This is a genomic window from Streptomyces sp. NPDC055103, assembly GCF_053607625.1.
Genome location: NZ_JBSGTX010000002.1, coordinates 151265 through 208113, shown reverse-complemented (window position 1 = coordinate 208113; position 56849 = coordinate 151265). Strand labels below are relative to the sequence as shown.

The 56849-nt window shown below is 70.8% G+C and carries 52 protein-coding genes and 2 pseudogenes (2 of these 54 running past the window's edge); 32 read left to right on the top strand and 22 right to left on the bottom strand.

From position 1 onward, the window contains the following. The 3 genes from ACWFR1_RS02965 to ACWFR1_RS02955 form a co-directional block, all read right to left on the bottom strand. A protein-coding gene (locus ACWFR1_RS02965; RefSeq protein WP_453545738.1) for an FG-GAP repeat domain-containing protein crosses the window boundary here: on the bottom strand, positions 1–1069 show its start. Its footprint begins 1208 nt before the window's first position; 1069 of the gene's 2277 nt are visible here — the first part of the coding sequence; the start codon lies at positions 1067–1069; the stop codon falls past the left edge of the window. Between the two features lie 216 nt (positions 1070–1285). Continuing rightward, positions 1286–3487 (bottom strand): FG-GAP repeat domain-containing protein, encoded by a 2202-nt coding sequence (locus ACWFR1_RS02960; RefSeq protein ID WP_453545736.1) that lies wholly within the window; start codon positions 3485–3487, stop codon positions 1286–1288. 134 nt (positions 3488–3621) lie between these two features. After that, positions 3622–4023, bottom strand: coding sequence for a DnaJ family domain-containing protein (locus tag ACWFR1_RS02955; protein ID WP_453545734.1), 402 nt, complete (start codon positions 4021–4023; stop codon positions 3622–3624). Positions 4024–4175: 152 nt separating this feature from the next. Here ACWFR1_RS02955 and ACWFR1_RS02950 point away from each other — a divergent pair, with 152 nt between their 5' ends. Next, a complete protein-coding gene (locus ACWFR1_RS02950; protein ID WP_453545732.1) occupies positions 4176–5012 on the top strand; it encodes a M23 family metallopeptidase in 837 nt (278 codons plus the stop codon). 118 nt (positions 5013–5130) lie between these two features. On the opposite strand, the gene ACWFR1_RS02945 is transcribed toward ACWFR1_RS02950, so the two are convergent. After that, positions 5131–5334, bottom strand: coding sequence for a cold-shock protein (locus tag ACWFR1_RS02945; RefSeq protein WP_030208785.1), 204 nt, complete (start codon positions 5332–5334; stop codon positions 5131–5133). A 470-nt stretch (positions 5335–5804) separates the two neighbouring features. On the opposite strand from ACWFR1_RS02945, the gene ACWFR1_RS02940 reads away from it, so the two are divergent. Genes ACWFR1_RS02940 through ACWFR1_RS02930 form a run of 3 tightly spaced genes read left to right on the top strand, consistent with a single transcriptional unit; the run spans position 5805 to position 8563 of the window. Continuing rightward, positions 5805–6698: a menaquinone biosynthetic enzyme MqnA/MqnD family protein gene (locus tag ACWFR1_RS02940; RefSeq protein WP_453545730.1), complete on the top strand. Its 894-nt coding sequence runs from the start codon at positions 5805–5807 to the stop codon at positions 6696–6698. 58 nt (positions 6699–6756) lie between these two features. Next, a complete protein-coding gene (gene mqnC, locus ACWFR1_RS02935; RefSeq protein ID WP_453545728.1) occupies positions 6757–7956 on the top strand; it encodes a cyclic dehypoxanthinyl futalosine synthase in 1200 nt (399 codons plus the stop codon). 7 nt (positions 7957–7963) lie between these two features. Then, the gene (locus ACWFR1_RS02930) at positions 7964–8563 is read left to right on the top strand and encodes a hypothetical protein (protein WP_453545725.1); all 600 of its coding nucleotides are present in this window, start codon (positions 7964–7966) and stop codon (positions 8561–8563) included. Positions 8564–8566: 3 nt separating this feature from the next. Here the strand turns inward: ACWFR1_RS02930 and ACWFR1_RS02925 are convergent. After that, positions 8567–8674 (bottom strand): annotated as a pseudogene (locus tag ACWFR1_RS02925) (SigE family RNA polymerase sigma factor); the annotation flags it as partial. 85 nt (positions 8675–8759) lie between these two features. On the opposite strand from ACWFR1_RS02925, the gene ACWFR1_RS02920 reads away from it, so the two are divergent. Continuing rightward, on the top strand, positions 8760–9452 hold the full coding sequence (locus ACWFR1_RS02920; RefSeq protein ID WP_453545723.1) for a demethylmenaquinone methyltransferase: 693 nt from the start codon (positions 8760–8762) through the stop codon (positions 9450–9452). A 19-nt stretch (positions 9453–9471) separates the two neighbouring features. On the opposite strand, the gene ACWFR1_RS02915 is transcribed toward ACWFR1_RS02920, so the two are convergent. After that, entirely contained in the window at positions 9472–10917 is a 1446-nt protein-coding gene (locus tag ACWFR1_RS02915) for a phosphodiester glycosidase family protein (RefSeq protein WP_453545721.1), read from the bottom strand. Beyond that, the gene (locus ACWFR1_RS02910; protein ID WP_453545718.1) at positions 10908–11645 is read right to left on the bottom strand and encodes a peptidase inhibitor family I36 protein; all 738 of its coding nucleotides are present in this window, start codon (positions 11643–11645) and stop codon (positions 10908–10910) included. The genes ACWFR1_RS02915 and ACWFR1_RS02910 overlap by 10 nt, the downstream gene beginning before the upstream one ends. Positions 11646–11800: 155 nt before the next feature. On the opposite strand from ACWFR1_RS02910, the gene ACWFR1_RS02905 reads away from it, so the two are divergent. Both ACWFR1_RS02905 and ACWFR1_RS02900 read left to right on the top strand, forming a co-directional pair. After that, positions 11801–13087 (top strand): geranylgeranyl reductase family protein, encoded by a 1287-nt coding sequence (locus ACWFR1_RS02905; RefSeq protein WP_359671378.1) that lies wholly within the window; start codon positions 11801–11803, stop codon positions 13085–13087. A gap of 282 nt (positions 13088–13369) precedes the next feature. Further along, on the top strand, positions 13370–14290 hold the full coding sequence (locus ACWFR1_RS02900; protein ID WP_453545716.1) for a hypothetical protein: 921 nt from the start codon (positions 13370–13372) through the stop codon (positions 14288–14290). A gap of 123 nt (positions 14291–14413) precedes the next feature. Here ACWFR1_RS02900 and ACWFR1_RS02895 read toward each other — a convergent pair whose 3' ends face one another. Further along, on the bottom strand, positions 14414–15322 hold the full coding sequence (locus ACWFR1_RS02895) for a C40 family peptidase (RefSeq protein WP_453545714.1): 909 nt from the start codon (positions 15320–15322) through the stop codon (positions 14414–14416). A 660-nt stretch (positions 15323–15982) separates the two neighbouring features. Here ACWFR1_RS02895 and ACWFR1_RS02890 point away from each other — a divergent pair. From ACWFR1_RS02890 to nuoN, 14 genes are read left to right on the top strand one after another with little or no spacing between them, the layout of a single operon-like run. Beyond that, positions 15983–16342: an NADH-quinone oxidoreductase subunit A gene (locus ACWFR1_RS02890; protein WP_019888619.1), complete on the top strand. Its 360-nt coding sequence runs from the start codon at positions 15983–15985 to the stop codon at positions 16340–16342. Positions 16343–16359: 17 nt separating this feature from the next. After that, on the top strand, positions 16360–16914 hold the full coding sequence (locus tag ACWFR1_RS02885) for a NuoB/complex I 20 kDa subunit family protein (protein WP_024756031.1): 555 nt from the start codon (positions 16360–16362) through the stop codon (positions 16912–16914). Continuing rightward, positions 16911–17642, top strand: a complete 732-nt coding sequence (locus tag ACWFR1_RS02880; RefSeq protein WP_453545712.1) for an NADH-quinone oxidoreductase subunit C — start codon at positions 16911–16913, stop codon at positions 17640–17642. Before ACWFR1_RS02885 ends, ACWFR1_RS02880 begins: the two co-directional genes overlap by 4 nt. Next, positions 17639–18961, top strand: coding sequence for an NADH-quinone oxidoreductase subunit D (locus tag ACWFR1_RS02875; protein WP_453545710.1), 1323 nt, complete (start codon positions 17639–17641; stop codon positions 18959–18961). Before ACWFR1_RS02880 ends, ACWFR1_RS02875 begins: the two co-directional genes overlap by 4 nt. After that, complete coding sequence (gene nuoE / locus ACWFR1_RS02870) at positions 18958–19698, top strand: NADH-quinone oxidoreductase subunit NuoE (protein WP_453545708.1); 741 nt, start codon at positions 18958–18960, stop codon at positions 19696–19698. The genes ACWFR1_RS02875 and nuoE overlap by 4 nt, the downstream gene beginning before the upstream one ends. Next, the gene (nuoF, locus tag ACWFR1_RS02865; RefSeq protein WP_453545706.1) at positions 19698–21059 is read left to right on the top strand and encodes an NADH-quinone oxidoreductase subunit NuoF; all 1362 of its coding nucleotides are present in this window, start codon (positions 19698–19700) and stop codon (positions 21057–21059) included. Before nuoE ends, nuoF begins: the two co-directional genes overlap by 1 nt. After that, the gene (locus tag ACWFR1_RS02860) at positions 21056–23539 is read left to right on the top strand and encodes an NADH-quinone oxidoreductase subunit G (protein ID WP_453545703.1); all 2484 of its coding nucleotides are present in this window, start codon (positions 21056–21058) and stop codon (positions 23537–23539) included. The genes nuoF and ACWFR1_RS02860 overlap by 4 nt, the downstream gene beginning before the upstream one ends. Continuing rightward, positions 23536–24897, top strand: coding sequence for an NADH-quinone oxidoreductase subunit NuoH (nuoH, locus tag ACWFR1_RS02855; protein ID WP_453545701.1), 1362 nt, complete (start codon positions 23536–23538; stop codon positions 24895–24897). The genes ACWFR1_RS02860 and nuoH overlap by 4 nt, the downstream gene beginning before the upstream one ends. Continuing rightward, on the top strand, positions 24890–25468 hold the full coding sequence (gene nuoI, locus ACWFR1_RS02850) for an NADH-quinone oxidoreductase subunit NuoI (RefSeq protein WP_453545699.1): 579 nt from the start codon (positions 24890–24892) through the stop codon (positions 25466–25468). The genes nuoH and nuoI overlap by 8 nt, the downstream gene beginning before the upstream one ends. Next, positions 25465–26307, top strand: coding sequence for an NADH-quinone oxidoreductase subunit J (locus ACWFR1_RS02845; protein ID WP_453545697.1), 843 nt, complete (start codon positions 25465–25467; stop codon positions 26305–26307). The genes nuoI and ACWFR1_RS02845 overlap by 4 nt, the downstream gene beginning before the upstream one ends. Further along, the gene (gene nuoK, locus ACWFR1_RS02840) at positions 26304–26603 is read left to right on the top strand and encodes an NADH-quinone oxidoreductase subunit NuoK (protein WP_017239464.1); all 300 of its coding nucleotides are present in this window, start codon (positions 26304–26306) and stop codon (positions 26601–26603) included. The genes ACWFR1_RS02845 and nuoK overlap by 4 nt, the downstream gene beginning before the upstream one ends. Positions 26604–26614: 11 nt before the next feature. Further along, entirely contained in the window at positions 26615–28552 is a 1938-nt protein-coding gene (nuoL, locus tag ACWFR1_RS02835) for an NADH-quinone oxidoreductase subunit L (RefSeq protein ID WP_453545695.1), read from the top strand. Between the two features lie 5 nt (positions 28553–28557). Beyond that, positions 28558–30138, top strand: coding sequence for an NADH-quinone oxidoreductase subunit M (locus ACWFR1_RS02830; protein ID WP_453545693.1), 1581 nt, complete (start codon positions 28558–28560; stop codon positions 30136–30138). Further along, on the top strand, positions 30135–31787 hold the full coding sequence (nuoN, locus tag ACWFR1_RS02825) for an NADH-quinone oxidoreductase subunit NuoN (protein WP_453545691.1): 1653 nt from the start codon (positions 30135–30137) through the stop codon (positions 31785–31787). The genes ACWFR1_RS02830 and nuoN overlap by 4 nt, the downstream gene beginning before the upstream one ends. A gap of 60 nt (positions 31788–31847) precedes the next feature. On the opposite strand, the gene ACWFR1_RS02820 is transcribed toward nuoN, so the two are convergent. Further along, positions 31848–32408 carry a hypothetical protein gene (locus ACWFR1_RS02820; RefSeq protein WP_453545690.1) on the bottom strand — a complete coding sequence of 187 codons (561 nt, stop codon included), beginning with the start codon at positions 32406–32408 and terminating at the stop codon, positions 31848–31850. A gap of 265 nt (positions 32409–32673) precedes the next feature. On the opposite strand from ACWFR1_RS02820, the pseudogene ACWFR1_RS02815 reads away from it, so the two are divergent. Beyond that, positions 32674–32886, top strand: a pseudogene (locus ACWFR1_RS02815) (carbohydrate-binding protein); the annotation flags it as partial. Between the two features lie 51 nt (positions 32887–32937). On the opposite strand, the gene fahA reads toward ACWFR1_RS02815, so the two are convergent. Beyond that, complete coding sequence (gene fahA, locus ACWFR1_RS02810; RefSeq protein ID WP_453545688.1) at positions 32938–34164, bottom strand: fumarylacetoacetase; 1227 nt, start codon at positions 34162–34164, stop codon at positions 32938–32940. A gap of 291 nt (positions 34165–34455) precedes the next feature. Between fahA and ACWFR1_RS02805 the strand changes: the two genes are divergently transcribed. Then, positions 34456–35799, top strand: coding sequence for an LPXTG cell wall anchor domain-containing protein (locus tag ACWFR1_RS02805; RefSeq protein WP_453545685.1), 1344 nt, complete (start codon positions 34456–34458; stop codon positions 35797–35799). A gap of 370 nt (positions 35800–36169) precedes the next feature. Here the strand turns inward: ACWFR1_RS02805 and ACWFR1_RS02800 are convergent, their stop codons facing one another. Both ACWFR1_RS02800 and ACWFR1_RS02795 read right to left on the bottom strand, forming a co-directional pair. Continuing rightward, on the bottom strand, positions 36170–38176 hold the full coding sequence (locus ACWFR1_RS02800) for a CocE/NonD family hydrolase (RefSeq protein WP_453545683.1): 2007 nt from the start codon (positions 38174–38176) through the stop codon (positions 36170–36172). A 19-nt stretch (positions 38177–38195) separates the two neighbouring features. Continuing rightward, a complete protein-coding gene (locus ACWFR1_RS02795; RefSeq protein WP_453545681.1) occupies positions 38196–39701 on the bottom strand; it encodes a peptide MFS transporter in 1506 nt (501 codons plus the stop codon). Between the two features lie 198 nt (positions 39702–39899). On the opposite strand from ACWFR1_RS02795, the gene ACWFR1_RS02790 reads away from it, so the two are divergent. Together ACWFR1_RS02790 and ACWFR1_RS02785 are read left to right on the top strand one after the other, a co-directional pair. Next, positions 39900–40910, top strand: coding sequence for a polyprenyl synthetase family protein (locus tag ACWFR1_RS02790; RefSeq protein WP_453545679.1), 1011 nt, complete (start codon positions 39900–39902; stop codon positions 40908–40910). A 177-nt stretch (positions 40911–41087) separates the two neighbouring features. After that, entirely contained in the window at positions 41088–42296 is a 1209-nt protein-coding gene (locus ACWFR1_RS02785) for a LolA family protein (protein WP_453545677.1), read from the top strand. Between the two features lie 77 nt (positions 42297–42373). On the opposite strand, the gene ACWFR1_RS02780 is transcribed toward ACWFR1_RS02785, so the two are convergent. Then, the gene (locus ACWFR1_RS02780) at positions 42374–43678 is read right to left on the bottom strand and encodes a M28 family peptidase (RefSeq protein ID WP_453545675.1); all 1305 of its coding nucleotides are present in this window, start codon (positions 43676–43678) and stop codon (positions 42374–42376) included. Between the two features lie 237 nt (positions 43679–43915). Here ACWFR1_RS02780 and ACWFR1_RS02775 point away from each other — a divergent pair, with 237 nt between their 5' ends. After that, positions 43916–45022, top strand: coding sequence for a hypothetical protein (locus ACWFR1_RS02775; protein ID WP_453545673.1), 1107 nt, complete (start codon positions 43916–43918; stop codon positions 45020–45022). An 86-nt stretch (positions 45023–45108) separates the two neighbouring features. Next, a complete protein-coding gene (locus ACWFR1_RS02770) occupies positions 45109–45606 on the top strand; it encodes a DUF1203 domain-containing protein (protein ID WP_453545670.1) in 498 nt (165 codons plus the stop codon). 19 nt (positions 45607–45625) lie between these two features. Here ACWFR1_RS02770 and ACWFR1_RS02765 read toward each other — a convergent pair whose 3' ends face one another. Then, on the bottom strand, positions 45626–46093 hold the full coding sequence (locus tag ACWFR1_RS02765) for a VOC family protein (RefSeq protein WP_453545668.1): 468 nt from the start codon (positions 46091–46093) through the stop codon (positions 45626–45628). A gap of 21 nt (positions 46094–46114) precedes the next feature. Between ACWFR1_RS02765 and ACWFR1_RS02760 the strand changes: the two genes are divergently transcribed. The 3 genes from ACWFR1_RS02760 (at position 46115) to ACWFR1_RS02750 (ending at position 47836) form a co-directional block, all read left to right on the top strand. After that, on the top strand, positions 46115–46723 hold the full coding sequence (locus ACWFR1_RS02760; RefSeq protein WP_453545666.1) for a CGNR zinc finger domain-containing protein: 609 nt from the start codon (positions 46115–46117) through the stop codon (positions 46721–46723). Continuing rightward, entirely contained in the window at positions 46723–47079 is a 357-nt protein-coding gene (locus ACWFR1_RS02755; RefSeq protein ID WP_453545787.1) for an SRPBCC domain-containing protein, read from the top strand. The genes ACWFR1_RS02760 and ACWFR1_RS02755 overlap by 1 nt, the downstream gene beginning before the upstream one ends. 94 nt (positions 47080–47173) lie before the next feature. Next, positions 47174–47836 (top strand): NADPH-dependent F420 reductase, encoded by a 663-nt coding sequence (locus ACWFR1_RS02750; RefSeq protein WP_453545664.1) that lies wholly within the window; start codon positions 47174–47176, stop codon positions 47834–47836. Here the strand turns inward: ACWFR1_RS02750 and ACWFR1_RS02745 are convergent. Both ACWFR1_RS02745 and ACWFR1_RS02740 read right to left on the bottom strand, forming a co-directional pair. Then, entirely contained in the window at positions 47770–48426 is a 657-nt protein-coding gene (locus tag ACWFR1_RS02745; RefSeq protein ID WP_453545662.1) for a DUF4291 domain-containing protein, read from the bottom strand. The genes ACWFR1_RS02750 and ACWFR1_RS02745 overlap by 67 nt on opposite strands. A gap of 197 nt (positions 48427–48623) precedes the next feature. Continuing rightward, positions 48624–49004, bottom strand: coding sequence for a winged helix-turn-helix transcriptional regulator (locus ACWFR1_RS02740; protein ID WP_453545785.1), 381 nt, complete (start codon positions 49002–49004; stop codon positions 48624–48626). Positions 49005–49012: 8 nt separating this feature from the next. On the opposite strand from ACWFR1_RS02740, the gene ACWFR1_RS02735 reads away from it, so the two are divergent. After that, positions 49013–49330 carry a DUF6401 family natural product biosynthesis protein gene (locus ACWFR1_RS02735; RefSeq protein WP_453545660.1) on the top strand — a complete coding sequence of 106 codons (318 nt, stop codon included), beginning with the start codon at positions 49013–49015 and terminating at the stop codon, positions 49328–49330. A 4-nt stretch (positions 49331–49334) separates the two neighbouring features. Here the strand turns inward: ACWFR1_RS02735 and rarD are convergent, their stop codons facing one another. After that, complete coding sequence (rarD, locus tag ACWFR1_RS02730; RefSeq protein WP_453545782.1) at positions 49335–50315, bottom strand: EamA family transporter RarD; 981 nt, start codon at positions 50313–50315, stop codon at positions 49335–49337. A 210-nt stretch (positions 50316–50525) separates the two neighbouring features. Then, on the bottom strand, positions 50526–51392 hold the full coding sequence (locus tag ACWFR1_RS02725; protein ID WP_453545658.1) for an SDR family oxidoreductase: 867 nt from the start codon (positions 51390–51392) through the stop codon (positions 50526–50528). A gap of 97 nt (positions 51393–51489) precedes the next feature. On the opposite strand from ACWFR1_RS02725, the gene ACWFR1_RS02720 reads away from it, so the two are divergent. Continuing rightward, a complete protein-coding gene (locus ACWFR1_RS02720; RefSeq protein WP_453545656.1) occupies positions 51490–51912 on the top strand; it encodes a winged helix-turn-helix transcriptional regulator in 423 nt (140 codons plus the stop codon). 619 nt (positions 51913–52531) lie between these two features. On the opposite strand, the gene ACWFR1_RS02715 is transcribed toward ACWFR1_RS02720, so the two are convergent. The 4 genes from ACWFR1_RS02715 to ACWFR1_RS02700 all read right to left on the bottom strand — a co-directional run. Further along, a complete protein-coding gene (locus tag ACWFR1_RS02715; protein ID WP_453545654.1) occupies positions 52532–53593 on the bottom strand; it encodes a 2-oxoacid:ferredoxin oxidoreductase subunit beta in 1062 nt (353 codons plus the stop codon). After that, a complete protein-coding gene (locus ACWFR1_RS02710) occupies positions 53586–55523 on the bottom strand; it encodes a 2-oxoacid:acceptor oxidoreductase subunit alpha (protein ID WP_453545652.1) in 1938 nt (645 codons plus the stop codon). Before ACWFR1_RS02710 ends, ACWFR1_RS02715 begins: the two co-directional genes overlap by 8 nt. Before the next feature lie 347 nt (positions 55524–55870). Continuing rightward, positions 55871–56530, bottom strand: coding sequence for a response regulator transcription factor (locus tag ACWFR1_RS02705; RefSeq protein WP_056652441.1), 660 nt, complete (start codon positions 56528–56530; stop codon positions 55871–55873). A 218-nt stretch (positions 56531–56748) separates the two neighbouring features. Continuing rightward, a protein-coding gene (locus ACWFR1_RS02700; RefSeq protein ID WP_453545650.1) for a sensor histidine kinase crosses the window boundary here: on the bottom strand, positions 56749–56849 show its 3' portion. 1186 nt of this gene lie beyond the right edge of the window; 101 of the gene's 1287 nt are visible here — the last part of the coding sequence; the start codon falls outside the window, past its right edge; it ends in the stop codon at positions 56749–56751.

Here is a 56849-nt window from a genome sequence, read left to right as displayed (position 1 = left end):
CGACGGTGGCGCCCTGCACCAGGATCGCGTCGTCGCCGTCGCTGCGGATGTGGCTCACCAGGTCGAGGAGCTTGACCGTCCGGCCGTCCTTCAGCGAGCGGGCCGCCAGGGCGTACAGAGGGTTGGGGGAGGTGGCGGTGCTGTAGTCGGTGAGGCCGTACGCGAGCCAGTCGCCCAGGAACTCGACGCCGAGCCCCCCGCCCGTCCCGAGCGGGATGCGCTCCGAGGCCGCCTCCCCTCGCTGTGCCACCCGCAGGGCCGCGTCCTTGCTGAAGGCGGAGGTCTCGGCCCAGGCGAGGTGCGTGGCGGACGCCGTGACGTCACCCTGGGACGAGCCCGCCCCGGTCAGGGACCGGTCCTCCACGACGGTGCCGGAGGCGATGTCCACCAGGGCCGCGCGTCCGCTGATCTCGTCCCAGTGCCGGTACTGGATCATCAGGGTGCCGGGCGCGACCAGGTCGTACGTGAGGGGGGTCGCCCCATCGGGCAGTCCCCGCACCACCTTGTCGACGGTCTGGCCGTCCTTGCTGCTGAGGAGGTGGATGCCGCCGCTGCCGCCGATCTGCCGGGGGGTCGTCACGACGGTGGATCCGGCCAGGAACCGGAAGGTGCTCGTGCTGCCCAGGTGGCTCGCGTCGATCACGACGGGGCCGGTGTCCCCGGAGCCTATGTCGTGCAGGGTGTACACGGCCCCCGTCCCGTTGTACCCGAGCCCGACGATGACGTCCGACCCGATGCCGCCCGCGTACGCGTAGGGCACCGTGCCCGTGCCCGTGGGCAGCGTGGTCACGGAGCCGTCCTCGTACCGCGTCCAGCGGTACGCGGTCTTCCCGTTGGAGGGGTCTTCGTGGGACGTGAGGATGCCCGACGGGCCGCTGCCGAGGAGGGTCGAGCCCGCGGGCAGGTCGAGGACGTCCTGCTGCTCCGTCCCGGTCTCGGCGGCGAGGACACCCGTCGCCGGGGCGGCGAACGCCGGGGCGGCGGCCAGGGTGCCGGTGACGGTGGACAGGACGAGGGTCGCGGCGGCCAGCCGGCGGCCGGTGATGCGGCGGGAGCGGGAAGGGTGCACTGCCGTCCGTTCTGCAGTCTGAGTGGGAAGTCAGGTGTTCCGGTGTGGCCGGTGGGAGCGCGTGCAACAACGGGCGACGCCCCCGCCGACGGTGTCGGCGGGGGCGCGCGGAGTGCACCGCGTCGTCCCCCCCCCCCAGCGGACCGGAAGCATCACGTGCGATCACACGTGCGATGTTCGGTCAGACAGGCGAGGGGGGCCGACGGTTGTACGTGATCAGGAAACGCTGGTGAACTTCGTCAACTCGCTCGTGAACACACTGGTCGACGTCTTGGTGAACGGCGCCAGGTACGAGCCCGTGCCCCGGTACAGGACCGAGCCGCCGGAACCGTACGCGTACAGGTCGAGGCGGCCGTCGGAGTCGACGTCACCCGCTGCGACGAGCTGGCTGTACACGTTCCAGCCGCCGCCGATCTTGACGCGGGGTGCGAAGGTGCCGTCGCCCTTGCCGAGGTGGAGCCAGAGGACGCCGGAGGTGTCGCGGCCGACGAGGTCGCCGGCGGCGCCGCCCGCGATGTTGCCAGTGGCCACGATCTGGTTGTACGTGTTCCAGCCCGTGCCCATCTTGACCCGGTCGCCGAAGGGCTTGGCCCAGTCGCCGGTGCCCTTGCGGAGCCACCAGGCGCCGGAGGTGTCGACCGCGACGAGGTCGGGCTTGCCGTCGTTGGTGAGGTCGGAACCGCCGGTGATCTTGTTGTAGATCCCCCAGCCCGTGCCGAGCTGACGGCGCGGGGCGAAGGTGCCGTCACCCTTGCCGAGCTGGTTCCAGAGCACACCCGCGCTGTCGACCGTGAGCAGGTCGCCCGTGGCCGCGCCGCCGACGTTGCCGACGGCTTCGATGTGCTTGTAGGTGTTCCAGCCGGTACCGATCTGCGTGCGCTGCGCGGCCTTGATCAGACCGTTGACCGGACGGTCCCGCAGGTCCTGGCGCCACAGGACACCGGAGGAGTCCCGGACGAGCAGGTCGGTGGAGCCGTTGTTGTCGTAGTCGTGCACGTTGGCGTTGCGGGTGATCTTCGTCAGCCAGCCCTGGTACGCGTAGTCCGCCGGGTCGTCGAGCGCGTACGCCTCGGCCTCGACCGCGTACTCGCCGTTCGGCGCGTCCACACCGTTGATGGAGCCGTCCCAGACGTACGTGAAACGGTTGCCGGAGGCGGGGGCGTTCACGCGCTTGGTGAACGTCGCGTCCGTGGTGGTGTTGGTGATCGTGACGTCGATGTAGGCGTCGGTGCGCGACAGCGTCCAGCCCATCGTGACCTTGCCGCCGGTGGCGTCCAGGTTCGTCGAGTCGGCGATGTGGACCAGCTGGATCTCCAGCGCGTCCGGGATGCTGGTGTCCATGGTCTTCGTGACCACGGGCGCCGCGCCGTTCGACCCGGCCGTGATCCGGAACAGGCCGGTGCCGTCGGTCTCGTTGGAGCCGTCCAGCGTCACGCTGCCGTCGGACGAGTTCACCGAGGCCGAGCCCTCGACGCCGAGCGTGAGGGGGCTGCCGTCGGTCAGGTTGAGGGCCTTGGCGGGGCTTCCCTCGGTGCCGTACACCAGCCAGCCGCCGACGAGCGACGCATAGTAGTCGTTCACCAGGTCACCGACGCGGGTCTGCTTCCGCGCCCCCGTGGCGCGGTCGACGGTCGTCATGTACAGCCCGCTGGAGGCGTCGCGTTCGATCCAGCCGACGTGCGAGTCGGTCAGCTGGAGCGTGGGGTTGTACTCGGAGTCGACGTCGTACGTAGTGAGCACGGAGCTGGACGCCACGTCGATCACGGCCCGGCCGGAGATCGGGTTCTCTTCCGAGCCCGTCTCGTACGCGACGAGGATCGCGCCGCTCCGGACAGCGGAGGCGTCGATCAGGCTGACGTCCGTCGGCAGGCCTTCGACCTTGCTCGTGGTGGTCGCGTCGCCGTTCTTGGTCACGATGTGGAGTTCGAAGGCGCCCTCCGCGGTCATGATCTCCGCGAGCACGCTCGTCGGGCTGAGCACGGCCACGAGGTAGCCGTCCAGCGCGCCGAGGTCGATGGTCACGCCCGGGGCGGCAGGGGTGGCCATGTTCCGCAGCGTGACTGCCTGCGTCTCGATGTCGTTCATGGCGACGACGTCGGTGCCCGACGTGTACCAGTAGTCGTTCGGGCCGACCGGGAGCTTGGTCGGGATGCCGTTGTCGTACGGCGTCCAGAGCAGCTCCAGATTGTCGCTGTCGTTCATGGAGTAGCTCAGGACCCCGGTGGTACCCACGGAGTCGAGGTACGAACCCACGGGCAGGACGGGCAGGCCCGATTCCTCGGCGGTGAAGGCCGGGGCGGTGACGGGCGCCGCGTACGCCGCCGGCGCGGTGGCCAGCGTGCCGGCTCCGAGGGTGGTGACGGCGAGAACGGCCGTGACGGCCGTGGCCAGACGGGTGCCGGTAATGCGCTTGTGCAAGTGAACCCCCATGGGTCTGAAGGGGCACGGGAGTGCCATGCCCGTTCAGACCCATGATCGGTTCGCATGGTTGTACGGCCGGGGAAGGCTTTTCCGCAACGATTCCGGCCGGGCCCGCTACCCCTCCCGGGCCCCTACCCCTCCCGCTCCGCCCGCCAGCGCTCCAGCTCCGCCTCCACGTCGAAGAGGGTCAGGTTCAGCGGCGGCCCGGCCGGCGGCCGGGCGAGGGCTTCGGCGATCTTGGTGTTGATCTCGCCGAGGATCCGGCGGACCTGGCTCTCCGATACGGCCGCGGTCACCGCCGCGGTGGCGTCCTCGGCGTCCTTGCGCAGCTGGAGGGCGGGCGGCAGCACCGCCATGCCCTCGCGGTGCGTCTTCTGCTTGACCCACCACAGTTCGTCGTACGGGGCGGAGTCGTCCGGCAGCGGCTTGCCGAAGCCCGGCAGGCTCCGGAACTCGCCGCGCTCCGAGGCCTCCCGGATCTGCTTGTCGACGAACGACTCGAAGCTCACGCCCGGCGGTTTCCGTTCGGTCATGTGTCCAGGCTACGTAATCACCGTCGGGCGAATGTGGTCTTCGCGGACTACTCCCGCACGCGATCTTCCGGCACGCTGTGGTCCGTTCCACGCGCGTCGACCCTTGCCACACCGGAATCCCCGCTCCGCACGACCCCCCCACCGGAGGACGCATGCGTGCACGGATCACCCCGCTCGGCACCCTGCTCGCGCTCGTCGCGGGCCTGCTCACCGCGCTCGTCACGACCACCCCCGCCCAGGCGGCGCCGCTCTTCAAGGCGCCCTACCCGTGCGGACAGAAGTGGACCTACAGCCATCACTCCGCCGAGGTCCGCCAGGCCCTCGACTTCGTCCGCGCCGACGGCGGCACGACGGCCGGCACCCCGGTCCTCGCCTCGGCCTCCGGCACCGCCTACCGCTACTCCCAGCCGACCGGCGCGGGCAACTACGTCGTGGTCGACCACGGCGGCGGCTGGAAGACGTACTACTTCCACCTCAACGCCTACTCCGTCGCCAACGGCGCCTGGGTCGCCCAGGGTCAGCAGATCGGCACCACCGGCACCACCGGCAACAGCTCCGGCGCCCACATCCACTACGAGCAGCTCTACAACGGTGTCGGCCAGCCCATCGTCATCAACGGCGCCTCCCTCGCCCCCTACCCGGGCTCCTACGGCTCCAAGTACCTGACGAGCGACAACGGCTGCTCGGGCGGCGGGGGCGGAAAGTACTGGGTCGACACCTTCGCCAACGCCACGGGCTACGCGCAGGCGAACACCGACGACGCCCAGGGCGTGCTGAACGCGGGCACGAACTACGTCTACTGCAAGGTCTGGGGCCAGGAGATCCGCGACGGCTCCGGGAACTACAACCACTGGTGGCTCAGGACCGACCTCGACACCGTCTACGCCGGCAAGAACGGCTACGGGGCGTACGTCTCCGCGTACTACCTGTCGCGCTGGGGCAACGACGAGGCCCGCGACAACAACGGGACGGTCATCCCCACCTGCTGACCGCGCCCGGAAAAGGCACGCCCGGAGAAAGGCAGGAGCCCCGCTCGTGTCCTCGCGGGCACGGAGAGGGGCTCCTTGGGTACTGCTCTAGACCAGCGCTGACGCCGACCCGGGCAACTTAGGCCGGGGTGACGTTCTCCGCCTGCGGGCCCTTCGGGCCCTGCGTGACGTCGAAGGTCACGAGCTGGTTCTCCTCAAGCGAACGGAAGCCGTTCGCGTTGATCGCGGAGTAGTGGACGAAGACATCCGGGCCGCCGCCGTCCTGGGCGATGAAGCCGAAGCCCTTTTCAGCGTTGAACCACTTGACGGTTCCGGTAGCCATAAGCCCTCCTTGGGCCAAAGGGTTGCCCTGCTCCAGAACCTGCAAACAAGTCTGAAAACTACAAAAGCCTGCGGGTCACATGCTCCGCAGGCTCTGTACTGCAAGGGAAACCAAACTGCAACTTGCGATGAGCCTAGCACGCAGGACTCGCCGCGCGGTAGAGGGAAAGATCACGTCACCCACATGTTTGATCTGCGGTTCCGTGCTGACGGAAGACGGTTCGCAGGGCGGGCCAGAAGGCGGTGCGCGGGGCGGTGCACAGGACGTCCGGCGGGCGGTTCGCAGGGCGTCCGGAGGGCAGTGCACAGGACGTCCGGCGGGCGGTTCGCAGGGCAGTGCGCAGGACGTCCTGAGGGCGCTTCGCAGCGCGTTCGCCGGGTGCCTCGCCCGTCGAATTCCGAGCGCCGTCCGTACGCCGTGTCGCGTGCCCCGGCGATGCCCGCGCCGCCACGCGGGTCTAGCCTCACCCTGTGGACAACGCAACCCACGACGCAACCGGCGCCCACCGGCGCAACCGGCCCCGCGTCGGACACATCCAGTTCCTGAACTGCCTCCCCCTTTACTGGGGCCTGGCGCGGACGGGGACGCTCCTCGATCTCGAGCTCACGAAGGACACCCCGGAGAAGCTCAGCGAGCGACTCGTCCGAGGCGATCTCGACGTCGGCCCCATCACGCTCGTCGAGTACCTCCGCAACGCACAGGACCTCGTCGCCCTCCCCGACATCGCCGTCGGCTGCGACGGACCCGTCATGTCCTGTGTGATCGTGTCCCAGCGGCCGCTCCGGGAGCTCGACGGGGCCCGGGTGGCGCTCGGTTCCACCTCCCGCACCTCGGTCCGCCTCGCCCAGCTGCTGCTCGCCGAGCAGTACGGGGTGAAGCCCGACTACTACACGTGCCCGCCGGACCTCGGCGTGATGATGCAGGAGGCGGAGGCGGCGGTCCTCATCGGCGACGCCGCGCTCCGGGCCTCGCTGCACGACGCTCCCCGCCTCGGGCTCCAGGTCCACGACCTGGGCCTCATGTGGAAGGAGTGGACCGGGCTGCCCTTCGTCTTCGCCGTGTGGGCGGCGCGCAAGGACTACCTGGCGCGCGAGCCCGAGACCGTCCACGAGGTGCACCAGGCGTTCCTGGCCTCCCGCGACCTCTCCCTCGAAGAGGTCGCCAAGGTCGCCGAGCAGGCCGCCCGCTGGGAGACCTTCGACGCCGAACTCCTGGAGCGGTACTTCCGTACGCTCGACTTCCGCTTCGGCCCGGAGCAGCTCGCGGGCGTGCGCGAGTTCGCCCGCCGCACCGGCCCGACGACCGGCTTCCCGGCCGACGTCAAGGTCGAACTGCTCCCGCCGAGCACCCTGCGGATGCCGTGAGAACCCCTGGCGTACGCTGGTTCGGACGATCAGAACCCCTCCGAAAGGGACGTACCCGGTGACCGAGAAGGCCGAGCTCCAGTCCGTTCTCGACCGCGCAGCCGCGGGTGGCCGGATCACCCCCGAGGAGGCGCTCGACCTCTACCGCTCGGCGCCCCTGCACGCGCTGGGTGCCGCCGCCGACGCCGTGCGCCGCCGCCGGTACGCGGGAACCGAGCACATCGCGACGTACATCATCGAGCGGAACATCAACTACACGAACGTCTGCGTGACGGCGTGCAAGTTCTGCGCGTTCTACGCCGCGCCGAAGGACACGAAGAAGGGCTGGACCCGGGACCTCGACGACATCCTGCGCCGCTGCGCGGAGACCGTGGAGCTCGGCGGCACCCAGATCATGTTCCAGGGCGGTCACCACCCGGACTACGGCGTCGAGTACTACGAAGAGCACTTCGCCGCCATCAAGCAGGCCCACCCGCAGCTGGTCATCCACTCCCTCGGCGCCTCCGAGGTCGAGCACATGGCCCGGATCTCCAAGGTCTCCGTCGAGGAGGCGATCAGCCGCATCCACGCGGCCGGTCTCGACTCCTTCGCGGGTGCCGGCGCCGAGCTGCTCCCCGAGCGGCCGCGGAAGGCCATCGCCCCGCTCAAGGAGAGCGGCGAGCGCTGGCTGGAGATCATGGAGATCGCCCACAAGCTGGGCGTCGAGTCCACCTCCACGATGCTGATGGGCACCGGCGAGACCAACGCCGAGCGGATCGAGCACCTGCGCATGATCCGTGACACGCAGGACCGGACGGGCGGCTTCCGGGCCTTCATCCCGTACACGTACCAGCCCGAGAACAACCACCTCAAGGGCCGTACGCACGCCACGCTCTTCGAGTACCTGCGGATGATCGCGATCGCGCGGCTCTTCCTCGACAACGTCGCCCACATCCAGGGCTCGTGGCTGACCACCGGCAAGGAGGTCGGCCAGCTGTCCCTGCACTACGGTGCCGACGACCTCGGCTCGATCATGCTGGAGGAGAACGTCGTCTCCTCGGCCGGCGCCAAGCACCGCTCGAACCGCCTGGAGATCATCGACCTGATCCGCAAGGCGGGCCGGGTCCCGGCGCAGCGCGCGACCACGTACGAGCACCTCGTCGTCCACGACGACCCGGCGAACGACCCGGTCGACGAGCGCGTCGCCTCCCACATCTCGTCCACGGCGATCGAGGGCGGTACGGCCCACCCGGAGCTGAAGCTCCTCGACGCCAACTGACGCGGCCGTGCTGACGATCCACGTCGCCGAGGCGTCGCCCGAGACCGCCGTCCTCGTCGACGGCGCCCTCGTCGCGGCCGTCGGCCCGTACGAGGACCTGGCCGCCGTCAGGCCCGAGGCGCGGGTGCGGCGGTGGCCCGGCATCCTCACCCCCGGGCTGCTCAACCCGTTCGGGCCCGAGCTCCTTGAGGGGATGTACCACCCGGACCCCCGGGAGGCCGCGGGCTTCGGCACCGAGCCGATCACCGGGGAGCGGGCGCAGCGGATCTTCCGGATGGACGCGTCCCGGCGTGGTGCCTCCGCGCGCCGTGGTGTGCAGCGGCTCCTCGCGCACGGGACGGTCGCCGTCGCCGGCGAGCTGCGCGACCGGGCCGCGGTGGACGCCGTGCGCCGGGCCGGTCTGGCGATCGCCCGCCGCCCGGAGCGGCTCCCCGGCCCGCCGTCGTTCTCGCCGGCGCCGCTGGTGCTGCTGCCCGGACTGGTGCCGGGAGGCCCGGCCCGCTTCGCCGTCTTCGACGTCCCGGACCGGGCCGCCCTGGTCAGCGAGGGCGCGTCGACCTGTGTCGCGACGCTCCTCGGCGGCCGGCTGGTGTTCCGGCGGCAGTAGCCACCGGAACAGCTTGGCCGGCGTGGTCTGGGTCAGGTCGCGGGCGGTCTCGGCGTCGCCGCGGAGGAGGTACGCCGTGCGGTACAGCCGCTGCTGCCCGGCCCTTGTCATGTACCTCGCCCGTCCTTGAGTGCGCGCGCGGCCAAAAGGTCGAAGCGGTACGAGAAGGAATTCCCGCGGCTGCCACAATGGGCTGGTGACCCGAGCTTCCCTGGACAAGCAGCCGCACGAAGTCGCCTCGATGTTCGACGACGTGGCGGCGAACTACGACCTCACCAACGACGTGCTCTCTCTCGGCCAGGACCGGCGCTGGCGCAAGGAGGTCGCGAAGGCCGTCGACGCCCGCCCCGCGCAGAGGATCCTCGACCTCGCCGCGGGTACGGCCACGTCCTCGCAGCCCTTCGCCCGCGCGGGCGCGTACGTCGTGCCCTGCGACTTCTCGATCGGGATGCTCCAGGTCGGCAAGAAGCGCCACCCGTGGATGCCGTTCACGGCGGGCGACGGCACGAAGCTGCCCTTCCGTGACGACGTCTTCGACGCCGTCACCATCTCCTTCGGGCTGCGGAACATCCAGGACACCGAGCAGGCGCTGCGCGAGCTGTACCGGGTGACGAAGCCCGGCGGCCGGGTCGTCATCTCCGAGTTCTCGCACCCCACCTGGGCGCCGTTCCGCACGGTGTACGAGGAGTACCTGATGCGCGCCCTGCCGCCGGTGGCGCGCGCGGTCTCGTCCAACCCCGACGCGTACGTGTACCTGGCCGAGTCCATCCAGTCCTGGCCGGACCAGCCGACCCTGGCGGGCTTGCTCCAGAAGGCCGGCTGGTCGAAGGTGGCCTGGCGGAACCTGACCGGGGGGATCGTCGCGCTCCACCGGGGGTTCAAGGCCTGACGTTCAGGTCAGGTGTCGCCTACGGCTTCACGTACAGGCCGTAGCCGCCGACGCCGGTGTACACCGTGTCCGCCACGTCCCGGTGGACGAGCTGCCCGTCCTTGAGGTCCGTCGGCGGGGTGTGCACGTCGTAGCGGCCCGTCTGCAGGGTCGTGGAGCCGCCGCCGTCGAGGTTGAGGGCGTCGGTGATCCCGAGCTCGGGGGAGTCCAGGAGGCCGGCGAAGCTCTCCAGGTAGTCACCGTCCTCGTTGTCCTGCCCGGTGAGGGTGACGAGGACCGGACGGCCGTGGACGTTGGTGCCGAGCGCCGTGCGGGAGTCGGTGCAGATCAGCTTGGCGCCGTCCGCGCCCAGCTCCGTACCGCTGCACGAGTTGGGCAGTTCGAGGGGGACGCCGTCGTTGCGGAGCAGCGGGTGGAAGGAGCTGACGACGTCCACCGAGGCGTCCAGCGGGATGTACCGGTGCATGGTCTGGTCGTAGAGCTTCTGCTCGATGGTCACCGTGTCGTCGCGGACGAGCCGGTCGCGGAGCCACTGGGCCCCGCTGCCGACGCCCTGGATGACACGGCCGCCCTCGGGGACGAGGATGCCGCCGCGGCCCTCGTGGGCGTCGGTGACGACGCCGTGCGCGTCCACGACGACCTCGAAGCCCGGGTCGGTGGTGGCGGCGACGGTCGGGTCGGTGCCGGGCCGGGGGACGGGGATGCCGTAGTCGTCGGTGAACACGACGATCTCGTCCGGGTCGGTGTAGACGGGCGGGCTCGTGGTCACCACCTTGTCGTCCCCGTCGCGCGCGCAGTGCGGGGCGCGGCCGGGCGTCCGGTTGAAGTCGTCGATCGGTATGCCCTCGCCGTTGGACGCGATCAGCTTCAGCTCGGTGAGGAGCTTGGTGACGTACGGGACGCCGTACTGGATGACCGCGCCGGAGCTGCCCTTGCCGAGGGTCCAGCAGCTGGAGCTGTGCACGGTGCCGTCGGTGACCGAGACGCCGGAGTGCGCGACGGTCTTCTCGGCGCCGACTCCGGCGGGTTCCCGCTGGAACAGGCCGCCGTTGACGCCCGCCCACGGGTGGCGGGTCGTGACGGAGGTGACCTTGTCGAGCTGCTCGGTGAGCGTCTCGGCGGTGGAGTCGTTCGTACCGATCGCGCTCTCCAGGGTGAGCGCCCCTGCGGTGGGGTCGATCTCGACGACCTGGAGGATGCGGGCCTTGGTGCGGTTGGAGGCGGTGCGGAGGCCCCCTCCTTCGACCTGCTTCATCGGCTCGGTCCAGGTGGTGCGGGTGACGCCGGGCGCGACCGTGACGGCGGGTGCCTTGGCCCACTCGGCGAGCGGAGCCGGGAGCGGTTCGTAAGGGACGTCGCCGGTGCCGGAGGCGGGCGAGGTGAGGGCGAGGACCGCGCCGAGCGCGGCGGCGACGGCCACCCAGGGGCGGCGGTTCGTGGTGAGGCGCGGCCTGGTCACTGGCATTCAACCGTTCCGTTGACGAGCTCGTGCGAGCGGAAGGTGCCGGAGAACGGCGCCGGGATGGTGGTGCTGTCGCCGCGGAGGACGACGTACGCGCCGAACTTCTTCACGCCCGTCGAGTCCGCCGGGTCGGCCCAGGTGCCGGTGTACGTCGGTTCGGGGTAGAAGCAGACGTGCTTCGTGGTCCGGTTCCAGGCGGACCTGGGCGCGGGCCCGGTGCCGTAGCTGTTGCCGTAGTTCTGGGTGGCGGGGTCGGTCGCCGGGCGGTGGACGGTCGTCGCGCCCCGGCCGTTGGGCTCCGTGAAGGTGCAGACCCGGTTGTCGGGGCAGCGCTCGTAACCGGTGAAGCAGAGGGCGCTGGTGGGCACGAGCTTGTACGAGGCGACGACCCAGGGGACGCCGTCGGTCACGAGCTCGCCCGAGCTGTTCGGCCGGACGGTGTGGAGCGAGCCGCCGTACTGGGCGCCGTTGTAGAGGCAGGCCCACAGCGGGGTGTTGTTCTTCGCGGAGAGGGGGGTGCCGGTGTGGTTCTCGTCCTTGCCGTCCGCGGCGATGGTCGTGCGGGTGCCGGAGCCCGCGGAGCCGGTGTAGAGGCAGAACTGTTCCTGCGGGCAGTCGTCGAAGGGGAGGGGGTCGGCGCTCGCGGGCAGCACGAGGAACGCCGAGCAGAGGACTGCGAGGACGGCGGTGATCAGCCAGCCCCGTCGTATGTCGGTACGGAAGTCGGTCACGGATGATCATCGTGCCATCACGTTCGGCAAAGGGGAACAGATGTTCACCCTGGGGGGAAGCGGTGGGGTGACCCTCCGCTCCCGGCGCGACCGCCCCCCATAGACTGCGATACGTCGCCAACGCCCTCATCGTCGAACTTCCGGGAGACTCCGCCGTGACCGAGCAGCCCCTCTCCGAGCACACCGCAGATGTGATCGTCGTCGGGGCGGGCCCGGCCGGCTCCACCACCGCGTACTACCTGGCCAAGGCCGGACTCGACGTCCTGCTCCTGGAGAAGACCGCGTTCCCCCGCGAGAAGGTCTGCGGCGACGGCCTCACCCCCCGCGCCACCAAGCAGCTCGTCTCCATGGGCATCGACATCTCCGAAGAGGCCGGCTGGCTGCGGAACAAGGGCCTGCGGATCATCGGCGGCGGCGTCCGCCTGGAGCTCGACTGGCCGGAACTCGCCTCGTACCCGGACTACGGACTCGTCCGCAAGCGCGACGACTTCGACGAGCAGCTCGCCCGCCAGGCGCAGAAGGCCGGCGCCCGGCTGTACGAGCGCTGCAACGTCGGCGCCCCGATCGTCGACGACCGCACCGGCCGCATCACCGGCGTCCACGCCAAGCTCGGCGACGAGAAGCGCGAGGTCACCTTCCACGCCCCGCTCGTCGTCGCCGCCGACGGCAACTCCACCCGGCTCTCCCTCGCCATGGGCCTGCACCGCCGCGAGGACCGGCCGATGGGCGTCGCCGTCCGCACGTACTTCACCTCGCCCCGCCACGACGACGACTACCTGGAGTCCTGGCTCGAGCTGTGGGACCGGCGCGGCCCGCAGGACCGGCTGCTCCCCGGCTACGGCTGGATCTTCGGCATGGGCGACGGCACGTCCAACGTCGGCCTCGGCATCCTCAACTCCTCCTCCGCCTTCCGCGAGCTGGACTGGCGCGAGGTCCTCAAGGCCTGGTGCGCCTCGATGCCGGAGGACTGGGGCTACACCCCGGAGAACATGACGACGCCGATCCGCGGCGCCGCCCTCCCGATGGCCTTCAACCGCCAGCCGCACTACACGAAGGGCCTGCTGCTCGTCGGCGACGCGGGCGGGATGGTCAATCCGTTCAACGGCGAGGGCATCGCGTACGCCATGGAGTCCGGCCAGATCGCGGCCGACGTCATCGTCCAGGCCCACGCCCGGACGACCCCCGCCCAGCGCGAACTGGCCCTGCGGAACTACCCGCAGGTCCTCAAGGACACCTACGGCGGCTACTACACGCTCGGCCGCGCCTTCGTGAAGCTCATCGGCAACCCGAAGGTCATGAAGATCGCGACCCAGCGCGGCCTGACCCACCCGCTCCTGATGAAGTTCACCCTCAAGATGCTGGCGAACCTCACGGACCCGACGGGCGGCGACGCGATGGACCGCATCATCAACGGCCTCTCGAAGGTCGCGCCGAAGGCCTGAGCGTACGAGGGTCGCCCACGGAGACGATGTCGCGCTCCAGCCAGGGGCTGCTGGACAGACGTACCGACTGGGAGACGCTGCCGCCGGTGTAGCCGAGGAAGGCCCAGATGGCGTCGCCGACGGTGCCGAGCATGTCCGGCTTGCGGTCGCCGTCGATGTCTCCGACGGAGACGATCTGGCTGAGGTCCGCGGGGTTCGGGGACCCTGCGGGCAGCAGCAGCTCCGTGCGGCGGTCGACGTCGATCGGTGTCGTACGTTCGCGGCGGGAGCGAAGGAGAAGCGATGCCGGACGCCGAGAACGACATGGACGCCGTCGACCCCTGGGACGCGCCGGGGCCACTGGAGCCCCGTGTGCTCCCCGAGGGCGCCCAGGCCGACCTGGTGGCCGCCGCGCTGCTGATGCTGCGCCGGTACTGCGCCCTGCTCGAACCGCCGGCCCCCTCACCCTGGTACGGGACGGTACGTGACGGAATGTCCCGGGCCCACGGCATGGCCGGCGCCATGCTCCGGTTCGGATACGGGGAGGGCGAGGACGAGGTCGAGCCCTACCAGGTCGGTTTCGCCCGGCAGGACCTCGCCGACGCGCTCGACGACATCACCGGTGGCTCCGCTCCCCGGGAGGAGACCGTCGAGAGGATCCTGGAACTGGCCAGGAGCGTGTACGACTTCGTGGCCGCCCCCGGGGACGCCTCGCTGTTCGAGACCGCCCGCGCACTCGCCGACCGGCTGGCGGGCGGGGCGGAGGAACCCACGCTGCGGGCCCGCGACCTCGCGGACCTGGCCGCCGCGCGGGAGGCGGGCCGGGCGCCCGACACCGCGGCCATGGCGGCGCGCGACGAGGCGTACGCGCAGGCCTTCGCCGACCGGGTCACGGACGAGCTGCGGGCCCGCGGTCACCGCTTCGGCACCGTGCTGACCGGCGTGCCGGTCCCCGTCTCCGAGACCGGGCTCGATCTGGTTCGGGAGATCGTCGCGGCGATGGCCTCCCGCTTCGGGATCGGCGAAGAGGAGGCGGCGGCCCGGGTCGTGGGCTATTTCTCCGGCTGGGACCTCACCGACGAGTCGGACGCCGGAGCCCTCGACTACATCGGGCATCAGACGCCCGAGGAGTGGGCCGGCAGCATCTGTCTGGGACTGGAGTTCCACGAGGTCCAGCCGGACGCCGACCTCAGCGGCCGTGAGCCGCGACCGCTGCCGGAGTAGCCCGAAGGGCCGTCTCTCCCCCGAGGAGTGACGGCCCTTCGTCATGCGTGCTGCGTCAAGCGTGCTGCGTCAAGCGTGCTGCGTGCTGCGTGCCGCGTCATGCGTGCCGCGTGCGGCGAGGGATCAGAGGATCCGGACGGCGCCCGACGGGGTGTCCCAGTCGAGGGAGCGCTCGACGACGCCCGTGGACGGGTTCTGCGCGCCGACGTACATGCCGCCACCGACGTAGATCGCGACGTGGTACGAGCCACTGCGGCTGCCCCAGTACAGGACGTCGCCCGGCTGGAGGTTGCTCAGCGAGACGGACGTGCCGCGGCTCGACTGGTCGCCGGAGATGCGGGGCAGGTCGATGCCGGCCGCGCGGTAGGCGGCCTGGACGAGGCCGGAGCAGTCCCAGGAGTTGGGGCCGGTGCCGCCCCTGACGTACGCGTCGCCGACCTGGGCGCGCGCGAAGGCCACGATCGCGGCGGCGGAGCCGGAGGGGGCCTGCGTCTCGCTGCTGCTTCCGGTGCTCGTGGAGGAGCCGGTGGAGCCGCCGTCCGAGGAGCTGGAGCCCGAAGAGCTGTCGCTCGCGGAGGTGGTGGAGAGCTGGGTGCGCGCACGGTCGCGGGAGGCGCGCTCCTCGGCGTCCTTGCGCTCCTGCTCGGCCTTCGCCTTGGCCTCGGCCTCGGCGCGGGCCTTCTCGGCGCGCTCGGCCTCGGCCTTGCGGTCCGCCTCGGCCTTGGCCTTCTTGGCCTCCTTGGCCGCCTTCTGCAGGGCCGCGTTCTCCTGGGTCTCCAGGTTCTGGTCGAGGGCCTCCTGCTGGGACGCCTCGGCCGAGGCGGCGACAGCGCTCGCCAGGCCCGCGGTGTCGAGGGACCCGAGCGTGGGCATTTCGATGGTCTCGGTCACCGGCTCGGCAGACGCCGGCCCGGCAGCACCGGCCACCGCGATGGTGCCGAGGACGCCACCGGCAACTCCGGCTCGGAGCGCGAGCTTCGAGGCGCTGCGGCGGGGCTTCCGGTGGCTGGGTATGTGAGCGGTGTGGGACATGGGAACAACCGCTATCAGGGCTTGGTGGTTCCCTTCAAGAAACGTGGTCTGCGCCACAGTTGCCCAGGGAGCCGCCGAATCCGCTTCCCCGGCACCCTTATTGACGCCGTAACGGGCAAATCGGGCATGGCTCATCGCGCCCTTGATCATGTGTTTTCAATAAAACGTCCGAATTGCCCGTCGCTTACCACCTCTTCACCTCAGTGGCCAAGCCCCGCTTTCCCGGGCGTCCATGGCGCGTGACGCAGGTCACACGTGGGCTCGTGAAAGCGCGCACGCGTCCACCTCCGTACGCGAGACCCCCCGACCGGGCGATGCGGCCTTCCTTTATCACCGCCGCCCGTCCATCGCCAATTTGCCTGTATAGACCATGGCTTGATAGAGCGACACCCCCTCCGAGCAGCGACTTCCGGTACGGATGTCACATCTGGTGATCACCTGGGCGCTTCGCGCAACAAGATCACTGCTCATCCGGCTTCATGATCCTTCGTCAGGTGGTGGAGATCACAAACTCCTTGCTGTACCCCGTGTCGCAGATCACAGAGGGGCGGGCATAGGATGCGGGGCAGCCGGGCTTGTGAACTGCCTCACATGGGGGCGATCTTTCACGGTCCGGTCGTGCGATCCAACGGTCAAGGACGACTGGAAGGAGCGAGGAGCGTGAATGCGTACGCGCCCGTCCTCGTGCTCGGTGCCCTGGGTGCGGGGTTTGCGATCTTCTCCGTGGTCATGGCCACGCTTATCGGGCCAAAGCGGTACAACAGGGCAAAACTTGAGGCGTACGAGTGCGGCATCGAGCCGACACCCACGCCCGCCGGAGGCGGCCGCTTCCCGATCAAGTACTACCTGACGGCGATGCTCTTCATCGTCTTCGACATCGAGATCGTCTTCCTCTACCCCTGGGCCGTCACCTTCGACGCCCTGGGGCTTTTCGGGCTCGTGGAGATGCTGCTCTTCGTGCTCACCGTCTTCGTCGCCTACGCCTACGTGTGGCGTCGCGGCGGCCTGGAATGGGACTGAGGGGCTGAGGGGCACCTATGGGACTCGAAGAGAAACTCCCGAGCGGCTTTCTGCTGACGACGGTCGAACAGGCCGCGGGCTGGGTGCGCAAGGCGTCCGTGTTCCCCGCGACGTTCGGCCTCGCCTGCTGCGCCATCGAGATGATGACCACCGGCGCCGGCCGGTACGACCTGGCCCGCTTCGGCATGGAGGTCTTCCGCGGCTCACCGCGCCAGGCCGACCTCATGATCGTCGCCGGCCGCGTCAGCCAGAAGATGGCGCCCGTGCTGCGGCAGGTCTACGACCAGATGCCGAACCCCAAGTGGGTCATCTCCATGGGCGTCTGCGCCTCCTCGGGCGGCATGTTCAACAACTACGCGATCGTGCAGGGCGTCGACCACATCGTGCCCGTCGACATCTACCTGCCCGGCTGCCCGCCGCGGCCGGAGATGCTCCTCGACGCGATCCTCAAGCTCCACCAGAAGATCCAGACCTCCAAGCTCGGCGTGAACGCCGAGGAGGCGGCGCGCGAGGCGGAGGAGGCGGCGCTCAAGGCGCTGCCGACCATCGAATTGAAGGGTCTGCTCCGGTGAGTGACGAGACACCCAACCCCGAGAAGGAGCTGAGCGAGCAGAACCTGCCCGGCCAGCGCGGGGAGCACGGCGAGGAGATCCGCGTCCAGCGCGGCATGTTCGGAGCCCAGAGCGGCGCCGACACCTCCGGCTACAGCGGCCTCGTCCGCTCGATCCGCCTCCCCGGCCCGGCCAACCGCCCGTACGGCGGCTGGTTCGACGAGGTCGCCGACGAACTCGAGGGCGCGCTGGAGGAGCAGGGACTGCTCCCCGCCAACGCCATCGAGAGGACCGTCGTCGACCGCGACGAGCTCACGTTCCACATCGAGCGCGAGCACCTCGTCCGGGTCGCCAGGACCCTGCGCGACGACCCGGCGCTCCGCTTCGAGCTCTGCACCGGCGTCTCCGGTGTCCACTACCCGGGCGACAAGGGCCGCGAGCTGCACGCCGTCTACCACCTGCGCTCGCTCACCCACGGCAGGCTGATCCGCCTGGAGGTCTCGGCGCCCGACGCCGACCCGCGCATCCCGTCGCTCGTCGCCGTCTACCCGACGAACGACTGGCACGAGCGCGAGACGTACGACTTCTTCGGCATCGTCTTCGACGGCCACCCCGCCCTCACCCGGATCATGATGCCGGACGACTGGCAGGGCCACCCGCAGCGCAAGGACTACCCCCTCGGCGGCATCGCCGTCGAGTACAAGGGCGCCCAGATCCCGGCTCCGGACCAGCGGAGGTCGTACTCGTGAACACCCCGTCCGCCTCCCCCCGGGAGACCACAGAAGGCGCCGTCTACACGGTGACCGGCGGCGACTGGGAAGAGGTCGTCCAGTCCGCCGCCAAGGCCGACGACGAACGCATCATCGTCAACATGGGCCCGCAGCACCCGTCCACCCACGGCGTGCTCCGGCTCATCCTGGAGATCGACGGCGAGACCGTCACCGAGGCCCGCTGCGGCATCGGCTACCTCCACACCGGCATCGAGAAGAACCTCGAGTACCGGACCTGGACGCAGGGCACCACCTTCGTCACGCGCATGGACTACCTCACCTCGTTCTACAACGAGACGGCGTACTGCCTCGGCGTGGAGAAGCTCCTCGGCATCACCGAGGACATCCCGGACCGGGCGAGCATCATCCGCGTCCTGCTCATGGAGCTCAACAGGCTCTCCTCCCACCTGGTGTGCATCGCCACCGGCGGCATGGAGCTCGGCGCCACCACGATCATGATCTACGGCTTCCGGGACCGCGAGATGATCCTGGACCTGTACGAGCTGATCACCGGCCTGCGCATGAACCACGCGTTCATCCGCCCCGGCGGCCTCGCCCAGGACCTGCCGCCCGGCGCCGCCGACGCCGTGCGCGAGTTCGTGAAGACCATGAAGAAGAACCTGCCGGAGTACGACAAGCTCGCCACCGGCAACCCCATCTTCAAGGCCCGCATGCAGGACGTCGGCTACCTCGACCTCACCGGCTGCATGGCCCTCGGCGCCACCGGTCCGATCCTGCGCTCCGCGGGCCTCCCGCACGACCTGCGCAAGACCGACCCGTACTGCGGCTACGAGAACTACGAGTTCGACGTCCCGACCGCCGACACCTGCGACTCCTACGGACGCTTCCTCGTCCGCCTGGAGGAGATGCGGCAGTCCCTGCGGATCGTCGAGCAGTGCCTCGACCGGCTCGCGCCGGGACCGGTCATGGTCGGCGACAAGAAGATCGCCTGGCCCGCGCAGCTCGCGCTCGGCCCCGACGGCCTCGGTAACTCCCTCGACCACATCAAGAAGATCATGGGCACCTCCATGGAGGCCCTGATCCACCACTTCAAGCTGGTCACCGAGGGCTTCCGGGTCCCCGCGGGGCAGGCCTACGCGGCCGTCGAGTCGCCCAAGGGCGAGCTCGGCGTGCACGTCGTCTCCGACGGCGGCACCCGCCCCTTCCGGGTCCACTTCCGTGACCCGTCCTTCACCAACCTCCAGGCCATGGCCGCGATGTGCGAGGGCGGCCAGGTCGCCGACGTCATCGTCGCCGTCGCCTCCATCGACCCCGTGATGGGAGGCGTCGACCGATGACGGAGAACGTCAGCCTGGGGATGCCCCAGCTCCCCGCCCCCGCGTACCCCGCCGAGGTCCACGCGCGCCTGACCGAGGACGCGGAGGCGATCATCGCCCGCTACCCGGACTCCCGCTCCGCGCTCCTTCCGATGCTGCACCTCGTGCAGTCGGAGGAGGGCCACGTGACCCGTACCGGCATGCGGTTCTGCGCCGACCTCCTCGGCCTGACCACCGCCGAGGTCACCGCCGTCGCCACCTTCTACACGATGTACCGGCGCAAGCCCTCCGGCGACTACCAGGTCGGCGTCTGTACGAACACGCTCTGCGCGGTCATGGGCGGCGACGCCATCTTCGAGGAGCTGAAGCAGCACCTCGGCGTCGGCAACGACGAGACGACGGACGACGGCAAGATCACGCTCGAGCACATCGAGTGCAACGCGGCCTGCGACTTCGCACCCGTCGTGATGGTCAACTGGGAGTTCTTCGACAACCAGACCCCGGCGTCCGCCAAGAAGATGGTGGACGACCTGCGGGCCGGCCGGACCGTCGAACCCACCCGCGGCGCCCCGCTCTGCACCTTCAAGGAGACGGCCCGCATCCTCGCCGGCTTCCCCGACGAGCGCCCCGGCGCCGTCGAGGCCACCGGCGGAGCCGGCCCGGCCTCCCTCGTCGGCCTGCGCCTGGCGAAGGGCGAGGCCCCGCACCACCGAATCGTTCACCCGCGCGGTGAGTCAACCCGTCAGGAGGGGGAGTGATGACCTTGGCGGCCGAGATCGACAACAACAACAGCCCCGAGAAGCTTCTCGCCCCCGTCCTCTCCGCCTTCTGGGACCAGCCCGACTCCTGGACCCTGGAGACCTACGAGCGGCACGAGGGATACCAGGGCCTCAAGCGGGCCCTCGCGATGAGCCCCGACGACCTCATCGCGTACGTCAAGGAATCCGGGCTCCGCGGTCGCGGCGGCGCCGGCTTCCCCACCGGCATGAAGTGGCAGTTCATCCCGCAGGGCGACGGCAAGCCGCACTACCTCGTCGTCAACGCCGACGAGTCCGAGCCCGGCACCTGCAAGGACATCCCGCTCCTCTTCGCCAACCCGCACTCCCTCATCGAGGGAATGATCATCGCCTGCTACGCGATCCGCTCCGAGCACGCGTTCATCTACCTGCGCGGCGAGGTCGTGCCCGTCCTGCGCCGTCTGCACGAGGCGGTCCGCGAGGCGTACGCCGCCGGCTACCTCGGCCGGAACATCCTCGGCAGCGGACTGAACCTCGAACTCACCGTGCACGCCGGCGCCGGCGCGTACATCTGCGGCGAGGAGACCGCCCTCCTCGACTCGCTCGAAGGGCGCCGCGGCCAGCCCCGGCTGCGTCCGCCCTTCCCCGCGGTCGCCGGCCTGTACGCCTGCCCCACTGTCGTGAACAACGTCGAGTCCATCGCGTCCGTTCCCGCGATCCTCAACCGCGGCAAGGAATGGTTCACCTCGATGGGCAGCGAGAAGTCCCCGGGCTTCACGCTCTACTCGCTCAGCGGGCACGTCACCTCGCCCGGCCAGTACGAGGCCCCCCTCGGCATCACCCTGCGCCAGCTCCTCGACATGAGCGGCGGCATGCGGGCGGGCCACCGGCTCAAGTTCTGGACCCCCGGCGGCTCCTCCACCCCCATGTTCACCGAGGAGCACCTCGACGTGCCCCTCGACTACGAGGGCGTCGGCGCCGCCGGATCCATGCTCGGCACCAAGGCCCTCCAGTGCTTCGACGAGACCACCTGTGTCGTCCGGGCCGTCACCCGCTGGACCGAGTTCTACGCCCACGAGTCCTGCGGCAAGTGCACCCCCTGCCGCGAAGGCACGTACTGGCTGGTCCAGTTGCTCCGCGACATCGAGGCCGGCAAGGGCGTCATGGCCGACCTCGACAAGCTCAACGACATCGCCGACAACATCAACGGCAAGTCGTTCTGCGCCCTCGGCGACGGCGCCGCCTCGCCGATCTTCTCCTCGCTCAAGTACTTCCGCGCGGAGTACGAGCAGCACATCACGGGCAAGGGCTGCCCCTTCGACCCCGCCAGGTCGACCGTCTGGGCCGACCGGCGCGCAGACAACACGGAGGTGAACGCATGACAGTCACCACGTCTGCCCCCTCCGGGGGCGGCGAGGCGGCGCTCCCGCCCCAGGACCTCGTCACGCTGACCATCGACGGCGTCGAGATCTCCGTCCCCAAGGGGACGCTGGTCATCCGCGCCGCCGAACAGCTCGGCATCGAGATCCCGCGCTTCTGCGACCACCCGCTCCTCGACCCCGCCGGCGCCTGCCGCCAGTGCATCGTCGAGGTCGAGGGCCAGCGCAAGCCCATGGCCTCCTGCACCATCACCTGCACCGACGGCATGGTGGTGAAGTCGCAGCTGACCAGCCCGGTCGCCGAGAAGGCCCAGCACGGCGTGATGGAGCTGCTGCTCGTCAACCACCCGCTGGACTGCCCGGTCTGCGACAAGGGCGGCGAGTGCCCCCTGCAGAACCAGGCCATGTCCCACGGGCAGTCCGAGTCCCGCTTCGACGGCGTCAAGCGGACGTACGAGAAGCCGATCCCGATCTCCACCCAGGTGCTCCTCGACCGCGAGCGCTGCGTGCTCTGCGCCCGCTGCACCCGCTTCTCCAACCAGGTCGCGGGCGACCCGATGATCGAGCTGATCGAGCGCGGCGCGCTCCAGCAGGTCGGCACCGGCGAGGGCGACCCCTTCGAGTCGTACTTCTCCGGCAACACCATCCAGATCTGCCCGGTCGGCGCCCTCACCTCGGCCGCCTACCGCTTCCGCTCCCGCCCCTTCGACCTGGTCTCCTCGCCGTCCGTCTGCGAGCAGTGCGCCGGCGGCTGCGCCACCCGCACCGACCACCGGCGCGGCAAGGTCATGCGGCGGCTCGCCGCCGAGGACCCCGAGGTCAACGAGGAGTGGATCTGCGACAAGGGCCGCTTCGGCTTCCGGTACGCGCAGCAGCGCGACCGGCTCACCACCCCGCTCGTGCGGAACCAGGAGACCGGTGAGCTCGAAGCCGCCTCCTGGCCCGAGGCCCTGGAGGCCGCCGCACGCGGTCTCGTCCGCGGCCGCACCGGCGTCCTCGCCGGCGGCCGGCTGACCGTCGAGGACTCCTACGCGTACGCCAAGTTCGCCCGGGTCGCCCTCGACACCAACGACATCGACTTCCGGGCCCGGGTCCACTCCGGCGAGGAGGCCGACTTCCTCGCCTCCGCCATCGCCGGACGCGGCCGCGACCTGGACGGCAAGGGCGTCACGTACACCTCGCTCGAAGCCGCCCCGGCGGTGCTCCTCGTCGGCCTGGAGTCCGAGGAGGAGGCCCCCGGCGTCTTCCTGCGGCTCCGCAAGGCCTGGCGCAAGCACGGGCAGAAGACGTACGCCATCGCCTCCCACGCCACCCGCGGCCTGGAGAAGTCGGGCGGCACCCTGCTGCCCGCCGCCCCCGGCACCGAGACCGAGTGGCTCGACGCCCTCACCTCCCGGGTCAGCCTCGAAGGCGACGGACTCGCCGCCGCCGAGGCCCTCCGCCAGGACGGCTCCGTCATCGCCGTCGGCGAGCGCCTCGCGGGCGTGCCCGGCGCGCTCACCGCCGCCCTGCGCGCGTCGGCCGCCACCGGCGCCCGGCTCGTCTGGATCCCGCGCCGCGCCGGAGAGCGCGGAGCGGTCGAGGCGGGCGCGATCCCGACGCTGCTGCCCGGCGGCCGGCCCGCGACGGACCCGCGCGCGCGGGAGGAGGTCGCCGCCGCCTGGGGCGTCCGCGAACTCCCGCACCGCTACGGCCGCGACACCGGCCAGATCGTGGAGGCCGCGGCCACCGGCGAACTCGGCGCCCTGCTCGTCGCCGGCGTCGAGGTCGCCGACCTGCCCGACCCGGCACGCGCGCGTGAAGCACTCGACGCGGCCTTCGTGGTCTCCCTGGAGCTGCGGCCCGGCGAGGTCACCGACCGCGCCGACGTCGTCCTCCCGGTCGCCGCGGTCGCCGAGAAGTCCGGCACCTTCCTCAACTGGGAGGGCAGGGCACGCCTCTTCGAGGCCGCGCTCAAGCCCGAGCAGATGACCAGGCCGCTCGCCCCGACCGACGCGCGCGTGCTCCACATGCTCGCCGACGCCATGGACGCCCATCTGGCCCTGCCCGACCTGCGGTCCGCGCGACGGGAGCTGGACCGACTCGGCCGCTGGACCGAGGAGCGGGCCTCCGAGCCCGCCGAGCCCGGCCAGGCCGCGCCCCGGCCCGGCGACGGCGAGGCCGTCCTCGCCGGACACCGGCTCCTCCTCGACCTCGGCCGCCTCCAGGAGGGCGACACCGCCCTGGCCGGCACCCGTCACGCGGCGGTCGCCCGGCTCTCGGCCGCCACCGCCGCCGACACCGGCGTCAAGGACGGCGACACCCTGGAGGTCACCGGCCCCGCCGGCTCGGTCGCCTTCCCGCTCCAGGTCACCGAGATGCCCGACCGCGTGGTCTGGCTCCCGCTGAACTCGACCGGCGGCGGCGTCTACTCCGACACCGGAGCCCACCCCGGCGACCTGGTCCGCATCGGCGCGGCCACCACGACGGAGGTCCAGGTATGAACACCCTCCTCGCCGCCGAAGACCTGTCCATGTTCGGCACGGACCCCTGGTGGCTCGTCCTGATCAAGGCCGTCTTCTGCTTCGCCTTCCTGATGGTGACCGTGCTCTTCTCCATCGTGTGGGAGCGCAAGGTCGTCGCCTGGATGCAGCTGCGCATCGGCCCCAACCGGCACGGCCCCTGGGGCATGCTCCAGTCCCTCGCGGACGGCATCAAGCTGATGCTGAAAGAGGACGTGATCGTCAAGAAGGCCGACAAGGTCGTCTACGTCCTCGCCCCGATCATCGCCGCCATCCCGGCGTTCATGGCGATCGCCGTGATCCCCTTCGGGCCCGCCGGCAACGAGGTGTCGATCTTCGGCCACCGCACGGCGATGCAGCTCACCGACCTGCCGATCGCGATGCTGTACGTCCTCGCGGTCGCCTCCGTCGGCATCTACGGCATCGTCCTCGCCGGCTGGTCCTCCGGCTCCACGTACCCGCTCCTCGGCGGCCTGCGGTCCTGCGCCCAGATGATCTCGTACGAGATCGCCATGGGCGCGGCCTTCGCCTCCGTCTTCCTCTACTCCGGGTCGATGTCGACCTCGGCGATCGTCGAGGCGCAGGCGGACCGCTGGTTCGTCATCCTGCTGCCGGTCTCGTTCATCATCTACATCGTCACGATGGTCGGCGAGACGAACCGTGCCCCCTTCGACATGCCGGAGTCCGAGGGCGACCTCGTCGGCGGCTTCAACACCGAGTACTCGTCCATCAAGTTCGCGATGTTCATGCTCGCCGAGTACGTGAACATGGTGACGGTCTCGGCCGTGTCGGTGACGCTCTTCCTGGGCGGCTGGCGGGCCCCGTACCCGGTCTCCACCTTCTGGGAGGGCGCGAACCACGGCTGGTGGCCGATGCTCTGGTTCGTCCTCAAGGTGCAGCTGCTCCTCTTCTTCTTCATCTGGCTCCGCGGCACCCTGCCCCGCGTCCGCTACGACCAGCTGATGAAGCTCGGGTGGAAGGTCCTCATCCCGGTCTCCGTGGTCTGGCTCATGCTCGTCGCCACCGTCCGGGCCCTGCGGAACGAGAACATCGCGTTCTCCAACATCGTGCTGTACGTGGCCGGTGCCGTCCTCGGACTGCTGCTGCTGTCCTTCCTCTTCGACACCTTCCGCGACAGGAAGGCGAAGGCCGGGGCGGAGCCCTCCGAGGCGGCGCGGACCTTCGACCCGATGGCCGGAGGCTTCCCCGTACCGCCCAAGCCCGGACAGTCCCTGCCGCCCGTGCCACGGCGCAGGCGGCGCCAAGACGGGGACCTCGTTGTCAGTGGCGCCTCCGATACTGCTACTGCGAGTGAGCGAAAGGAGACGGACGGTGTCTGACTTCGAGAATCCGGTGGCCGGCTTCGGCGTGACCTTCAAGGCCATGTTCAAGAAGCGGCTGACCGAGCAGTACCCGGAGCAGCCGAAGACGACGGCGCCCCGCTTCCACGGCCGGCACCAGCTCAACCGTCACCCCGACGGCCTGGAGAAGTGCGTCGGCTGCGAGCTGTGCGCCTGGGCCTGTCCCGCCGACGCGATCTACGTCGAGGGCGCGGACAACACCGACGAGGAGCGCTACTCGCCCGGCGAGCGGTACGGCCGCGTCTACCAGATCAACTACGCCCGCTGCATCCTGTGCGGGCTGTGCATCGAGGCCTGCCCCACGCGCGCGCTGACGATGACCAACGAGTTCGAACTGGCCGACTCCTCCCGCGAGAACCTGATCTACACCAAGGAGCAGCTCCTCGCGGGCCTTGAGGACACCATGGTCGACACCCCGCACGCGATCTTCCCGGGGATGACCGAGCAGGACTACTACCGGGGCCTCGTCACCGAGGTCGCACCCGGGACCGTCCCGCAGGTGGCCGTCTCCAAGGGCGAGAAGGGCGAGCCGGAGGGGGCGGACGCATGAGCGCGAACCTCGCGGCGGCAGCCACTCTTTCCGCTGGGACGTCGGGTGGTGAGGCCTTCCAGTTCTGGGTCCTCGGCACCGTCGCCCTCGTCGGCGCCCTCGCCACGATCCTGATGAAGAAGGCCATGCACAGCGCGCTGTCGCTGGCCGGCACGATGATCGTCCTGGCGGTCTTCTACCTCGCCAACGGCGCGTACTTCCTCGGTATCGTCCAGATCGTCGTCTACACCGGCGCGATCATGATGCTCTTCCTCTTCATCGTCATGCTGGTCGGCGTCACGGCCGCGGACTCGCTGAAGGAGACCATCAAGGGGCAGCGCTGGTGGGCCGCGGCCTGCGGCCTCGGCTTCGGCGTCCTGCTGGTCGCCGGCATCGGCCAGGCCTCGCTCACCGAGTTCAACGGCCTCGGCGCGGCCAACTCCGCGCGCGGCGGGAACGTCGAGGGCCTCGCCGCCCTCATCTTCACCAAGTACGTCTTCGCCTTCGAGATCACCGGCGCGCTCCTCATCACCGCCGCCGTCGGCGCGATGGTGCTCACCCACCGCGAGCGCACCGAGCGGGCCCGCACCCAGCGCGAGCTGTCCGAGCAGCGCGTACGCGAGGGCACGCACGTGCCGCCGCTGCCCGCGCCCGGCGTCTACGCCCGGCACAACGCCGTGGACGTCGCCGGTCTGCTGCCCGACGGCTCCCCGTCGGAGCTCACCGTCATGCAGACCCTGCGCAAGCGGGGCCAGATCCGGGACGTGTCCAGCGAGGCGCTGGCCGACCTCAAGGCCCTGGAGCAGCGCTCCGAGGAGCGGCTCGGCCGGGACCGGGACGAAGAGGAGGCCACTCGGTGAACCCCGTCAACTACCTGTATCTCGCGGCCCTGCTGTTCACCATCGGTGCGGCCGGGGTGCTGATCCGGCGCAACGCGATCGTGGTCTTCATGTGCGTCGAGCTGATGCTCAACGCCTGCAACCTCGCGTTCGTCACCTTCTCCCGCATGCACGGCAACCTCGACGGCCAGATCATCGCGTTCTTCACGATGGTCGTCGCCGCCGCGGAGGTCGTCGTCGGGCTCGCGATCATCGTGTCCGTCTTCCGTGCCCGCCACTCGGCCTCGGTCGACGACGCCAGCCTGATGAAGCTGTGAGGGGCTGACCCGTGGAAAATCTCATTGCGCTGCTCGTCGGGGCGCCTCTGCTGGGAGCGTTCGTTCTGCTCTGTGGCGGACGGCGGCTCGACAAGGCCGGGCACTGGCTCGGCACCCTGCTCGCGGCCGTCTCCTTCGTCATCGGCCTGGCGCTCTTCGCCGACATGCTCGGCAAGGGCGCCGAGGACCGGGCGCTGCACCAGCGGCTGTTCACCTGGATCCCGGTGGAGGGCTTCCAGGCGGACTTCGCCTTCCAGCTCGACCAGCTGTCGATGACCTTCGTCCTGCTGATCAGCGGGGTCGGCACGCTCATCCACGTGTACTCCATCGGCTACATGGAGCACGACGAGCGCCGCCGCCGCTTCTTCGGCTACCTCAACCTGTTCGTCGCGGCCATGCTCCTGCTGGTCCTCGCCGACAACTACCTGCTCCTGTACTTCGGCTGGGAGGGCGTCGGCCTCGCCTCGTACCTCCTGATCGGCTTCTGGCAGCACAAGCCCAGCGCGGCGACCGCCGCGAAGAAGGCCTTCCTGGTCAACCGCGTCGGCGACATGGGTCTGTCGATCGCCATCATGATCATGTTCACCACCTTCGGGACCTTCGCGTTCGGGCCGGTCCTGGCCTCGACCGACCAGGTCTCCGAGGGCACGGCGACCGCGATCGGTCTGATGCTGCTCCTCGCGGCCTGCGGCAAGTCGGCCCAGGTGCCGCTGCAGTCCTGGCTCGGGGACGCGATGGAGGGCCCGACCCCGGTCTCGGCCCTCATCCACGCGGCCACGATGGTGACCGCCGGCGTCTATCTGATCGTCCGCTCCGCCGACATCTTCAACGCGGCGCCGGACGCGCAGCTCGTCGTCACCGTCGTCGGCGCGGTCACGCTCCTCTTCGGTGCGATCGTCGGTTGCGCCAAGGACGACATCAAGAAGGCGCTCGCCGGTTCGACGATGTCGCAGATCGGCTACATGATCCTGGCGGCCGGCCTCGGCCCCATCGGCTACGTCTTCGCGATCATGCACCTGGTGACGCACGGCTTCTTCAAGGCCGGGCTGTTCCTCGGTGCCGGTTCGGTCATGCACGGCATGAACGACGAGGTCGACATGCGGAAGTACGGCGGCCTGCGGAAGTACATGCCGGTCACCTTCGTCACCTTCGGTCTCGGCTACCTCGCGATCATCGGCTTCCCCGGTCTGTCCGGCTTCTTCTCCAAGGACAAGATCATCGAGGCGGCCTTCGCGAAGGGCGGTACCGAGGGCTGGATCCTCGGCGCGGTCACCCTGCTGGGCGCGGCCATCACCGCGTACTACATGACCCGCGTGATGCTGATGACCTTCTTCGGCGAGAAGCGCTGGCAGCCGGCGCCCGACGCCGACGAGGTGCCGAGCGCCGAGCTGGCGGCCGAGCACGCGGCGGGCAGCATGCCGCACCCGCACGAGTCGCCCAGGTCCATGACGATCCCGATGATCCTGCTGGCCGTCGGCTCGGTCGCCGGAGGCGCGTTCTTCGAGTTCGCCGGGTTCGTCGAGTGGCTGGAGCCGGTCACCGGCTACGCCCACGGCCACCCGCCGATCAGCGCCGCCGCCGTCACCACCGCCACCGTCGCCGTCATGGTCATCGGCGTCGGCCTCGCCTACCTCCAGTACGGGCGCAGGCCCGTCCCGGTGGTCGCCCCGCGCGGCTCGCTCCTCACCCGGGCCGCCCGCCGCGACCTGCTCCAGGACGACCTCAACCACGCCGTCTTCGTCACGGGCGGCACGCACCTCACCCGCTCGCTCGTCTACGTCGACCACTCCCTGGTCGACGGCGTCGTCAACGGCACCGCGGCCACTGTCGGCGGACTCTCCGGCCGGCTGCGCAAGCTCCAGAACGGCTACGCCCGCACGTACGCGGTCTCCATGTTCGGAGGTACTGCGGTGCTGATCGCCGCGACCCTGCTGATGAGGGCGGTGTAACTCTCATGTCCTTCCCGCTCCTTACGCTGACGGCAGCGGTGCCGGCGGTCGGTGCGATCCTCACCGCCGCCGTCCCCGCCGCCCGTCGCACCGCCGCCAAGTGGCTGGCGCTGCTCGTCTCGCTCGCCACACTCGTGCTCGCCGCCGTCGTCTTCGTACGGTTCGAGCCAGGCGGCGAGCGGTACCAGCTGACCGAGTCCCACGCCTGGATCAAGGACTTCGGGGTCCGCTACGAACTCGGCGTGGACGGCATCGGGGTGGCGCTCATCGCGCTCACCGCCCTGCTGATCCCCTTCATCATCCTGGCGGGCTGGCACGACGCCGACCCCCTGGAGACGAAGTCGTCGCGCTGGCGCCCGACCCAGGGCTTCTTCGCCCTGATCCTCATGGTCGAGGCGATGGTGATCCTCTCCTTCGAGGCCACCGACGTCTTCCTCTTCTACGTCCTCTTCGAAGCCATGCTCATCCCGATGTACTTCCTCATCGGCGGCTTCGGCGACCGGGCGCACACGGGCTCCGACGAGAACGCGGCGGCCCAGCGCTCGTACGCGGCGGTCAAGTTCCTGCTCTACAACCTCGTCGGCGGCCTCATCATGCTGGCCGCGGTCATCGGGCTCTACGTGGTCGCGGGGAACTTCTCGCTCACCGAGATCGCCGAGGCCCGCGCCAACGGCTCGCTGGACATGGCGACCAACACCGAGCGGCTGCTCTTCCTCGGCTTCTTCTTCGCCTTCGCGGTGAAGGCGCCGCTGTGGCCGCTGCACACCTGGCTGCCGAACGCGATGGGGGAGGCGGCCGCCCCGGTCGCCGTCCTCATCACCGCCGTCGTCGACAAGGTCGGCACCTTCGCGATGCTCCGCTTCTGCCTGGGGCTCTTCCCCGAGGCCTCGAAGTGGGCCACCCCGGCGATCATCGTCCTCGCGCTCATCAGCATCGTGTACGGGGCGCTGGTCGCGGTCGGCCAGCGGGACATCAAGCGGCTGGTCGCCTACGCGTCGATCTCGCACTTCGGCTTCATCATCCTGGGCATCTTCGCGATGACCACCCAGGGCCAGTCCGGTGCCACGCTCTACATGGTCAACCACGGCATCTCGACGGCCGCCCTGATGCTCGTCGCCGGCTTCCTGATCTCCCGGCGCGGCTCGCGGCTCATCGCCGACTACGGCGGTGTGCAGAAGGTCGCCCCGGTGCTCGCCGGCACCTTCCTCATCGGCGGCCTCGCGACCCTGTCGCTGCCCGGACTCGCGCCGTTCGTCAGCGAGTTCCTGGTCCTGGTCGGCACGTACGCCCGCTACCCGGTGGCCGGGATCATCGCCACCACGGGCATCGTCCTCGCCGCGCTGTACGTCCTCGTCCTGTACCAGCGGACGATGACGGGACCGGTGAAGGAGGAGGTGCGCGGGCTGCCGGACCTGAGGGTGCGCGAACTGGCGGTGGTCGTCCCGCTGATCGCCGTCCTGATCTTCCTCGGCGTCTTCCCGAAGCCGCTGACGGACGTCGTCAACCCGGCCGTGAAGCACACCATGTCCGACGTCCAGCAGAAGGACCCCCAGCCCACCGTGGAGAACGTGGAGGCAGCCAAGTGAGCGCAACGGCTGTCCACAGCCTGTGGACGACGGCGGCGGTCGAGCCGCTGAGCAAGATCCCCGCACCGCACATCGAGTACACGCAGCTCTCGCCCGTACTCATCGTGCTCACCGCCGCGATCGTCAGCGTCCTCGTCGAGGCCTTCGTGCCCCGCAAGGGCCGCTACGTGTCCCAGGTGTTCCTCTCGGTCCTCGCCCTTGCCGCGGCCTTCGCCGCCGTCGTCGCCCTGGCGGCCGGCGGCTACGGCACCACCAAGGCCCAGATCGCGGCCATGGGCGCGATCGCCGTCGACGGACCCGCCCTGTTCCTCCAGGGCACCATTCTCCTCGCCTCGATCGTGTCGGTCTTCACCTTCGCCGAGCGCAGGCTCGACCCGGCCGACCACGGCCACAAGGTCGACTCCTTCGCCGCCGAGGCCGCCGCGGTCCCCGGCAGCGACCAGGAGAAGGCGGCCGTCAAAGCCGGGTTCACCACCACCGAGGTCTTCCCGCTCGCGCTCTTCGCGATCGCCGGCATGCTCGTCTTCCCGGCGGCCAACGACCTCCTGACGCTCTTCGTCGCCCTGGAGGTCTTCTCCCTCCCGCTGTACCTGCTCTGCGCCGTCGCCCGCCGCAAGCGGCTGATGTCGCAGGAGGCGGCCGTCAAGTACTTCCTGCTCGGCGCCTTCTCCTCGGCGTTCCTGCTCTTCGGGATCGCCCTGCTCTACGGCTACGCCGGCTCCGTCTCGTACGCGACGATCGCCCGGGTCGTCGACGGCGCCGTCGTCTCCGTCGACCCGGCGCTCGCCGACACCATGGGCAACGACGTCCTGCTGCTCATCGGCTTCGCGATGGTCCTCACGGGGCTCCTCTTCAAGGTCGGCGCCGTGCCGTTCCACATGTGGACCCCGGACGTCTACCAGGGCGCCCCGACCCCGGTCACCGGCTTCATGGCCGCCGCGACCAAGGTCGCCGCGTTCGGCGCGCTGCTCCGCCTGCTGTACGTGGTGCTGCCGGGCCTCACCTGGGACTGGCGGCCGGTCATGTGGGGCGTCGCGATCGTCACCATGCTGGGCGGTGCGATCGTCGCCATCACCCAGACCGACATCAAGCGGCTCCTGGCCTACTCGTCCATCGCGCACGCCGGGTTCCTGCTGGCCGGTGTCATCGCCGCCACCCCCGACGGCATCTCGTCCGTCCTCTTCTACCTGCTGGCGTACTCCTTCGTGACGATCGGCGCGTTCGCCGTCGTCACGCTCGTCAGGGACGCGGGCGGCGAGGCCACCCACCTCTCCAAGTGGGCCGGGCTCGGGCGTCGTTCGCCGCTCGTCGCGGCGGTCTTCGCGGTCTTCCTGCTCGCCTTCGCCGGCATTCCGCTGACCTCCGGCTTCTCCGGCAAGTTCGCGGTCTTCAAGGCGGCGGCGGACGGCGGCGCGGGCGCGCTCGTCGTGGTCGGCGTGCTCTCCTCGGCGATCGCCGCGTTCTTCTACATCCGGGTGATCGTGCTGATGTTCTTCAGCGAGCCGAAGGCGGACGGCCCCACGGTCGCCGTGCCCTCGGCGCTGACGACGCTCACCATCACGGCGGGCGTCGTGGTCACGCTGGTGCTCGGCCTCGCGCCGCAGTACTTCCTGGACCTGGCGAACCAGGCGAGCGTCTTCGTCCGGTAGCGGGGGTACGGCAGAGGGCCCGGTCTCCGCGCGCGGAAGGCCGGGCCCTTCGTCGTACGCCTACGCCTTCGGGTGGCCCTCAGGGCAGGGGGTGCAGTGCACCCGCGGGTTGTACGGGGTGAAGACGCCCTTCGGGTTCTTCTTGAAGATCCACGCGTGCAGCGAGTAGTGGGGCCCGACGGGCTCGAAGTCGAACGGCCCGTCGAAACCCCGGTCGAAGAGCTGCGGCCTGGGCAGGTTCTTGTCCGGGTCGGGGACGACCCACTCGACCGCGACCAGCTCGCGCTTGCCGGTCTTGTGGTCTTCCTCGTACAGCACGGCGGCAGGCTTCGTAGGGTCGGTGGAGCCGAGGTTCGCCGGGTTGACGTAGTGGTAGCCCATGCCACCGAGCTTCGGGTCCTCGACGCACGTGTCGGTACGCAGGAAGCCGTCGTCGATGGCCTTCTGCTCCGACTTGTACTTCACCGTTGCGTCGTACGTCTTCTTCAGATCCGGGTGGGGGAAGTCGGTGACCGGCTTCCCGGCGGGGGCGGCCGAAACCGCGGGGGCGGCCCCCAGGGCCAGTGAGCCGGCGGCGGCCAGGGCGAGTGCGGCCATCAAGGGGCGGGGTCGTGCGGACATGTGTGTCTGCTCCTCGGGAGGGGGGCGCGCCGGTACGGGGCGCCTGACGTCGGCGGGCTCTCCCCGGCTCCCGCCGCCTCCAGCAGCATCGGCCGCCCGGCACGGAGGCCGCACGCGGGGGTGACCCATTGGTGTGTGTGCCGCTGCTGTCCGTGCCATCGCCGGAGCCGTTCGTGCTCTGTGCCGCTCGCCGAGAGGGAAGCCGCACCTTGTGTTGTGCGGCGGCATCGTCCTGGCAGGCACCTCTGCCGCGCCAGGTCCGTCCTTCGTCCTGAACGTGCCGCAGGACCCCGGCCCGAGTCCGAGCCCGACGGCGACCTCCACGGGGTCTCCCGGCGGCACCTGGGCCGCCGGGACCGCCTACCGGGCCGGGGACGCCGTCACGTACGGCGGCCTGGGCCACGTGTGCCTCCAGGCACACACGGCCCAGGCCGGCTGGGAGCCGCCGAACGTCCCCGCGCTGTGGCGGGTGCGCTGACGGCCGTACGGGCCGGACGGCTCGTACGCGTCAGGCGGCTCGTACCACGACTCAGGCGGAGGGGACGATCCGGCCGCGGACCTCGCCGAGGCCCACCCGCGTGCCGTCCGGGCCCGGCGCCCAGGCCGTGAGCACGACCTCGTCGCCGTCCTCCAGGAACGTCCGCTTGCCACCGGCGAGGTCGATCGCGTCCCGGCCGTTCCAGGTGAGTTCGAGCAGCGAGCCGCGCTGGCCGACCTCGGGCCCGGACACCGTCCCGGAGCCGTACAGGTCACCCGTGCGCAGCGAGGCGCCGTTCACCGTCATGTGGGCGAGCTGCTGGGCCGCCGTCCAGTACATGGTGGAGAACGGCGGCTCGGCGACGGTCTCGCCGTTGATCTCCACCGTGATCCGCACGTCGAAGCCGCCCGGCACCTCCTCGGCCGCGTCCTCCAGGTACGGAAGAAGGGGGAAGTCCCGCGCGGGCGGGGCGGTCCGGGCGGCGTCCAGCGCCTCCAGGGGCGTCACCCACGCCGCGACCGACGTCTGGAACGACTTGCCGAGGAACGGGCCGAGCGGCACGTACTCCCAGGCCTGGATGTCCCGCGCCGACCAGTCGTTGAGCAGCGTCAGACCGAAGACGTGCTCCTGGAAGTCGCCGAGCGGCACCGGCCGGCCCAGCTGCGACGGGGTGCCGACGAGGAAGCCGACCTCCGCCTCGATGTCCAGCTTCACGGAGGGCCCGAAGACCGGGGCCGCGTCCGTCGGCGCCTTGCGCTGCCCGGAGGGGCGTACGACAGCGGTGCCGGAGACCACGACCGTGCCCGCACGGCCGTGGTAGCCGATCGGCAGGTGCTTCCAGTTGGGGGTGAGGGCGTCGCCGTCGGGGCGGAAGATCCTGCCCACGTTGGTCGCGTGGTGCTCGCTCGCGTAGAAGTCGACGTAGTCCGCGACCTCGTACGGCAGGTGCAGCGTCACCGCGTCCAGCGGGTGGAGCAGCGGCTCGATGTCCGCCCGGTGCGCGGGCACCGTCACCCAGGCCGTGAGCGCCCGGCGCACATCGCGCCAGGCGGTCCGCCCGGCCGCGAGCAGCGGGTTCAGGCTCGGCTGCGCGAGCAGCGCGGCGTAGGGCGAGCCGAGCGCGTGCGCGGCGGCGCCCGCGTCCAGCACGTACCCGCCGATCCGGACGCCGAGCCGGCGCCGCTCGGGCTCGTCGGCGGTGGAGAAGACGCCGTACGGGAGGTTGTGCGGGCCGAAGGGATCGCCCTCGGCCAGGTCGAGCGGGCTGTGCTCGGACATCTGTGCGTGCCTCGCTTTCCACGTGTGTGGGGGACACGTTACGGGGCGGGCCGCCGGGCTCTGATGACATGGATCACACAGAAACTGCGGCCTCCGTGGGCAACTGTCCGTATTCGCGCGGTATGCGGCCGCGAGTCGTCCTGGAGCCCGCCCCGAGCGGTGAGAACAGGGCTCCCGAGGAGGTCTCCCGGGCCCTACGATCGCGGTGGCGTCGCGCCGCGTGAAGTCCCCGCGGAGGCGTGCCCCAACGCACTCTTTTCGCTCTCCCTGACCAGGAAAAAGGTCCACACTGTGAAGATTCGTCGCATCCTCGCGACCGCCGTGGCCGCCGCCGTGACCACCCCGGTCGTGTTCCTCTCCGCCGCGCCGGCGTTCGCCGACACCAAGCCGTCGTCCGCGTCGACGCAGAAGCCCGCGTCCGACGAGGACGAGAAGCCCTCGTACGAGGCGCTGGAGAAGGCCGTCGCCGACGCGGAGGCCAAGCTCGACGACCTCAACGCCAAGCGCGAGGCGGTCGTGAAGGACCTCATGGACGGCAACGTCGGCGAGGCCGTGAAGACCGAGCTCGCCGCCGCCGAGGCCGCCGTCGAGGCCGCCAAGACCGCGAAGGCCACCGCCGACGCGGCGCTCGTCACCGCCGAGGCGGATCTGGCGAAGCTGAAGGAGACCGGCAGCACCGCCACTCCGGAGGAGATCGCGACGGCCGAGACGGCCGTCGCCACCGCGAAGACCGCCGTCGAGACCGCCGCCACCACCAAGGCCGCGGCCGACCTTCGCCTGAAGAACGCGGACACGGCCTTCGACGACGCGCGGGTCGCCCTCGCCCGGAAGGCCAGCCTCCTCGCGGCCGACATCGTCGTGGCCGAGCAGGAGCTCGCCGACGCGGAAGAGGCCCTGGAGTCCTTCGAGGAGGGCGTCGACTGCCCTGAGGACGACTCCGTCAAGGTCGCCCTGAGCGGTCCGAAGTCGGTCACCGCCGGTGCCGCCGCGATCTTCTCCCTGCGCGTCACCAACACCTCCGAGCGCACGCTCGACGAGGTCGAGGCCCTCGCCTACGCCGCCGCCCTGCCCGACAGCATGGAGGACGTCGACGACGAGGAGGAGGACTTCAAGGAGTACATCACCGTCGAGTGGTCCTCCGCGGACGTCCCGCAGTGGAAGAAGATCACCGAGGAGGACGAGTCCATCGAGGTCGGCGCCCTGGCCGCGGGCAAGTCCGAGGACGTGAAGCTGCGCCTCACCGTCGCCGCCGACACCCCGGTCGGCCCCGGTGTCGCCTTCGCCGCCGGCGCGTACCAGAACAACGACGAGACCTGCGGCTTCGGCGAGGAGTACGCGACCGCGAACTTCGAGATCCTCGGCAAGGGCGACAAGCCGAAGCCCACCCCGTCGACCACCACCCCGGCGCCGTCCCCGTCGACCACGACGCCCACCCCGGCGCCGACCGCCACCGCGGGCAACACCGGCACCACCCAGCAGGGCGGCTCGTCCAACACCCCGGTGAACAACGGCGCCCTCGCCTCCACCGGTGCCAACGACACCCTGCCGCTCGGCCTCGCCGCCGCGGGCGCCGTCGTCCTCGGCGCCGGCGCGCTCGTCATCGCCCGCCGCCGCAAGGCCGCCGCGAACGTCTGACGGCCCATCGCCCGCGGCTCGTCCGCGCGGTACCACAGATGACGGAACGGCCCCGGGGGAGTGAACCCCCGGGGCCGTTCCCGTGCCCGGCGCGCGTGGCCGGGACTCAGGTCCACAGCTGGCCCTTCATCAGCAGGTGGCCGTGGAGCAGCGAGAGCTGGGGATGGGCGAGTTCGCCCTGCCGGACGGCGATGGGCGACCTCGTCGAACTGCTCGTTGTGGGCGCGCGCCCTGTCCTGGAGCAGCCGGTGCAGCTTCGCGTTGTCGGCGCGTCCGGGACTCACCTCGACCGGGTGACAGTCCGGGACCGTCGTCGCCGCGGAGACCGGGGCCTCCGCCGCCGGGGCCGAGGGGCCCTTGCGGGGAGACGTCAGCCCGCCGTGCGCGGGATGCTCTTCTCCCATGTGCGGTGGAAGACGACCTCGCCGCCCTCCCTGCACACCACCTCGTTCGAGGTGTGGAAGGAGTCCGCGTCGCAGGAGATCTCCGAGCGCGTGTCGATCGTGACGTCCCAGGCCAGCTCGGGCCGGTGCAGCCGGATCGACCACTCCGAGCGGGTCCGCGCGGACAGCGGGTCGCCCTCGTCGATCGTGTAGGTCTCCACCGCGTCCTCGGTGAACTCCAGGCCGTCCGGGTAGACCCGCGTCCCCCCGTACTTCGGGTCGACCTCCAGCTTCCACTCGCCCTTGGCCACGTCCCGCACCACGACCCGCTCGGGGCGCGGCTCCTCCAGGGTGCGCGGGTAGGCCACGCCCAGCGGCTCGGACTGCTCCGGCTCCTCCCACTCGACGGCGTCCTCGGTGGGGCGGCGTACCGGCAGGGTGAGGGAGGAGCCCGCCGGGTCGAGCGTGAAGCCCTTCGCGTCCGGCTGCGGCCAGATCCACGGCCAGTACGTCGAGGAGACCGCGAGCCGCACGCGGTGGCCGGGCGGGAAGGTGTGCCCGATGCCGTTCAGCTCGAAGACGAAGCTCTCCCACTCGTCGATCTGCGCCTCCACGGACCGGTCGCGGCCGTAGCGGGCGGAGAAGTTGAGCGCGCCCCTGGTGACGAGCGTGGAGGAGCCGTCGGGGGCGATGTCGCAGAGCCGGGCGACGACCTGGCCGGTGGGCGCGGGCGTCCGGAGGTGGAGGTTCACGGACGGCCGGCCGAGGATCTCGATGGGGAGGCCGTCCTCGGGGACGGGGAAGTCGAAGCAGGCCGAGTGGGCGTCCTCGTCGCGCTGGTCCGGCGGCAGGTCGGCGTCGTTGCCGAAGGGGAAGAAGCGGCCGGCGTCGATGCCGGTCTGCTGCGGGGAGTCGACGACGACGGGGGCGCCCTGGAAGGCGTACGTGACGGGGGTGACGTTCGGGGAGGGCCAGGCGGGGTCGGTGACCCAGCGGCCCGGCAGCTCCGCGTACACGGTGGCCGGCGGGTGCGACTCGCTGATCCAGGTGCGCAGCAGCGGCTCGGCCATGACGTCGTTCTCGGCGCCCTTGAGGTGGTGGTCCCACCAGCGCAGGGTCTCCTGGAGGAAGCCGATGGCGGGGCCCGGCGGCAGGCCGCGGTCCGGGTACTGGTGGGACCAGGGGCCGATGATGCCGCGCACCCGGTCCTGGGGGAGGTGCTCGGCGAGCCGCAGGACGGTGTCGCGGTACGGGTCGTGCCAGCCGCCGACGGCGAGGACGGCGGCCCCGATCGCGGAGTAGTCCTCGCAGACGCTGCCGTGCCGCCAGTACGCGTCGCGGGTCTGGTGGGCGAGCCAGGTGTGGATGAGCGGGTCCACGGCCTCCAGGCGCTTCAGCCACCGCTCGCGCCACTCCTCGCCCACGTACTGCGGGTCCGGCGGCCGGCAGACGAAGGCGAGCATGGTGGCGGCCCAGGCGTGCATGTCGACGCCGAGGACCGAGCCGCCCATGTAGTGGACGTCGTTGTCGTAGCGGTCGTCGGTGGAGCAGACGGTGACGATCGCCTTGAGGGGTTCGGGGGCGAGGGCGGCGACCTGGAGCGCGTTGAACCCGCCCCAGGAGATGCCGAACATGCCGACCTTCCCCGTGCACCAGGGCTGCTCGGCGAGCCAGTTCACGACGGCCACGCCGTCGGCGAGCTCGACGGCGTCGTACTCGTCGCCGGGGAGGCCCTCGCTGTTGCCGTGGCCGCGGACGTCGACCCGTACGGAGGCGTAGCCGTGGCCCGCGTACCAGGGGTGGCGCTGCCAGTCGCGGGGCGCGGTCCAGTCGGTGAGGCGGTACGGCAGGTACTCCAGGAGGGCCGGTACGGGCTCCTCGGTGACCGGGCGCCAGATCCGGGCGTACAGCCGCGTGCCGTCCGGCAGCGGGATGCGGACGTCCTCGTGGCGGGTCTCGTACGGGAAGTCGGTACGGATCTTCGGCTTCGGCATCGGGTCCCCTCGGGGTGCCTCAGTGGACGGGGTGCATGGTGCGGCGCAGCCAGGGCGCCAGGGCGATCACGGCGAGGCCGACGGCGACGGCCACGGCGCCGTTCACGCCGAAGTACGCCGGCTTGGAGACGTCGTCGTAGAGCTTCACGGTCTGGGCCTGGATGCCGTTGGCGAGCGCGAGCGAGAGGAACCAGAGCGACATCGTCTGGCTGGAGAAGGCCTTCGGGGCGAGCTTGCTGGTGGCGGACATCCCGGAGGTCTCCAGGAGCACGTCGCCGAGGCCCAGCAGCAGGTACGAGCCGACGATCCACCAGGCGGCCATCTGGTACGTGTCGTCGGCGTGCCCGGAGGTCGGCAGGACCATCAGGAGGAACGACAGGCCGCCGAGGATCACACCGAAGGCGATCTTGTTGGAGGCGTGCGGCTGCCGGTGCCCCATCCGGGCCCAGGCGGCGGCCACCACGGGCGCCAGGAGGACCTCGAAGGCGCCGAGGGCGGAGGCGTACCAGCCGGCCGGGAAGTCGAAGCCGAGGATGGTCGTGCGGGCGTTGGTGGACGCCAGCAGGATCATCGTCGAGTACGCCTGGAAGAGGATGAAGTTGAACACCACCGAGGCCAGGAAGAGCACGATGTACGGCTTGAGGCGGCCGCGCTCCTCGGCCGTGACCCGGGGGCTCGTGAACATCACCCAGAAGTAGACGACGGGCGCGGTGACCGAGATCAGCGTCAGCAGGTCGACGAACCGGTCCATGGTCAGCCAGCCCGTGAGGGCGAGCCCCACGGCGAGGATCGCCGTCACGACCGTCCCGACGACGATCAGCTGGACGGCGCGGCGCAGGGCGTCCGGGGCGAGCGCGAACTCGGCGGCGTGCTTGCGCCCGGCCAGGTGACGGCGGCCCGCCACGTACTGGATCAGGCCGAGGGTCATGCCGAGCGCGGCGGCCGAGAAGCCCCAGTGGTAGCCCTGGTGGTCGGCGAGCCAGCCGGTGATCAGCGGGCCGGCGAAGGCGCCGATGTTGATCGCCATGTAGTAGAGCGCGAAACCGGCGTCGCGGCGGTCGTCGTCGGTGCGGTACAGCTTGCCGACCATGGTCGCCACGTTCGGCTTGAGGAGGCCCGTGCCGGCGCTGATCAGACCGAGGCCCAGCCAGGTCATGGCGGCGGTCGGCACGGCCATCGCGTAGTGGCCGCAGGCGATGAGGATGCCGCCCCAGAGGACCGCGCGGTACGAGCCGAGGATGCGGTCCGCGAGCCAGCCGCCGGCCACCGAGACGAGGTAGACGAGCGTGCCGTAGGCGGCGGAGACCGAGGCGGCGGTGCCGGAGGCCATGCCGAGGCCGCCGTCGGAGACGCTCGCGGCGAAGTAGAGGACGAGGATCGCCTGCATCCCGAGGAACGAGAACCGCTCCCAGACCTCCAGGCCCGAGAGGGTCAGCAGGCCACGGGGGTGACCGAGGAACGCGTGGTCGTCCTCAGGGGGCGGCTGCTCGCCGTTCGTATCCGTATCGATCGTCGTTCGGGACAATTCACCTACTCCTGGTCGTATCAGCTGATCACGAACATACCGGGGGTGACGGGAAGGCGCCCACGGTGATCGAAAGGTGACCGGATACGCTGGCTTGAGTGAATCGAGCGACACATCGACAATCCATGTGATCGTCAACAGTCCATGTGAACAGTCCGTGTGATCGTCAGCAGGCGTCAGCAGACAGGAGACCCCCTCGTGACCGTCGTCGGGCCGTTCGGTCTTAGCGTGCGGGACCAGGCTCTTGAGGCCGATGTCCAGACCGGGTTGGCGGCTGTGGAGGCGGGCCTCCTGGACGCCACCAAGAGCGATGTCCCCTTCATCACGGAGGCCGCGCAGCATCTCGTCCTGGCCGGTGGCAAGCGGTTCCGCCCCCTGCTCGTGATGCTCGCCGCCCAGTTCGGCGACCCCTACGCGCCGGGCGTCGTGCCCTCCGCCGTGGTCGTCGAGCTCACCCACCTGGCCACGCTCTACCACGACGACGTCATGGACGAGGCGGACGTCCGGCGCGGAGTGCCGAGCGCCAACACGCGCTGGGGCAACTCGATCGCCGTCCTCACGGGTGACTTCCTCTTCGCCCGCGCCTCGCACACGCTCGCGGACCTCGGCCCCGAGGCCGTGCGCATCCAGGCCGAGGCGTTCGAACGGCTCGTCACCGGTCAGATCCTGGAGACCGCGGGCCCGACCGACGGCCGCGACCCCGTCGAGCACTACCTCGACGTCCTCGGCGGCAAGACCGGCTCGCTCGTCGCCGTCTCCTGCCGCTTCGGGGCGATGATGTCCGGCGCCGACGAGAGCGTCGTCGATACCCTCACCCAGTACGGGGAGCGGCTCGGCGTCGCCTTCCAGCTCGCCGACGACGTCCTCGACATCGCCTCCGACTCCCACGAATCCGGCAAGACCCCCGGCATCGACCTCCGCGAGGGCATCCCGACGCTGCCCGTCCTGCACCTGCGGGCCGCGGCGGCCGCCCACGGCCGCCCGGAGGACGTCGAGCTCGTCGCCCTCGTCGACGGCGACCTGACGGACGACGACCGGCACGCCGAGGTCCTGCGCCGGCTCCGCGTCCACCCGGCCCTCGAGCAGGCCCGCCGGGACACCGTGCGGTACGCGGAGGAGGCGCGCGCGATGCTGGCGCCGCTGCCCGACGGGTACGCCAAGGCGGCGCTCCAGGAGATGTGCGACGCGGTGGTCCACCGCGCGGCCTGAGGGTCCGCGGGCGCCCGCCGGGCGCCGGGGGTCCACCGCGCGGCTGAGGGAATCTCGGGGTCGGGTCATCCCGAAGCAGTACGCGAGGTTGATCCCGGGGGCTGACGCTTCCGCGCCCCCGCTTTGGTCAGATGGAGTCATCGACCACTAGGGCGCAGCACGGAGGAAGCGGAGACCATGGCAGACACCCGTAAGGCGAGCCGGTTCATCGTCCCGGTCGCGGTGGCAGGAGTGGCCGCGGCGACCATCGGGCTCGTCCCGGCACTGGCGGCGTCCGGTGACCCGGACCTCCCGGAGATCACGGCGCAGCAGCTCATCGAGAAGATCGCCGCCTCGGACACCCAGACCCTGTCCGGCACCTTCAGGATCTCCACCGACCTCGGCCTGCCCCTCGGCGGCCTGGCCGACCTCGGCGCTCTGGCCGGCGGGGACGGCGGCCCCTCCTCGGCGGACCCCACCGAGAAGCTCACCCAGCTCGTCTCCGGCACGCACACGCTGCGGGTGGCGGCCGACGGCCCCGACCGTCAGAAGCTGACGCTGCTCGACGGCTCCGACGAGTACAGCCTGATCCACAACGGCGACGACGTCTGGGCGTACGACAGCAAGTCCAACGAGGTCTTCCACGAGAAGGCCCCCGAGGGCGCGGGCGCCGAGAAGCACACGGCGCCGAAGGAGCTCCCGACCACGCCGAAGGAGCTCGCGGACGAGGTCCTGAAGGCGACCGGAGACACCACGTCGATCACGGTCGACGGCACGGCGAAGGTGGCCGGCCGGGACGCGTACCAGCTGGTGGTCAAGCCGAAGCAGTCCGGCTCGACGGTCGAGTCGATCAAGATCGCCGTGGACGCGGCGACCGGCACCCCGCTGAAGTTCACCCTGTCCTCGGTCGAGGGCGGCAAGCCGGTCGTCGACGCGGGCTTCACGAAGGTCGACTTCGGCAAGCCGGCGGCGTCCGACTTCACCTTCGAGGCCCCGGAGGGCGCGAAGGTCACGGAGGGCGCCGCGGAGAAGGGCGCGGGCGAGGAGAAGCTCCCCGAGGACCTCGCGAAGGATCTGGAGAAGGGCTTCGGCGGCGACCTCGGCGGCTTCGGTGGCCTCGGCGGCTTCGGCGGCCTCGGGGAGGGCGGCGGCCCGAACGTCATCGGTGAGGGCTGGACGGCGATCGCGAAGCTCGACACGGGCGCCCCGGCCCCGAAGACGGACGAGGCGCCGAAGGAGATCCAGGGTCTCCTGGACTCCTTCGGCGACAAGGTCACCGGGAAGTTCGGCTCGGGCACCGTCTTCAAGACGAAGCTGGTGAACGCGCTGCTCACGGATGACGGCAGGGTCTACGTCGGCGCGGTGACGCAGGACGCGCTGGTGAACGCGGCCAACGCCGGTAAGTAACCCTCAGGTTGGGACCCCGGGCGGGTCGGGGGCGATGGTCACCGACCCACCCGGGAGCTCTGTTTCCTCCGGACCCGCTACGGGAACGTCAGCTTGAAGCCGCTGATGTAGCCCGTGTCGACCGAGGCCTTGTCCTGGACGCGGAGCTTCCAGGCGCCGTTGGCGACCTCGGTGGAGGCGTTGACCGTGAAGGTCTGGACGATGTTGTCGGCGCTGCCGCCGGAGCGGTTGCTCAGGCTGTAGACCGAGCCGTCGGGGGCGACGAGGTCGACGACGAGGTCACCGCGGTAGGTGTGGACGATGTCCACGCCGACGGCGAGGTTGCTCGGGGCGTTGCCGGTGATGCCGGTGACGTTGACCGTCGAGGTGACCGCGGCGCCGTTGTCCGGGATGGACACGTCGGCCGTGTTCTCGAAGACCGTGCCGGTGGGCGGGGTGGTCGTGGTGCCGGACAGCGCCCAGACCGCGTGCGCGACCGCGTCGCTGTTGCGGTCGAGGGCCGTGTCGTTGATGTTCGACGTCGTGTCGCACGACGAGTGGTAGCAGCGGTCGAAGGCCGTGGCCGTACCGCCCCACTTCGACACCTGGGCACTGGTCTTGACCCGGCTCGCGCCCGTGAAGAGACCGCCGACGGGTATGCCGACGTTCTTGAACGAGGCGTGGTCCGAGCGGCCGTCGCCCTCGGTCTCGATCTCGGTGGGGACGCCGAGGCCCGCGAAGTAGTTCTTGAAGGTCGTCTCGATCGTCGGGTCGTCGTCGTAGACGAAGTAGCCCGGGTTCGGCGAACCGATCATGTCGAAGTTCAGGTAGCCCGATACCTTGGCGCGTTCGGTCGTCGGCAGCTGGCTGACGTAGTACTTCGAGCCGACGAGACCGAGCTCCTCCGCACCCCACCAGCCGAAGCGCAGGTGCTTGGACGGCTGGTACCCGGCGCGGGCGACGGCGAGGGCGGTCTCCAGGACGGCGGCGGAGCCGGAGCCGTTGTCGTTGATGCCGGCGCCGGACGAGACCGAGTCGAGGTGCGCGCCGGCCATCAGGACCTGGTTCGGGTCGCCGCCCGGCCAGTCGGCTATCAGGTTGTAGCCGACGGCGCTGTTGGAGGTGAACTGCTGGACGGTGGTGGTGTATCCGGCGGCGTCGAGCTTCGCCTTCACGAAGTCGATGGACGCCTTGTAGCCGGTACGGCCGTGGGCGCGGTTGCCGCCGTTGGCGTTGGCGATCGACTGGAGGTCCGTCAAGTGCTGCTTGACGTTGGCCAGGGGGATGTCGGGCGCGGCGGCGACGGCCTGCGACTCGGCGCCTGCGGTGCCGGTGAGACCGGCGAGCGCGAGGGCCGCGAGAGCGGCGACCGCGGTGACGCGTCTGGGCACGGAGATGTTCATGTGGGGGCTCCGGATTCCGAACGGGGATGGGACGGAACGTGCGAGACGCCTCGGGCTTGGGTGCCACGAGGCGCTGGAGCTGTGCGAGTGCATGTGCGGTGTTCAGTTGTTCTGCTGTGCGTGCTGAATGTTCAGTGAGAGTTTGACTCCGCGTCAAGAGCGGAAACCGGTCAGGTGCGTTCGCTCAGCGAACGAGCTACGGGGGCGGGGTCCGAGCGGTGACCTACGCTGCTGCCCGTGAGCGGAATAGACCTCGGAAACGGAATCGTCGGCGCCATTCTGGGAGTCGTCTTCGCGACCCTCTTCCAGCAGTGGACGCAGGACCTGTGGTTCAAGGTCAGGCGCCGCTCCGCCGGTGTCGTCCGCAGCCTCACCTACCGGCAGGAGCCCGGACGCGCCTGGACCGCGTTCTCGCTCGGCCCGCTGCACACCCCCGCCCTCGTCGTCGAGGGCGACGGCGACCGGGCCATCGCCGCGGAATCCGTCCATGTCCAAGTCCTCGAAGGTGACGTCGAGTTGCCCGCGGAGATGGCGGAGTGGCGCGCCGAGATCGAGGCCGAGGAGAACCGGGCCGTCGAGGCCGGCGAGCGCCGACCCGTCTGGAACGGGCCCCGGTACGCCGTCGAGTCCGTCGAGGTCTCCCGTACCGCCCTCGACGAACAGTCCGAGGTGCACCTGCGGCTGCGGCCGACGGACTACTACACCTTCCTCGCCGCCCAACAGCTCGACCGCCGCCTCCCCGACGGCACCACGCCACGCGGGCGCTACCTCGACCCGGACGCGCCGCTCGCCTCGCCCGCCTTCCTCCAGTGCAGCTTCGCCGTCAACATCGCCGTCGTCACCACCGACCACCTGCTCGTCGTCAGCCGTCGCAGCGACCGCGTCCGGATGGCCCCGGGCCTCTGGAACTCCTCCGTCAACGAGGGCCTCTCCCGCCACATCGACTCCGCCGGTCGCAACGCCCCCGACCTGCACTCGGTCGCCCGGCGGGGCATGCGCGAGGAGCTGGCGATCGAGCCGCACGAGTACACGCTCACGCTGCTCGCCTTCGTCCTCGACGTCAGCAAGCGCCACTGGAGCGCGCACTTCTACGCCCGGCTCACCGACCTCACGGGCGACCAGCTCCAGGCCCGCATGGGCCGGGGCGTCGCGGACCGCTGGGAGCACGAGACGATCGAGTACGTCCCCTTCCGTACGGCCGACGTCACCCGCCACCTCCTCGCCCCCGAACGCCGCCACCGCTGGGCGCCGTTGGCCCCGGCCCTCTTCCACCTGGCCCTGGTCCACGTGCACGGCCGCGCGTCGGTGGAACGCACGGAGGCGCAGGTGCTGAGGAGGCTGTAAAAGGCCAGGAGGCAGGGGGAAGCCCACCCGAGCGCGGCGTCCGAATTCCGCCAGCGGGTGGGGCGGGCGCGCGTGACGCTGGCTTCATGAGCATCTACACGGCCCGTGCCGTCCCGTCCTCCGCCCTCGCCCGGTTGCGCGTCACCGACGACGCCGGGCGTGCCTGTGTGCCGTTCGTCGACGCCGAGGGCGGGAGCCCCCTGCGCTGCTGTCTGCGGCTGTCCGTCGCCGGGGAGCGGATCGCGCTCGTCTCGTACGCACCGCTGCGGCGCTGGGCCGCCGAGGCCGGGGCCGAGCCGGGGGCGTACGACGAGCAGGGGCCCGTCTTCGTGCACGCCGAGGAGTGCGGGGGCCCCGGGCCCTCGGAGGCGTACCCCTTCGAGCGGGCCGGGGCGCTGCGGACCGTCCGGCGGTACGACGCGGAGGGCCGGATCGTCGGCGGGCGGCTCCTGGAGCTGCCCGAGGCGCCCGGCGAGGGCTTCGACCGGGCCTTCGCGGAGGCCTTCGCCGACCCGGCCGTCGCCCTCGTGCACGTCCGCGCCGTGGAGTACGGCTGCTTCCACTTCGAGGTGCGGCGGCCCTGACACCGGCCTCGGCCCCCCTCTACTGCACGCAGAACTCGTTTCCCTCGGGGTCGGCCATCACCGTCCAGGCCCCGGACGGCTCGTCCACGCGCCGCAGGACCGTCGCGCCGAGCCCCTCCAGACGGGTGACCTCCGCCTCGCGGCCGCCCGGGTCCGCGTGGAGGTCGAGGTGGAGCCGGTTCTTGACGGTCTTGGGCTCGGGGACGCGCTGGATGAGGAGGCGCCGGCCGAGACCGCCGCCCGTCGCCGGGTCGTGGGGGTCGTCCGGATGGCGGACGGCGGCGAGGTCGCGCCAGCCGAGGCGCTCGCGGTCCGTGCCCTGGTGGACGGTGACGGTCGCCTCGGGCGGCGCGGCCCCGGCGTCGAGGAGGCGCCGGACGAGCGCGTCGTGGTCCTCCTCCAGGTAGCCGAGGGCGGCGGCCCAGAAGACGGCCTGCGCGTGCGGGTCGGCGGCGTCGAGGACAAGCTTCCAATGGATGGGCTTCATGTAACTGGTTATACTGGTTACATGATGCAGGCCGCCACCGGAATGACCCTCCGGCACCGCGACGGACAGCGATTCCGCTTCGATGCCGGGGCTCTCTGTCTGGAGCTGCTCCTCACCGGGGGACCCGGCCCCGTCGCCGCGCAGTACGAGGTCCTCGACCGGGTCGACGGGCTGCTCGACTGGGTGCGGGACTGCCGCCTGGCCCCGGGACTCGACATCACCGTCACGGAACGCGACCTGGCTGCCGTGCGCGCGGTGCGGGACGCGCTCTGGGGCATCGCCCTCGCGCGGGCCGGGGGCGCCGACCTCGACCCCCAGGAGGTGGCAGTGGTCAACGCCGCTGCCGCCGAGCCCCCGCTCGTCGCCTTGATCGCCGCCGACGGCACGCGCGCGTGGGCGCCCGGAGCCACCGGGGCCAGGCTCTTGGCGACCGTCGCCCGGGACGCGGTCGAGCTGCTCACCGGGCCGCACGCCGACCGGGTCCGTGTCTGTGGCGCCGACAACTGCGCCCTCGTCTTCGCCGACACCTCACGCCCCGGGCGCCGCCGCTGGTGCTCGATGGACCGGTGCGGCAACCGCCACAAGGTGCGGGCGCACCGTGCCCGTACGCCATCGGAGGGAGAAGCATGATGCCCGTGGGACTGACGCGGGACGCCGGCTGGGAGATCGGCGTTTCCAAGACCCTGCCCCTGCCCGTCTCGACCGTCTGGGAGTTCCTCGTGAGCCCCGAAGGCCTGGCTCTCTGGCTCGGGCCCGGCGCCGAACTCCCCGCCGAGGGCGACCCCGCACTGCGCAGCCTCCGGCCCCGTGACCGTGTCCGCCTGTCGTACGGCGAGACCGTCCTCCAGGTCGCGGTCTCCGCCGCGGGCGACGGCCGGACCGTGCTCCGCTTCCACCAGGAGCACATGGCGAGCGCCGAGGAGCGCGAGCGTCAACGCGCCCACTGGAAGGGCGTGATGGCCGAGATCGTGCGGCGTCTGGAGTGACGACGCGGGACGGATAGGGATGTCGCCGGCGCCCCCGGAGTCGTAGGGTCGGCCCGCCGGGCCGTGGATTTTCGGACATCAAGGAGCGCACGTCATGAAGGTCGCCGTACTGGGGACGGGCGAGGTCGGTCGCCGCCTCGCCACCAAGCTGGTCTCCCTCGGACACGAGGTCACGATGGGTTCCCGCACGGCGGACAACGCCGAGGCCGTGAAGTGGGCCGAGGCGCACGGCGGCGCGCACGGCACCTTCGCCGACGCCGCCGGCCCCGCCGAGCTGGTGGTGAACGCCACCGGCGGCCTCGTCTCCCTCGCCGTCCTGGAGGCGGTCGGCGCGGCAGGCCTCCGGGGCAAGGTCCTCGTCGACGTGTCCAACGCGCTCGACTTCTCGGAGGGGTTCCCGCCCAAGGTCGCCACGCCGGACGGCGGCAGCGTCGCCGAGCAGCTCCAGAGGGCGTTCCCGGAGGCCCGCGTCGTGAAGACGCTCAACACCATGACCAACACGGTGATGGTCGAGCCCGGCCGGGTCCCGGGCCGGCACAACGTCTTCCTCAGCGGCGACGACGAGGACGCGAAGGCGGTGGTCGCCGACCTGCTGCGCTCCTTCGGCTGGCCCGCCGACCGGATCCTGGACCTCGGAGACCTGTCGAGCGCCCGGGCCACCGAGCAGCTCATGCAGCTGTGGCTGCGGCTCTACGGGGTGCTCGGCACCGGCGACTTCAACTTCTCGGTCTCGGCGGCCGGTTCCGCCGGTTCCTGAACCAGGAGGCGGTCGAGCAGCCCCTGGGGCGTCGGATACGGCTCCTCCCGGGGCAGCAGCCGGCCGGCGCCGGCCAGGTCGCCCGCGCGGACCAGCGCGTGGACGTCGCGGGCGAGCGGGGTCACGTCGGTGACGGAGACCGTCCACTCGTCCGCGTACCGGCGGGAGGCCTCGCCCGACAGGCCGAGCTGGAGCGAGCGGTACGGCAGCGGCCGCAGGTGCAGGTCACGCTCGGGGTCCCACTGGACGCGGGCCGGGGCCTGCTTCAACTCCCGTTTCCAGGCGGCCTGGTCGGGGTGGAAGCCGCGCACGTAGTGCGAGAGGCAGGCGTTCCGCAGGGCCCACTCGAAGCCCTCGCGGGTGATCTCCACGGCGAGGACCGTCTCCTGGCCCTCCTTCAGGCCCCAGCCGCAGCGGTACATCATCCACAGGAACGACGGCTTGATCCACGTCATCCGGTCCCGCTTCCACGTGGCCGGGAATCGCCCGTCGCGGGCGGCGGGCAGACCGATACCCGGCCGGTACGCCTGGTAGACGGTGACGGTGTCCGGGGTGTGGAGCGCCCGGATCCGGTACTTCGGTTCTTCCATGGACGCCAGGGTGCGCGAAGCGCGGGGGGCGGTGCCACCGGATATCCCGGGGACGGCGGGTGTCCGGGAGCGCCGGGTGTCCCGGGGCGGCCGGGTGTCCCGGTCCGCCGGGTGTCCCGGGGCAGCCGGGTGTCCCGGTCCGCCGGATGTCCCGGGGGCCGTTGGGTGTCCCTGGCCCGCCGCTCCGGGCCCGGCCCTCAGGCGACCGCCGCCGCCTCCTCCTTCGCGTCGTACTCCTCGCGCGCCGCCGCGATCTCGTTCTGGTGCTGCTCGGTCCAGGTCACCAGGGAGCGAATCGTCGTGTGGAGCGTCCCGCCGAGGGGCGTGAGCTCGTACTCGACGCGGGGCGGGACCACCGGGTGGACGGTGCGCTTCACCAGGCCGTCGCGCTCCAGCTGGCGCAGCGTCACGGTCAGCATGCGCTGGCTGACGCCGTCGATCTCGCGCTTGAGCTCCGTGAAGCGCAGGACCCGGTCGGTTACAAGAGGGAACCGACTCCAGGGGCGGTAACCGGCCACTCCGCGCCCGCCCCGGCTGCGACCAAGGTCACGGTCTGAACATCCCGATCCGCACCTAATGTGGAGTGATGAGCGATTCCCCCGGCTGCCCGTTGACCCATGTCGCCGTCGCGTACATGCCCCGGCTCGCGGAGGTCACCTCCGAGCCGAGCCTGTCCGCCGCCGTCGACCAGCACGCCGCCGCGGTGTGCGACGCGCTCGTCCCGGCCCAGCGGGGGCCGGAGGGCCGGACCGTACGGCGGGAGGAGCTCGCCGACTACGTCCTCGGGTTCACCGACGGGCTCTCCGAGGCCGAGTGGACCGAGCCCGCGGGCCACGACTTCGTGACCCTGCGGCTGACGGCGGTCTGCTGGCTGATCCGGGAGCACGATCTCCTGGACGCGTGAGCGGTCAGCGCTCCGGGCGGGCCGCCGGAGCGGCAGCGGGGACGGCGTCCACCGAAGCCACGGCCACGGCCTCCGCCTCCCTCACCGCTTCCGCCACCGGCTCCGTCTCCGCCTCGCTCTTCGCCGCCGACGCGGTCATCGCCGCCACCGCGGCCCGGCTGCGGCGGGCCGTGCGCAGCGCGTCCCAGGTGAGGAGCGTCAGGGCGAGCCAGACGAGGGAGAAGCCCGCCCACCGCTCCGGCGGCATCGCCTCGTGGAAGTAGAGGATCCCGAGCAGGAACTGGAAGGTCGGCGCGAGGTACTGGAGGAGTCCGAGCGTCGACAGCGGTACGCGGATGGCGGCCGCTCCGAAGCAGACCAGCGGCACCGCCGTGACGATGCCGGTGGCGGCGAGCAGGGCCGCGTGGCCCGCGCCCTCGGAGCCGAAGGCCAGGGTGCCCTGGGTGCCGAGCCAGACCAGGTAGCCGAGGGCCGGCAGGAACTGGACGGCGGTCTCGGCGGCGAGCGACTCCAGGCCGCCGAGGTTGAGCTTCTTCTTCGCCAGGCCGTAGACCGCGAAGGAGAAGGCGAGGGTGAGCGAGATCCACGGCGGCTGGCCGTACCCGATCGCCAGGACGAGGACGGCCGCGAAGCCGACGCCGACCGCCGCCCACTGCGCCGGGCGCAGCCGCTCCTTGAGGACGAGGACGCCGAGCGCGATGGTGACGAGTGGGTTGATGAAGTACCCGAGCGAGGCCTCGACGACCCGGCCGTTGTTCACCGACCAGATGTAGAGGCCCCAGTTCACGCTGATGACAGCGGCGGCGACCGTGATCAGCGCGAGCTTGCGCGGGCTGCGCACGAGCTCGGGTATCCAGCTCCAGCGGCGCACCGCGAGCAGCGCGAGGCCGACGAAGACGAGTGACCACACCATCCGGTGGGCGAGGATCTCCATGGCGCCGGCGGGCTTGAGGAGCGGCCAGAAGAGCGGGACCAGTCCCCACATGCCGTAGGCGCCGATCCCGTAGAGCAGTCCTGCTCGACCTTCGTTCTCCGACTTCGTCTCCACCGGACCTCCTGCCGCGCGCCACGCTGTCCTGTCGAAGGTAGCGCCGCACGGGGCGGGTTGTCATGCCCGTATCGCTATACGGTCATGACAACCCGGGGTGTGATTGCGGAGGTGTCATCCGGGAGGGAGTGATTCCGGGGGCGTGATTCAGGACGCGGCGAGGGCTTCCTTGATCGTCACGGCGATCGGGGTGGTGGGACGGCCGATCAGCCGGGACAGGTCGCCGGTCCGCAGGGCGAGCGCGCCGTGCTCGACGGCCCGGTCGACGTCGACCAGGATCGCGGCGAAGGGCTCGGGGACCCCGGCGCCGGTGAGGATCGCGAGGTGCGCCTCGGCGGGGACGGGGGTGTACGTGATCTCCCGGCCGGACTGGGCGGCGACCTCGGCCGCGTACTCGGCGAAGGACCAGGCGATGTCGCCGCTCAGCTCGTACGCCTTGCCCAGGTGCTCGTCGGCCGGGCCGGTGAGGACGGCGGCAGCGGCGGCGGCGTAGTCGGCGCGGGTGGCGGAGGCGATCCGGCCCTCGCCGGCGTTGGACACGACGGCGCCGTGGGCCAGGACGGGGGCGAGGTTCCCGGTGTAGTTCTCGGTGTACCAGCCGTTGCGGAGGAAGGTGTACGGCAGGCCGGAGGCGAGGATCAGCCGCTCGGTCTCCTTGTGCTCGGCGGCCAGGTCGAAGTCGGCCTCGTCGCCGCCGAGGACGCCGGTGTACGCGAGCTGGGCGACGCCCGCCGTCTTGGCGGCGCCGATCACGGCGGCGTGCTGCGCGACGCGCTGTCCGACCTCGCTGCCCGAGACGAGGAGCACCCGGTCACCGGCCTCGAAGGCGTCCGTCAGGGTCTCCGGCCGGCTGTAGTCCGCGATCCGCAGCTCGACACCGCGCTCCGCGAGGTCGGCGGCCTTCTGCTTGTCGCGGACGACGGCGGCGACGGACGCGGCGGGGACGGTGGCGAGGAGGGCGTCGATGACGAGACGGCCGAGCTGTCCGGTGGCTCCGGTGACGACGATGCTCATGGTGCTTCCTTTTCCCGTGGGGTGCGGTGGGCGATGCACTCACCGTACGTCGGGCGCTTTCCTTTCGTAAGTACCCACTTTGAAGTAAGGTACTGGTATGGAAGTAAGTGGGGAACCGAAGAGCCCGCTGACGGACGTCGTCGGCGGCATGTGCCCGGCCCGGCTCGTCATGGAGCACGTCACCAGCCGCTGGGGCGTCCTGATCCTCATCGCGCTGCGCGAGCGCTCGTACCGCTTCAGCGAGCTGCGCCGCCGCGTCGGTGGCGTCAGCGAGAAGATGCTCACGCAGACGCTCCAGACCCTGGAGCGCGACGGCTTCGTCCACCGCGACGCCAAGCTCGTCATCCCGCCCCGCGTCGACTACAGCCTCACCGCCATGGGCGAGGAGGCCGCCCGCCAGGTCTGGGAGCTCGCCCGCTGGACCGACCTCCGCGTCGCGGAGGTCGAGGAGGCCCGCGCGCGGTACGACGCGGCTCGTGGCGAGGCGCGTCGCGAGAGCGTCGCCGATTCGTCTGAATGATGTTGAAACGAGGGTGAGTTGACCCTCGCCTGCGTGCGATTCACCTCACTTCGGTGATTCTGTGGACGTGGGGTGGGGGACTCGTGACGTGCGGAAGAGCCTTACGCGCGTGCTGCACGGCGCTCGCGGGCGGATTGATCCTGGTCGGCCCTGACCCCGGCCGCCGAGGCCTTCACCGCCGCCTACCGCGAGCGGTGGGGCCTGTCCGGCTCGGCGCCCGTCGCCCCCCCACGCGGTTTCGAGGCCTACGACGCGGTGCTCGCCGTCGCCGAGGCGATGCGCCGCCTGGCCGCGGACCGGCTCGTGGAGCGGCGTGCGCTGACACGGCGGCTGCGCGAGCTCACGTACGAGGGCGTGGTGAAGAGCTACGCCTTCGACACCACGAACGGCTTCACGTTCAGGAACCAGGTGTACGTGCACCGGATCGAGCGGGGTGCCCCCCCCGCTTCCTCGGCCACTACGAGCAGGCCGCCCGGGACGAGGCCGCCGCGCGGAAGGCGAAGGGGAACGGGAGCTCGCGGGGGACAATGAGCGGGGCCCGGCCCGCACAGCGGACCGGGCCCCGCTCACGTGCTCGCGGGTGCCAGGGCCTGTCCGGCGGATCAGGGTCGGACAGGCCTTACCCCGCCACCGTCCACGTGTCGTTGCCGGTGAGGAGCCGGCTCAGGTCGCCCTTGCCGTGCTGCTCCACGGCCGTCTCCAGCTGCTCCGCCATCAGCGTGTCGTAGACCGGCCGCTCCACCGAGCGGAACACCCCGATGGGCGTCTGGTGGAGGGTGTCCGGGTCCGCGAGCCGCGAGAGCGCGAAGGCGGTGGTGGGGGTGGCCGCGTGGGCGTCGTGGATCAGGATCCGCGACTCGTTCTCCGCGGTGACCGTGACGACCTGGAGGTCGCCGGTGGCCTGGTCGCGGACGACGCCCTTGCCGAGCTCGGCGCCGAAGCGGATCGGCTGCCCGTGCTCCAGCCGGATGACCGCCTCCTTGGCCTGGTCCTTGTCCTTGAGGACCTCGAAGGCGCCGTCGTTGAAGATGTTGCAGTTCTGGTAGATCTCGACCAGCGCCGTGCCGTTGTGGTCGGCGGCCTGGCGCAGCACCTCGGTGAGGTGCTTGCGGTCGGAGTCGACCGTACGGGCCACGAAGGAGGCTTCCGCGCCGAGCGCGAGCGACACCGGGTTGAAGGGCGCGTCGAGCGAGCCCATCGGGGTCGACTTGGTGATCTTGCCGACCTCGGAGGTGGGCGAGTACTGGCCCTTGGTCAGCCCGTAGATCCGGTTGTTGAAGAGGAGGATCTTCAGGTTGACGTTGCGGCGGAGCGCGTGGATGAGGTGGTTGCCGCCGATGGAGAGCGCGTCGCCGTCGCCCGTGACGACCCAGACGGACAGGTCGCGGCGGGAGGTCGCGAGGCCGGTGGCGATGGCCGGGGCGCGGCCGTGGATGGAGTGCATCCCGTACGTGTTCATGTAGTACGGGAAGCGGGAGGAGCAGCCGATGCCGGAGACGAAGACGATGTTCTCCTTCGCCAGGCCCAGCTCGGGCATGAAGCCCTGGACGGCGGCGAGGACGGCGTAGTCACCGCAGCCGGGGCACCAGCGGACCTCCTGGTCGGACTTGAAGTCCTTCATCGTCTGGACGGCGTCGGCCTTGGGGACCAGGTTGAGCAGGAGCTCCGTGGGCTCAGGCATCGATGGCCTCCTTGAGAACGGCGGCCAGCTGTTCGGCCTTGAACGGCATGCCGTTGACCTGGGTGTGGCTGCGGGCGTCGACGAGGTACTTGGCCCGGACGAGCGTGGCGAGCTGGCCGAGGTTCATCTCGGGGACGACGACCTTCTCGTACCGCTTCAGCACCTCCCCGAGGTTCTTCGGGAAGGGGTTGAGGTGGCGCAGGTGGGCCTGGGCGATGTGGCCGTCCGCCCGGCGGATGCGGCGGACGGCGGCGGTGATCGGCCCGTAGGTGGAGCCCCAGCCGAGGACCAGGGTGCTCGCGCCGTCCGGGTCGTCGACCTCGATGTCGGGGACGTCGATGCCGTCGATCTTGGCCTGCCGGGTGCGGACCATGAACTCGTGGTTGGCCGGGTCGTACGAGATGTTGCCGGTGCCGTCCTGCTTCTCGATGCCGCCGATGCGGTGTTCGAGGCCGGGGGTGCCGGGCACGGCCCAGGGGCGGGCCAGCGTCTCGGGGTCGCGCTTGTACGGCCAGAAGACCTCGGTGCCGTCGTCGAGCGTGTGGTTCGGCCCGGTGGCGAACCGCGTCCGCAGGTCGGGGAGCTCCTCGACGTCCGGGACGCGCCACGGCTCGGAGCCGTTGGCGAGGTAGCCGTCGGAGAGCAGGAAGACGGGCGTGCGGTACGTGAGGGCGATCCGCGCCGCCTCGATCGCCGCGTCGAAGCAGTCGGCGGGCGTCTTCGGGGCCACCACCGGCACCGGTGCCTCGCCGTTGCGGCCGTACATGGCCTGGAGGAGGTCGGCCTGCTCGGTCTTGGTGGGCAGACCGGTGGACGGGCCGCCGCGCTGGATGTCGACGATCAGCAGCGGCAGCTCCAGGGAGACGGCCAGTCCGATCGTCTCGCTCTTGAGCGCCACACCGGGGCCGGACGTCGTCGTCACGCCGAGCGAGCCGCCGAAGGCCGCGCCGAGCGCGGCGCCGATACCGGCGATCTCGTCCTCGGCCTGGAAGGTCCGCACACCGAAGTTCTTGTGCTTGCTGAGCTCGTGGAGGATGTCCGAGGCCGGCGTGATCGGGTATGAGCCGAGGTAGAGCGGCAGGTCCGACTGGCGGGAGGCGGCGACCAGGCCGTACGAGAGGGCCAGGTTCCCGGAGATGTTCCGGTACGTGCCGGTGGGGAAGGCCCGGGTCGCCGGGGCGACCTCGTAGGAGACGGCGAAGTCCTCGGTGGTCTCGCCGAAGTTCCAGCCGGCCCGGAAGGCGGCCACGTTGGCCTCGGCGATCTGCGGCTTCTTCGCGAACTTCTGGCGCAGGAAGGACTCGGTGCCCTCGGTCGGCCGGTGGTACATCCAGGAGAGCAGCCCGAGCGCGAACATGTTCTTGCTGCGCTCGGCCTCCTTCCGGGACAGGCCGAAGTCCTTGAGGGCCTCGACGGTCAGCGTGGTCAGCGGCACCGGGTGGACCCGGTACGCGTCCAGCGACCCGTCCTCCAGGGGCGAGGTCGCGTAGCCGACCTTGGCCATGGCGCGCTTGGCGAACTCGTCGGTGTTGACGATGATCTCGCCACCGCGCGGCACGTCGCCGATGTTGGCCTTGAGTGCGGCCGGGTTCATCGCGACCAGCACGTTCGGGGCGTCGCCCGGGGTCAGGATGTCGTGGTCGGCGAAGTGCAGCTGGAAGGACGAGACACCCGGCAGGGTCCCGGCGGGTGCGCGGATCTCGGCCGGGAAGTTCGGCAGCGTGGAGAGGTCGTTCCCGAAGGACGCCGTCTCCGAGGTGAAACGGTCACCCGTGAGCTGCATGCCGTCACCGGAGTCGCCCGCGAAGCGGATGATCACCCGGTCGAGCCGGCGCACTTCCTTCTCGGCGCCGTGGTGGGCCGTCGCCGGGGCGCTGCGCTGCTCCCCGAGCAAGGCCTCACCGGCCTCGCTACTGACCTGGCTGGTCACTGAACTGGACCTCCCTCGTGGCAAGGGGACTCTCCGCCGGAGGCGGGAGAAGGCTCGGGAGACGCCGGTCGATCACCGGTCGTCCCGTGGCCCACCCTACGACGGTAAGGGGGGCCTTCCCGGGACTTCTCGCATGCCGGACCTCTTTTTGAGACGCCCTCTTGCCCTGAATTGTCACGTTCTGTCGCCACCCGGAATGCTCCGGAAGGTCGCGTTACGCCTCATCCATTGGATCTAGGACCCTCCGGTTGTCGGACGTCGGCAGCCTCCCTGATGTCACTCCGGCCTCGCTCCAGCCGCGCTCGGCCCCGCTCGGCCGTGCCCGTATCTGACAGGGTGTCAGATCCTTAGGACTTCAGATACGTCAACACCGCGAGTACCCGCCGATGATCGCCGTCACTCGGGGAGAGCCCCAGCTTCAGGAAGATGTTGCTGATGTGCTTCTCCACCGCGCCGTCGCTCACCACCAGCTGCCGCGCGATCGCCGAGTTCGTCCGACCCTCGGCCATCAGACCGAGGACCTCCCGCTCGCGCGGGGTCAGGTTCGCGAGCACGTCCTGCTGGCGGGACCGGCCGAGCAGCTGCTGCACGACCTCGGGGTCCAGGGCCGTACCTCCCCCGGCGACCCGGACGACCGCGTCCACGAACTCACGGACCTCCGCGACCCGGTCCTTCAGCAGATAGCCCACGCCCCGGCTCGAACCGGCCAGCAGTTCGGTGGCGTACTGCTCCTCCACGTACTGCGACAGGACCAGGACACCGAGCCCCGGATACTCCTTGCGCAGCCGCACCGCCGCCCGGACACCCTCGTCCGTGTGCGTCGGCGGCATCCGCACGTCCGCGACCACCACGTCCGGCAGCGCGCCCTCGTCGGCGAGCCCGGCCACCAGCTTCACCAGCGCCTCGCCGTCACCCACCCCGGCGACGACCTCGTGCCCCCGGTCGGTCAGCAGCCGGGTCAGCCCCTCACGGAGCAGCACCGAATCCTCCGCGATGACCACCCGCACCCGGTCCGTCACCTCTTGTACGCCCACGTCCCGCATCCCCCTGTTCGAAGGTCGACATCGCCCCCAGCATCGCAGGAAGACGTCCGCCCCGGGGGAGTACCCCGGGGCGGAACACGGTCAGTCGGCCACGGTCCGACCCGGGCTGCTCGGGCCTACCGTGGCCGTCGGCCACGGTCCGCCCCGGCTGCTCGGGTCGGACCCTGGACCCTGCCCGTCGGCTACGCGCGCCAGGGCAGCTCGGCGGTCACCGTCGTCGGCCCGCCGGCGGGCGAGTCCACCGCCAGTACGCCGTCGACCGCGCCGACCCGCTCGGCGAGCT

Coding starts and splice junctions, on each gene's coding strand:
- ACWFR1_RS02955 (WP_453545734.1), bottom strand. CDS start 4,023: ATGACCGAACGGAAACCGCCGGGCGTGAGCTTCGAGTCGTTCGTCGAC.
- ACWFR1_RS02950 (WP_453545732.1), top strand. CDS start 4,176: ATGCGTGCACGGATCACCCCGCTCGGCACCCTGCTCGCGCTCGTCGCG.
- ACWFR1_RS02945 (WP_030208785.1), bottom strand. CDS start 5,334: ATGGCTACCGGAACCGTCAAGTGGTTCAACGCTGAAAAGGGCTTCGGC.
- ACWFR1_RS02915 (WP_453545721.1), bottom strand. CDS start 10,917: ATGCCAGTGACCAGGCCGCGCCTCACCACGAACCGCCGCCCCTGGGTG.
- ACWFR1_RS02900 (WP_453545716.1), top strand. CDS start 13,370: ATGCCGGACGCCGAGAACGACATGGACGCCGTCGACCCCTGGGACGCG.
- ACWFR1_RS02895 (WP_453545714.1), bottom strand. CDS start 15,322: ATGTCCCACACCGCTCACATACCCAGCCACCGGAAGCCCCGCCGCAGC.
- ACWFR1_RS02885 (WP_024756031.1), top strand. CDS start 16,360: ATGGGACTCGAAGAGAAACTCCCGAGCGGCTTTCTGCTGACGACGGTC.
- nuoE (WP_453545708.1), top strand. CDS start 18,958: ATGACGGAGAACGTCAGCCTGGGGATGCCCCAGCTCCCCGCCCCCGCG.
- nuoF (WP_453545706.1), top strand. CDS start 19,698: ATGACCTTGGCGGCCGAGATCGACAACAACAACAGCCCCGAGAAGCTT.
- ACWFR1_RS02860 (WP_453545703.1), top strand. CDS start 21,056: ATGACAGTCACCACGTCTGCCCCCTCCGGGGGCGGCGAGGCGGCGCTC.
- nuoH (WP_453545701.1), top strand. CDS start 23,536: ATGAACACCCTCCTCGCCGCCGAAGACCTGTCCATGTTCGGCACGGAC.
- ACWFR1_RS02845 (WP_453545697.1), top strand. CDS start 25,465: ATGAGCGCGAACCTCGCGGCGGCAGCCACTCTTTCCGCTGGGACGTCG.
- ACWFR1_RS02830 (WP_453545693.1), top strand. CDS start 28,558: ATGTCCTTCCCGCTCCTTACGCTGACGGCAGCGGTGCCGGCGGTCGGT.
- ACWFR1_RS02820 (WP_453545690.1), bottom strand. CDS start 32,408: ATGTCCGCACGACCCCGCCCCTTGATGGCCGCACTCGCCCTGGCCGCC.
- fahA (WP_453545688.1), bottom strand. CDS start 34,164: ATGTCCGAGCACAGCCCGCTCGACCTGGCCGAGGGCGATCCCTTCGGC.
- ACWFR1_RS02800 (WP_453545683.1), bottom strand. CDS start 38,176: ATGCCGAAGCCGAAGATCCGTACCGACTTCCCGTACGAGACCCGCCAC.
- ACWFR1_RS02785 (WP_453545677.1), top strand. CDS start 41,088: ATGGCAGACACCCGTAAGGCGAGCCGGTTCATCGTCCCGGTCGCGGTG.
- ACWFR1_RS02780 (WP_453545675.1), bottom strand. CDS start 43,678: ATGAACATCTCCGTGCCCAGACGCGTCACCGCGGTCGCCGCTCTCGCG.
- ACWFR1_RS02770 (WP_453545670.1), top strand. CDS start 45,109: ATGAGCATCTACACGGCCCGTGCCGTCCCGTCCTCCGCCCTCGCCCGG.
- ACWFR1_RS02765 (WP_453545668.1), bottom strand. CDS start 46,093: ATGAAGCCCATCCATTGGAAGCTTGTCCTCGACGCCGCCGACCCGCAC.
- ACWFR1_RS02760 (WP_453545666.1), top strand. CDS start 46,115: ATGATGCAGGCCGCCACCGGAATGACCCTCCGGCACCGCGACGGACAG.
- ACWFR1_RS02755 (WP_453545787.1), top strand. CDS start 46,723: ATGCCCGTGGGACTGACGCGGGACGCCGGCTGGGAGATCGGCGTTTCC.
- ACWFR1_RS02750 (WP_453545664.1), top strand. CDS start 47,174: ATGAAGGTCGCCGTACTGGGGACGGGCGAGGTCGGTCGCCGCCTCGCC.
- ACWFR1_RS02745 (WP_453545662.1), bottom strand. CDS start 48,426: ATGGAAGAACCGAAGTACCGGATCCGGGCGCTCCACACCCCGGACACC.
- ACWFR1_RS02735 (WP_453545660.1), top strand. CDS start 49,013: ATGAGCGATTCCCCCGGCTGCCCGTTGACCCATGTCGCCGTCGCGTAC.
- rarD (WP_453545782.1), bottom strand. CDS start 50,315: ATGTGGGGACTGGTCCCGCTCTTCTGGCCGCTCCTCAAGCCCGCCGGC.
- ACWFR1_RS02725 (WP_453545658.1), bottom strand. CDS start 51,392: ATGAGCATCGTCGTCACCGGAGCCACCGGACAGCTCGGCCGTCTCGTC.
- ACWFR1_RS02720 (WP_453545656.1), top strand. CDS start 51,490: ATGGAAGTAAGTGGGGAACCGAAGAGCCCGCTGACGGACGTCGTCGGC.
- ACWFR1_RS02715 (WP_453545654.1), bottom strand. CDS start 53,593: ATGCCTGAGCCCACGGAGCTCCTGCTCAACCTGGTCCCCAAGGCCGAC.